The following is a 57671-nucleotide window of genomic DNA, read 5'->3' on the forward strand; positions in this document are numbered from 1 at the left end:
TGGTGGGCGCTGACGGGATCGAACCGCCGACATTCTGCTTGTAAGGCAGACGCTCTACCAACTGAGCTAAGCGCCCTCAAAAGGTCTATCGTATAAATGGCGCAGCGGACGGGACTCGAACCCGCGACCCTCGGCGTGACAGGCCGATATTCTAACCAACTGAACTACCGCTGCATTTACACAATGTCGCTATTGTGGCAAACGAAAATCAAGATCTTAAAGTGGCGCAGCGGACGGGGCTCGAACCCGCGACCCCCGGCGTGACAGGCCGGTATTCTAACCAACTGAACTACCGCTGCAACTATAAGGTCTCAACATGAAAGAGCTTGGTGGGCGCTGACGGGATCGAACCGCCGACATTCTGCTTGTAAGGCAGACGCTCTACCAACTGAGCTAAGCGCCCTTTCTAAACGTCTATCATCGTTTGATGGGTGCATTATAGAGAATCTGCACAGCCTGTCAAACGCTTTTCGGAATGTTTTCCACTTTTTAGGTGTGAGTGATTAAAAAATAGGTTGTTTGTTAAAAAAAACAACACTTTTTGTTTATTTTTTAAGTCTCTACCGAATTTTTTTAATTTTCAAAATGAAAATTGAAATGAAATTTTGTGTTTTACCCTGCGAAGTTTCAGTCTTAACCATACGATGTATTACAATTCCGATTAAGGATTATACAAAGCTTTAAAATACTCGACGTTGTGTTCATGTAATCTTTCAACTGTCATTTATTTTTAAGTGGGAAATAGCGATAAATTTAAGCTTTAGAGGATGATCCAACCCATTCTTTGCAATAAAAATACGATCTGGATCAGATTAATCAATCTTTTCTGCTGTCTCCACCAAGCAGATTCAGCCCATAAAAACAAAATCATTTTCACATGACTTTAAATCGATCCGTTATGTTATTCAGTGCGTTGAACATTCAGCATTTCCAGATCCAATTCCTGTTCAGAGATATAAACCAGTGCATCCTCACTGACCAGGTCAAATAATTCAGCGATCTCTGGATTACGCATGCGGATACAACCATGAGACAGTGGCTCTCCCATCTTTTCGGTTTCTGGGGTGCCATGAATATAGATATAACGCTGATAGGTATCGCAGCCCTCGCCTTGATTAAAACCCGCTTCAAGGCCACTCAGCCATAAAATGCGCGTCAGGATCCAGTCCCGCTGCGGGAATTCTGCCGCCAATTGGGGATTATAAATTTCACCCGTCGCCTGACGTGCGACAAATACACTATTTAAGGGAGCATTCTGACCAAACTTTTCAGCAATCTTGTGCCAGCCACGAGGAGTCTTGCCACTATTTTCAGTTTCACCAATGCCATTTTTGCCACTGGAAACCAGATATTGTTTGTTTAGACGGGGCAGATACAGTTTTTGTTGGGCAAGATCAATCAGGATATCGGCTTGATCCAGATGCAAGGTACTCATGACTTGTTATTCTCAGACTCTATTTTGTTTGGTTTTATAGGGTTTAACTGATTATCTTCAGATGGTGCTGTTGGTATATCTGTCTTTTCTGGGTCGACTGTATTTTTCTGAATAATGATCTGATTCGGCTCAGGGCGTCGCCATAACCAGATCGCGACGATCAGCATAGTAATATTGGTAAAGGCCTTTACGGCCAAGGGTGCCGTAGTAAACAGCATGATGATCCCGCTGATCAGCATCATGATACTGGCCAGCCATTTGGCCTTACGCGGTACAGTACCGTGCGCGCGCCAATCTCTTAAGGTCGGGCCATATTTGGGATGATTCAATAACCAGTCATCCATTTGCGGCCAGCCTTTAGATGCCGCCCAGGCCGCCAGAATCAAAAAGACCGTTGTTGGCATACCCGGCAGGATTGCACCGATAAAGCCCAGGATCACAAACAGCACCACCAGACTTCGCCAAAACAACACTTTCATACATCAACCCTAACCGCAGAATTCAGGTATTATAAAGCGTTTTCCGATACTGTCCGTTGTATTTCTGCACTTTTCACAGGTTGTACTATGCCCTTTTCCAGTTTAAACCAAAATCTTGTAGAGGCATGGCAACGTTATCAACATCCTCTGGTGCGTCAACTGGCATTCGCTGTCGGCAGTCCGAATATCCTGTCCGGCATTCCGGATGAACTTGAGCTTATACATCACTTTGAACTGCATGACAGCCAGACCTGGCAGCACTATCTGAGCCGTTACCATCCACGTTTAGAGTTTCTTGATCAGCACCCAGAAGAATTAATTGAATTTGTGCAGCAACTGAAAAGCACACGTTTGGGGCTGCGTTTTGAAATGCTGGTCTGGTTCTGGTTGCTCGATGATGCTTACCATCCCTATCGGCTGCTTGGTCATAGTCTGCAGAAAATTGAGGGTGCAAAGACCTTGGGCGAGCTGGATTTTCTGCTATTAAATACCGATACAGGACAGATTGAACATTGGGAAGTGGCATTGAAGTATTATCTGGCCGAAGCCGATTTTAGTCTGCCGCATTGGTATGGCCTGAACCGCACCGATACTTTAATCAGAAAAATGAAACATTTTACACAAAAACAATTCCAGTTTGATGAGGCTTTGCAGCATCCCATTCAAAGACGGTTTTGCGTCCTCAAGGGACAGCTGTATTTGCCTACACATCATGCTGATCAACCAATTCCCTCATGGATCAATACCGAGCGTCGTCTGGGCTTATGGGGACAGCATATTCCTGCTGCACAGCACGGTTTCTATCGTCTGCAACGACATGAATGGATTTATCCGCAAGCCCGGCCGAGCAGTTCAGCTGCGATCTGGTGGACGGATGGCCTCTATAAAAAGGTCGATAGCAATGACTTTTATATGTATCGCAATCCGGTGCTGATCCAGCATCCATCGCATAAGCCCCTATAAAGCATTACATTTATTAACCGAAGCACTATGAAAACCACATATTTTTTAGAGCGTATATTTTCTACTCTAAGTCCCACATCATAATAATTTTATTATTGATTATACGGAGATGATGATGAAAAAAATTCTTGCTGCTTCATTAATGATGGCTTTTGTATTGACTGGCTGTAACACCGTAAAAGGCATGGGCAAAGATGTGTCTAAAGCTGGCGATGCGGTAACCAATACTGCTGAAAAAACCTCTGACGAAATCCGTCAAAACTAGTTTTTTCCTAAACGCTCACAGAACCCTATCCCAGATAGGGTTTTTTTATATCAGTCGTTCACATTCAAGCCTATATTCGCCTATTATAGAGCCGAAAAAATTATCGACTGTTGAATACCGTATGAGCTCTTCCGCTACCCTCGATTTAAGCCTGCAACTATTACGTCAGCCTTCTGTCACACCGATTGATCATGACTGCCAGAACATCATGGCTGAACGTTTAAAGAAGATTGGTTTCAATATTGAATCCATGCGCTTTGAAGATGTAGATAATATCTGGGCACGCAAAGGCACAGAAGGTCCGGTCTTCTGTTTCGCTGGCCATACCGATGTCGTGCCAACAGGGAATCTGGATGCCTGGAACTCAGATCCTTTTTTACCAGAAATCCGTGAAGGCAAACTTTATGGTCGTGGCAGTGCCGATATGAAGACCGCGTTGGCAGCCATGATAGTCGCCACAGAACGTTTTATTGAAAAATATCCGAATCATAAAGGTTCGATTGCCTACCTGATTACTTCAGATGAAGAAGGCCCATCGATTAATGGCACGGTGAAAGTGATTGAAACACTGGAAGCACGTAATGAGAAAATTACTTGGTGTCTGGTTGGTGAACCTTCAAGCACTAACAAACTGGGCGATATTGTCAAAAATGGCCGTCGTGGTTCATTAAATGCCAATCTCACAGTCAAAGGCAAACAGGGTCATGTAGCTTATCCTCATCTGGCCGTGAATCCAATTCATACCGCTTCTAAAGCCATTGCTGAACTGTGCGACACAGTCTGGGATCATGGCAACGAATATTTCCCAGCGACGACCTTCCAGATTTCCAATATCAATTCGGGTACAGGCGCAACCAATGTTGTTCCCGGCACCATGAACCTATTGTGCAACTGGCGTTATTCAACTGAAGTGACCGCGGAAGAACTTAAAGCACGTACCCTGGAAATTCTGGATCGCCATGGTGTGGACTATGACATTTCCTGGACTTTATCGGGCTTGCCTTTCCTGACGCCAGTTGGTGAACTAGTAAATGCAGCTAAAACCGCCATTCTGAATGTGACGGGGACTGAAACTGAACTATCGACTTCGGGCGGTACCTCAGATGGCCGCTTTATTGCCCCTACCGGCGCACAGGTACTGGAACTTGGCGTATTGAATGCCACGATTCATCAGATCAATGAACATGTCGATATTGCAGACTTAGAGCCATTGGCTGAAATCTATGAGCAGATTCTCGTGAATTTACTCGCCAATTAAGTAAATTCATAACGCAATAAAAAAGGAACTCCATGGAGTTCCTTTTTTATATTTTATAGCCTGGATTACAGCCCGATTGTAGCCTGAATATTGGTCATATTCGGAATATGGAACAGCTGTTCGTTCATGCGCACATATTGAAAGATGGCAGGATCATTCACCGGCTGATCGACATCGACCACTTCGGAAATACGAATCCGGATGGTTTTCGGCATTTCATTACACATCAGGGCAAAGCGCTGAGTAATTTCATCCCCCTCAATCACCAGTGCCACCCCATTTTGACGTGACGGATCATTCACTGCATAGACCGGTAACTGTGCCTCATGCCATTCTACAGTTTTGACCTGAGTATTGCTATCCAGTGCTGACAGGACAATGTTTTGTGGCAATAACATCGGATCTTTGCCATGACAGTCAATAATATAGGCATCAATAAATCCGGTCGATACCGTAATCAGATGCTGAAGTTCCTGCTGGCTAATCTGATCAGCCATTTTATTGCTTGAATTGGTCTGACTCATATATTACCTCTGTTTTTCAGCAATCAGTTGCTGGATATTGGCCAACAGTTCCGCTTCCTGGAACGGTTTACCCATATAGTGCGTTACGCCCAAGCTGAATGCACGTTCACGATGCTTCTCACCGGTACGTGAGGTAATCATGATAATCGGCAAGTCACGGTGAATATCATGGTGACGAACCAGATTGGTCACTTCGAAACCGTCCATGCGCGGCATTTCGATATCCAGCAACATCAGATCCGGTCTGACGTTTTCAAGCTGCTCGATCGCATCTACGCCATCTTTGGCAGTGACAATATCATAGCCTTGACGTTCAAGCAGACGCGACGTCACTTTACGTACAGTCACCGAGTCATCGACAATCATCACCAGACGACGTGCATTTGAATTACGCGAACCATCACGCTGATCATTCAGCTGTTTGACACGCTGTGTCGCCTGAATCTGGCGGGCAACATTCTGTCCATCGAGAATCAGACAGACCTGACCATCACCCAGAATCGTGGCACCGGCCACTACCCCGACGTTGGCAAACTGCTGTCCAATCGGTTTTACTACAATCTGCGCTCGTGAACCGACCAACTGATCGACCAGCAAGGCAATGGTTTGACCACTATTACCTTTAATCAACAGCACCGGCAATGAATGACCAACATTATTCAGACGTGGAATCGGCTGGTTGCCAACAAACTCAGACAGATAACGCAGCTTATAGTTTGCGCCATCGATCTTGAAATAGTCATCTTTACTGTTGAAATAGCTTTCCAATGTGGTCGGTGCAATACGCACAATTCGGTCAATCTGCGCCAGAGAAATCGCATATTGCTGATCGCCCACTTTCACCATCAAGGCATCGCTGACCGCTACGGTCGTCGGTACGCGAATCGTAAAGACCGTACCCTTGCCCAGTTCCGAGCTCACTGACACATGGCCGCCCAGTGATTTGATCTCGCTTTGTACCACATCCAGACCGACACCACGACCAGAAATCTGGGTCACTGCTTTCGCGGTACTGAAACCAGGATGGAAGATAAATTGCAGGATTTCTTCCTGATCAATGACTTGATCCGCTTTGATTAGATCCAGACTCAGCGCTTTTTCACGAATCTTCTCTGCATCAATCCCCTTACCATCATCACTAAAGGATACAATTACATCGGTTCCCTGGCGGCTGATGTTCAAGACAATCGAACCCACTTCCGGCTTGTTCAGTGCGATACGATCTGCCGTATCTTCCAGGCCATGGTCAATCGCATTACGCAGCATATGCTCAAATGGTGTGACCAGACGCTCGAGAATATTACGATCCAGTTCACCTTCGGTATTCTGTACGATCAGTTCTGCAGGACGGTTCAAGGTGGTCGAGGTTTGACGCACAATACGCTGTAAACGCGGCAACATCCGGTCAAACGGAACCAGACGGGTACGCATCAGACTTTCCTGAATCTCGGCCTGAATACGGGATTGTTGCAATAACAGTCCTTCAGTTTCGCGAATCTTGTCGGCCAGCGTACTCTTGAAGTCGACCAAATCCGATGCTGATTCTGCAAGTGACTTGGACAGCTGGTTGAGCGACGAATATTGGTCCATTTCCAGCGGGTCAAAGTCGGCATAGCGCGAGTTCTCTGAACCATGTTTGGCAATAATCTGTGATTCCAGCTCGCCTTCCATTCGACGTAACTGATCAGCAAGACGTTTGATCGCCAATTCCATCTCGTTCAAGGTATTGCCCAGCTGCCCCAGGTCCATCTCGATACGCGAACGGTTAATCGAGTTCTCACCGGACAGGTCAATCATCTTCTCAACCAGATCAGCAGAGATACGGATCATCTCGTTATTGCTATCGCTGGTGCCGCTATTCGCCCACTCACCCATCATCTGTGGCGGCTCAGTACCATCACCTTCAACAAAGCCGAAGTCAGTACTGACCACCAGATTATCTGTTTTCGCCAGACGCTCAGGCAATTGCGCAGTAACGTCCACATAAGCAATCTTTTTCAGACTGCTATGCAGCTGCTCAAAACCACTATAGTCGCGCTGGAAAATCGCCTGTCTTAACCAGACCAGCGTTTTCTGCAATAAGCCATCATAGGCATTCGAGTTAAATTGATAGACTGCAAACTGTTCGAAAGTCGTTTCCAGCTCATAGGCAATACTGGCCACTTCTTCAACATCAATCATACGTGCACCGCCCTTGATACTGTGGGCAGCACGCTGTAATTGCAGTAATAAACTACGGTCACTACGCTGATCAAACCATTGATTGAGGAGCTTCTCGGCATTCGCCAGAATCTCTTCGGATTCTTCCAGGAAAGATTCTTCAACAATGGATTTTAGTTCGTCTTCTTCAGAACGTTCTACTGATGTGTCTTCAGTAGCCTCAGGAGATTCCAAGATTTCTAGTAATTCTTCAGCTTCAGCCACATCAGTTGCAGGCTGTTCAGTCGTTGCTGACTCTTCAAGTTGCGGTTCAGGAATTGATGTCGCTTCGACCTCTGCAACTTCAACTACAGCACCCGTACTTTCAACAGCAGCAACAGCTTGCCCAGAAACCAGCGCCTGAATATTTTGCAAAATCGCAATCGCTTCTGGTGCAGGATAATCAATACCGTCTTCCCGAATCGATTGAATACGATCGGAAATATTGTCCTGAACCAGACGGATAATCTGGATTAAAGCAGGTGTCACGGCAATTTGCTGACGGATCACACGCTCATAAATACTTTCCAGTTCATGCGCAATCAAACCGATATGCGATGCTGCGATCATGTTTGCACCACCTTTTAAGGTATGCAAATGACGCATCAGATTATTCAGTGAGGTTGTATCATCCTGTTTTTTGCTCCAGGTATTCAGATCTTCATCAATGCCTGCGAGCAATTCATCCGCTTCTTCCAGGAAGATACTTAATAATTCTTCATCAAAATCACGGTTGGTTTCAGTACTTTGCTGCTGCTGACGATCTGCAGCGATGCGTTGACTCAAACCAGCAAAATCGACACTGCCAGGCGCGACAGTTTCAGCCACTTGTGTGGCCTCTGAGCTTAGCTCAATATTCTGATTACTAGTATCTTCAGCAAATATCTCGAGATCCTGCTGCACAAATGCAGACAGTTCGCTGAGTATTTTTTGAATCTCATCATTCAGAATGACGCGCTGTCCTGCGGCCAAGGTATCAAATAAATGAATAAATTCCTGATGCGCCTGTGCGAACAGTTCATAAGCATAATCGCTGTTTAGCAGCACTGGCTTTTCAAGCAGCGCATCATAAGCCAATTTCAGGTCGGCAGTGAATTCATGAATGCCTTGCGCTGCCCGGCTTTCTGTATGTGCCAGCAATTCTGCAGCCTGCTGGCTGAGTGCCTGAATATATTCCGGATAATCGACTTGGGCGCGTTTATCAAATTCAAACTCGGCATCCAATAACAGATCAATATCCAGCTCAACCAGTTTAGACACCAAACCTTGCGTCTGAATGCTATTGGTTTCAGTAACTGCAAAGCCATAATCATTCCAGACACGCTCAAAGGTGGCATATACCGCATCCAGTTTTGCAGTATTGCCCTGACGTAGCAAATGCAGATAGTCACTGACAAACTCAGCATACTGAATCAGTAAAGCGGTTTCTTTTGAGGTTGAGACAATTTCATCTTGTAGCAAGGTTTTGAACAGATGCTCCACTTTAGAGCTGGCCTCAAAAATCTGGTCAATCTGCGCCATGGATGAACTGCCGCGCAAAGTATGAATCGCACGAATCAGCGCATTATAATCTTGTGATTTTTCATCTTCAGTGCGAAGGAAGGTAGCAATCGTATCCAGATGCTCTTCTGCTTCTTCAATAAAGATCGCCACAGTTTCTTCGATATCACTGCGAACCGGTACTTCTACTGGCGCTATTGTTAGCTCAACTTCACTTGGCTCATTGTCTGCAAGCTCAAGACCTGTCATCTGACCTTCAGCGGTCAAATGATCTGCCAATGCCAGTAATTCTTCCAATGCAGGTTCAGGCGAAATTTGTTGTTGTAATTGTTGTCCCAACAGCACCATTGGACGCAGATCGAGATCCAATTGCTGTACATGTTTGAATTTTGGATATAAAGCATATTGATAGACATTCAGTACCGCTTGGGCAAATTTCTGTACCGTCGGTGTTAGCTGAATCGAACCGGACAAAACCCGGTTTAAGGTATCTTCAACCGCCCAGGCCATTTCCCCTGCCGATTTTGCCCCGACCATGCGGCCTGAACCTTTCAGGGTGTGAAAATGGCGGCGAATGGTCTTCAGATTTTCTTGATGATCTGGATTGCTCAACCATTCTGGAAATAAAGCATTTAACTCAACGAAGATCTCTTCGATTTCCTCAACAAAAATTTCAAGAATTTCTGCATCTTGGTCAAGATAACTATCTTCAGGAAGCGTTGTCGTTTCAACTAAATTTTTTAATATTTCTTTCATAGCTCATGCTTCTTACGTTATGCCGCCAAGAAGGGCGCTCAAACTTAATTGTGACCGTCACGCGATACCTAACGTATGAAGTTAAGTACATCTTGTCGAGGCTTTATCTGTATTTTCTGAATGTGTCTCAACCGCGGTCAAGACACATTTCCCCATCATGTCTGACTTTATTCTGGTAGTTTAAAGTCAGATACAGATTCACGTAATGCATCGGCCATGTTTGCCAGTTCAGATACTGAACGTGCTGTATCGAAGGTTGCACTGGTGGTTTGCGAGGTAATTTCCTGTACGACATTCATCGTGGTCGCAATATGACCTGCAGATGCTGACTGCAGTTTCGCAGCATCAGAAATGTTCGCAATCAGTTTCGCAAGGTTGTTCGATACTGTTTGAATCTCATCTAGTGCTACACCGGCATCTTTAGACAAGTTCGCACCACGTACAACTTCCGATGTAGTTTGTTCCATCGAAATAACGGCTTCGTTGGTATCCGTTTGAATGGTTTTTACCAGGCCTTCAATCTGCTTGGTTGCAGAAGCTGAACGTTCCGCAAGACGCTGTACTTCATCGGCTACGACCGCGAAACCACGACCTGCTTCACCGGCCATCGATGCCTGAATTGCTGCGTTTAATGCCAGGATGTTCGTCTGGTCAGCAATATCGTTAATCAAGGCTACGATGTTACCAATTTCCTGAGAAGATTCACCCAAACGTTTAATACGTTTTGAAGTTTCCTGAATCTGTTCACGAATCGTGTCCATACCCTCAATCGATCGATGTACGACATCCGCACCGTTTGCAGCAATTTGTACTGAACGCTCTGCTACCACCGCTGATTCATCGGCGTTGGCAGATACCTGGTCAATCGACAGTGCCATTTCGTTAATCGCTGCAGAAGCACCAGCAATTTCTTGTGCCTGATGCTCAGATGCTTCAGCTAACTGGTTGGTAATGCTTTGTGTAGTTGCAGTATATTGCGCAACTTCTTGTGAAGTTTCAGTAATACGCGATACCAGGTCACGTAACTGGTCAATCGCAAAGTTAATCGAGTCGGCAATTGCACCAGTAAAGTCTTCAGATACTGTTGCATATGAACGCAAGTCACCGTCTGCAAGATCGGCGATCTCATCCAGTAAACGTAAAATCGCATTCTGGTTACGGTCATATTCTTCTTGTAAACGGCCTACACGCTGCTTATCCGACAAGCCACGCAGAGAAAGTAACTTGAATACACACAGCAAGAAACCGACTAATAATGCGATCAGAAGGACTGCCGGAACAACCGTTTTAAGACCTGAGTTACCCGATAATTTATTCAGGTTGTCCAAAAGCACATCAGATTGAGAAAAAATAGATGCGGCTGCCTGACGAACTTTTACGATCTGTGTAGAGTTTTTCAGAATAATCGCTGATGCAGATTCCAGTACGTCATCATATTCAGCCTTGATGCCTTCCAGAGATTCACGCAGGGTTGGATCAGCAATACGCTGTACACCCAGTTCAGCAGAACCATTTAACTGTGCATTCAGATAAGAACCAAAAGTTTCGGTATCGGCACTGAAGTCATCCGCAGATTCACGTGAACCATCATTACCTGTCAGTACCAAACTGATTGAACGTAAGATACGTTCTGCAATGAATACCTGGTTTTTGGCAATAACCACCTGGTTCGATGGCATATCTTGACGTGCCATCTGGTCGACCATCAAGTTATATTCCGCCTGAATCCCCGGAATCGCTTCACCAATCGCGATGTTGGTGTCGTATAACTGGTTAATAATCTTTTGTTGCGAGGTAATCAGATCAATACTGCTCGACACTTCTGTCCACTGTTTATCAACAGCTTGCAACGCATCATTGTTAGAGTGAATACTTTTAACTGTCTCAAGATTTTCAGCAAAAGCTTTTTGCGAGTCAGTGAGGTTCTTCATGGCCTCAGGCGTACCCGAAGCTGTCGCTTCAGTCGCTTGGCGCGAAATCGTTTGCGAGAGGAGACGCAAATCACCCAGACTTTGAGTGAGTTCGTTGGTACGTGGAACACTATAAAAAAGATACAATAAAGTGATCAGTGCGGCTAAAAGACAGCCTGCTGCTCCATAGATCAGCGGTTTTGATTTTTCACTATCACCAAATACACGTGATAACTGATCTACTTGCGTTTGAATCTTAGCTAAAAAAGCATTACCGCCTTTGCGGCCAGTGCTCTCACCTGTATTTTTCTTTTTAAGTTTAAAGCCCATGCAGCCTCTCCCCGGTTGACGCCTTGCTTAGTTTCGAGCGCGACATTTAATTTATAAATTTTATAGATGCGTTCATAAATTTTGGATTTTGCAACAGACGACTGAATAAAAACACATGCCACTGCTGGTTGTGCTGATGGAAAAACCCCTGACAATATTCTTGTAAGTTTTTATCCAATTCAGATTTCTTCGAAAAGAAACTTTTCTTATTGAAATGTTGTATACCCAAAACTTGATCTACGACCAAACCCACATACTGGTCATTATGGTTGATGCATAATACTTTTTGAGTCGGTGAAAATTGACTGCTCTGCCCTGATACATACTGCGTCAGATCAGAAACCGATAACAGTCTTCCCCGGATATTCGCCAGACCCAACACCCATGCTTGTGTCTTGGGTACCGGCGTATATTCTGGGGGATAAATCACTTCTGATACCTCCCCCAGCGGGGCAACAAAATATTGCCCCATCATCTCAAAAGCAATGCCCGACCATCGGTTAACTTCATTGCCATTGGAAACGTAGTTTTTATTCCCCCGTTTCGCAATGCGAAGCAATTCGATAAATCCATTTGCTGCCATAGAGCTTATCCTGCATTGAGGTGCTGCTTAATTACATCTATTAATTGTTTTTCATCGACTGGTTTTGTTAGATAATCCGCTGCGCCTTGACGCTTGCCCCATACACGGTCAGTGGCCTGATCCTTGGTACTGACAATCACGATTGGAATGTGTTTGGTCGTTGCACCACGTGCAATCTGGCGGGTCGCCTGAAAACCATTCACGCCCGGCATAACCACATCCATCAGGACCAGATCCGGCAATTCTGCCTGTGCCATGGTGACGCCATCTGCGCCATTGGCTGCTTCAATCACCTCAAAGCCATGTTTAGAAAGAATCTCTCTAAAGCGAAAAGTTTCTGTCGGTGAGTCATCCACAATTAGGATACGTGCCATGCCAATTCCCCAAAAAAATCAAATATTAAGCACTAATATGGTTACGGATTGCATTTAGCAATTCATCTTTACTAAAAGGTTTAGTCAGGTATTCATCTGAACCCACGACACGACCTTTGGCCTGATCAAATAAGCCATCTTTACTTGATAGCATAATCACAGGAATATTCTGGTAATTCTGAGAGTTTTTGATTAAGGCGCAGGTTTGGTAACCATCCAGGCGCGGCATCATAATATCTACAAAAACGATATCCGGATTTGCTTCGGCAATTTTTGACAACGCTTCAAAACCGTCTACTGCAGTAATGACTTCATAACCTTCGCGTTGAAGAAGAGTTTCCGCAGTACGACGAATGGTCTTTGAGTCATCAATAACCATAATTTTTAGATTTTGGAATTTATCGTCCATTTGTTTAACCCTTCCCATTTTAGAAACTATATGCCATAAGGCTCATAGGATTATTTTATTACGATCGATAAACATTTTTAACATAAAGTCACTTGTATTATCAATGAACATTTTCTACACAAGTAGACAAAATCATTTATTTTTAATAACAGCTTCACATTTTCTTATTGTTATTGGTTTTTTTTTGACTAACGGTAGTTTTTTATTGATAAATTTAAGTCTAATATAACAAGATTATTACTTTAAAATAAGTAATTTAGTCAACTTTAAATTCGGGGAGCCAATGATGAGTCAGTTTTTAAGAAAACTTGCTGTCATTGATAAAAATAAAATGACTGGTCAATTCATTGTTGTGGTGCTGCTACTGTTACAGGTGAGCTTAACGTGCGCGAGTAGTAACCAACTCCCGCAAAAAGCCACCTGGTATCGTTATTATGACAGCAAGGGTGTGGCCAATATCAGTACTAATGTCACGCCAAATCATATCCGTTATGGCTATGAAGCACTTGACCAGAATATGCAGGTCATTAAGCGAGCGCGCCCTTATAATGCCGAAGCGGATATCAGGCAAGCGCCACAACGTGCCCAACAGGCGCAGCGGATTGCCGAAGACCATAAACTCAAGCGCGCTTATAACAATAGCCAGACCGCTTTACAGAAAAAAAACGACAGCCTGGTCCAGTTAAAAAAACAGATTGATTTCCAGCAAGAACAAATGAAGCAACTGCAAAAAGATCGGGTCATGTTTGTACGTCAGGAACGTGAATATTTACGTAAAGGTAAAACCCCACCGGCACACCTGAAAACAACATTAGACAATAACCAGAAAAATCTTGTTTCCCAAAAAGAAAATATTCAATCTTTACAAAGTCGCTATCGAAATCTGGAAGCAGAATACGACAAAATTATCGCCCGCTTAAAAGCACTTGAATAAATGCAAATAGCTGGCCGTGGTTTTGATCCACAGCACGCTAAAAGGACTCATATGCAAACTGCACCGCATTCTCATGATTTTAATATGCCTTCCCCGCGCTCTATCCTGATCATGAGTGCACTTTGCTTAAATATGTTTTTAGTGGCTTGTGATAAAAATGAACCCGTACAGCAAGCCAAAATACCCAAATCCATTGAAGTCATTCCTCAAGATCTAGTTGCAGTTCAATCTGGCAATTCAGTTCAAAAAACTGCATTTACCGGCACTATTCGTGCAGTCAATCAAAGCAGCATACAGGCGCAGGTCTCTGCTACTGCCACCAGCGTAAACGCGCAGGTAGGTCAAACGGTTTCCAAAGGACAAGTGCTGGTACGCCTGAATAATCAGGACAATGCCGCCCGCTTGGCACAGGCGCGTGCGAATCTGGCCTCTACTCAAGCGCAAGCCAATCAGGCTCGCAACATGATGCAGCGCAAAAAGCGCCTGCTCGATCAGGGTTTTATTTCAAAAGTAGAATATGAACAAAGTCAGGTCGACTATCAGGCCCAGCTTGAAAATGTCCGCGCCCAGCAAGCCAATGTCGATATTGCTCAGAAAGCAGATCGCGATGGCACCATGACCAGCCCGATCAATGGCGTGATTACCCAGCGTCAAGTCGAACCCGGCCAAACCGTGGCGATTGGACAAACCCTGTTTGAAATCGTCGATCCAAAACGATTGGAAATTCAAGCACGTGTACCCAGTGATCTGCAATCAGGTTTAAGACTGGGCAGTAAAATCGAATACAGCATTCAAGGCAATCCAAATCGACTTACTGCCGTGATTAGCCGGATTTCCCCCATTGCAGATCAGGCCAGTCGCCAAATCGAATTCTTTGCCACGCCGAATGAATCTGTTCCATCTTTAAGTATCGGCTCCTTTGTCGAAGGCAACATTCTGAGTTCACAACAGATTTCTGGCCAGCTGATTCCATTAGATACCGTTCAGGATATCCAGAGCAAACCCTATGTCTGGGTGATTCGCCAGAATAAAATTATCAAGGTCAATGTTCAGGTCCTAGAACAGCGTTATAGCGACAACATTGCCGTGGTTCAAGGACTGGAAAATGGTGATCAGGTCAGCCGGGTTAAGTTTAGCGAAGCCGATCTGCAAAAAACTGTCACCCTTCGCGCCAACTAAAGCCATTCACACAGGATCATTGATATGTGGTTTACCCGAATTAGTGTGAAGTATCCGGTTTTCACCATCATGATGATGTTCTGTTTGATGGTACTAGGGCTGGCTTCCTGGCAGCGGATGGGCGTTGAAGAATTCCCTGATGTCGATTTCCCTTTTGTGGTGATCTATACCAACTATCCGGGCGCTTCTCCGGAAACGGTTGAATCGGAAATTACCAAGAAACTTGAAGATCAGATTAATACTATTTCTGGTTTAAAACAGGTCATTTCCCAGTCCAGTGAAGGCCTCTCCATCATCACCACTGAATTTAATCTGGATGTAACGTCGACCACAGCAGCCCAAGACGTGCGGGATAAAATCGCCTCTGTGACTGCTGAATTTCGTGATGAGATTCAGGAGCCGATCGTCGAGCGTTATGATCCGACGGCGAATGCGGTAATGTCGATCGTATTTGAATCCGAAAATATGGATGTAAAAGCGCTCAGTTCCTATCTGGATCAGCGGATTGTGCCACAACTGCGCACAGTTCCTGGGGTCGGAACGGTCAACCTGCTTGGTGATGCGCAGCGCCAGATCCGGATTCAGGTGGAACCGCAAAAACTGCAAGCTTTTGGCATCGGTGTGGACAGTGTCATTAACACCTTAAAGGCCGAAAATATTGAAGTTCCAGGCGGTACACTTAAATCGGGTAATTCGGAACTGGTCATTGAAATCAATTCCAAAGTTCTACATCCCCTTGCCTTCGGCGATCTGGTCATTGCCAATAAAAATGGCATACCGATTTTTCTCAGACAAGTGGCTAATATTCAAGACAGTCAGGCTGAGCTGGAATCCGCAGCTTTTCTGAATGGTAAAACCGCAGTGGCGATTGACATTTTGCGTAGTTCAGATGCAAACGTCATTGAAGTAGTAGACAAGAGCTACGCAGCTTTAGAAAGTATTGAGGCGCAGCTTCCTCAAGGCACTACTTTACAAGTAGTGGTAGATTCCTCTAAAAGTATCCGCGGCACCATTGGCGATGTAGCCCGAACCATTATTGAAGGTGCGGTACTGGCTGTGCTGATTGTCCTACTTTTTCTGGGTTCTTTCCGTTCAACCGTGATTACCGGCTTAACCCTGCCCATTGCACTTTTGGGTACGCTGACCTTTATCTGGGCCTTTGGTTTTAGCATCAATATGATGACTTTGTTGGCGCTGTCCCTAAGTATTGGTCTGCTGATCGATGATGCGATTGTGGTGCGTGAAAATATTGTCCGGCATACCGACATGGGCAAAGATCACGTGACTGCTGCACTCGATGGCACCAAAGAAATTGGCTTAGCCGTGCTGGCCACGACACTGACCATTGTCGCCGTATTTCTGCCTGTGGCCTTTATGGGCGGAATTATTGGTCGTTTCTTCTACCAGTTCGGGGTCACGGTGAGTATGGCCGTTCTGATCTCGATGTTTGTCAGCTTTACCCTGGACCCGATGCTTTCTGCGCACTGGGCAGAAAAGAAAAAAGATCCAAACAAAAAACCAGGTCGGGTGAAACGTTTCTTTAGCTGGATCTCTGGCAAGCTAGATAACTTAAGCCATGTCTATGAAAAATTATTAAAACTGGCATTGCGCTTCAGATTAATTACCTTAATGATTGCTGTGGCTTCATTATTTGGTGCTCTGGGTTTATCCAAACTGATCGGCACCGAATTTGTACCGGTTCCCGATAAAGGCGAAATCCGGATCAAGTTTGAAACACCGGTCGATTCATCGCTTGAATATTCTCAGGCCAAACTGCAACAGGTGGATCAGATTATTCGTCAACATCCGGAGGTCAAAGCCACCTATGGAGTGATTAATGGCGCAACTGACCGCGGTAAAAACCATGTCAGTTTACGGGTGACTGTAACGCCGCGTACCGAACGCGAAAAGACCCTGAATGACCTGAATAATGAATTCCGTCAGCGTCTACAATCGGTTGCAGGAATCAGCATTACCTCGGTGGCATCCGCCGATGAAACCGTTTCAGGTGGCCAGAAGCCGATCATGATCTCGATCAAAGGCCCAGATCTGGATCAACTACAAAAAATTTCTGATCGCTTTATGACGGAAATGGCGAAGATTAATGGCATTGTCGATCTGGAAACTTCATTAAAAGAACCCAAGCCGACCCTCGATGTACAGATCAATCGTGTCTTGGCCAGTGATTTAGGTTTATCGGTCAATCAGATTGCCAATGTGGTGCGTCCGCTGATTGCCGGTGATGATGTCACAACCTGGCAGGATGAAAAAGGTGAAACCTATGATGTGAATCTGCGCCTGACTGAAGACCAGCGCAGCTTGCCTAGCGACTTACAGAACATGTATATCACCTCGAATAAAACCGATGCCAACAATCAACCGATTCTGATTCCGCTTTCGAGCGTGGCCAAATTTGAAGAAAAACTCGGTGCCTCACAAATTAACCGGCGTGATCTGGCACGTGAAGTTCTGGTCGAGGCCAATACCTCAGGACGTCCTGCAGGTGATATCGGGACAGATATCAGCCGCTTGCAAGAAAATTTCGATATGCCACCGGGTTATAGTTTCGACACTCAAGGCTCCAATGCCGACATGGCAGAATCCGCAGGCTATGCCTTGACCGCGATTACCCTGTCGATTGTCTTTATCTATATCGTGCTCGGTTCGCAGTTCAACAGTTTTATTCATCCTGCGGCAATTATGGCTTCACTGCCATTGTCGCTCATTGGCGTGTTTCTGGCCTTGTTCCTGTTTAACTCGACCATGAACCTGTTCTCGATTATCGGCATTATCATGCTGATGGGACTGGTGACCAAGAATGCGATTCTGCTGATCGACTTCATCAAGAAGGCCATGGATCGCGGCGAAGATCGTTATGATGCGATTATTGCCGCTGGTAAAACCCGTTTGCGTCCTATTCTGATGACTACCAGCGCGATGGTCATGGGCATGGTGCCACTTTCCCTAGGACTAGGTGAAGGGGGGGAACAAAGTGCCCCGATGGCACATGCGGTGATTGGCGGAGTAATTACCTCTACCCTGTTGACATTGGTGGTAGTACCGGTGATCTTTACTTACCTGGATGACTTTAAGAATTTTATGCTGCGTCAGGCACGTAAAATCATGGCATAATTTAATGCAACACAATGAGGTGACATTCCCAAATGCTCACCTCATTTTTTATTGTATAATCCCTGCTTTAACGCTTAATTTTTTAGGACAGTTTCCATGCGCGCGAGTCGCTTTTTATTTGCAACGTTAAGAGAAACCCCGAACGATGCTGAGGTTATTTCCCATCAGCTCATGCTTCGTGCCGGTATGATTCGTAAGTTGGCTTCAGGTCTATACACCTGGTTGCCGATGGGCGTTCGCGTATTAAATAAAGTTGAAGCGATCGTTCGCGAAGAAATGGACAAGGTCGGTTCACTTCAAGTCTATATGCCGGTGACTCAACCTGCATCTTTATGGGAAGAATCAGGTCGTTATGTACAATACGGTCCTGAGCTTTTACGCTTCAACGACCGCCATGGCAACCCATTTGTTCTCGGTCCGACGCATGAAGAAGTGATCACTGACCTTGCACGTAACGAATTAAAAAGCTACAAGCAATTGCCTGCAAACTTTTACCAAGTACAAACCAAATTCCGTGACGAAATTCGTCCACGTTTTGGCGTAATGCGTTCACGTGAATTCATCATGAAAGATGCCTACTCTTTCCATGCCAATCAGGAATCACTGCAACAAACTTACGACGACATGTATGCAGCCTACTGCAAAATCTTCAACCGTCTTGGTTTAGATTTCCGTCCGGTTCAAGCAGATACCGGTTCAATCGGTGGTTCAGGTTCTCACGAATTCCACGTGCTGGCTTCAAGCGGTGAAGATGATATCGCCTTCTCGACTGAATCTGACTATGCAGCCAATATTGAAATGGCAGAAGCAGTACTTGTCGGTGAACGTGCGGCACCTACACAAGAACTCAAACTGGTAGATACACCAAATCAAAAAACCATTGCAGATGTATCAGCATTCTTGGGTACGAACCCTGCTCATTCAGTAAAAGCCTTATTGGTTCAAGGTGTTGCGACTGAAGAAGGTCAAGATGCACCTGTGGTTGCTTTATTCCTTCGTGGCGATCACGAACTGAATGAAATTAAAGCTGAAAAACATCCTTTAATTGCTGCACCTTTAACATTTGCTACTGAAGAACAACTGCAAGCCCTTGGCTTAAATGCTGGCTTTGTCGGTCCTCAAGGTCTGGTCGAAAAAGGTGTAAGCGTTATTGTTGATCTTGCAGCATCTGTATTGTCTGACTTTGTTGCAGGTGCAAATGCAGCAGATCAACACGCAACAGGTGTAAACTGGGAACGTGATGCGCAGTTCACTGAAGTTTATGACCTACGTAACGTGGTTGAAGGCGATCCATCTCCAGATGGTAAAGGTACGCTTCAAATCAAACGTGGTATCGAAGTCGGTCATATCTTCCAGTTAGGTCAAAAATACTCTGAAGCGTTGGGTTGTAAAGTTTTGGGGGAAGATGGCAAACCATTCACTGTAACCATGGGTTGTTATGGTATTGGCGTGACGCGTGTGGTGGCTTCTGCAATCGAGCAGAACTTTGATGAGAAGGGCATTATCTGGCCAACTGCCATTGCACCGTTTGAAGTTGCTATTGTGCCGATGAATGCACACAAATCTCCACGAACTATGGAAGCTGCGGAAGCACTCTATGCTGAATTACAAGCTGCAGGTTTTGACGTGTTACTCGATGACCGTAATGAACGTCCGGGCGTGAAATTTTCTGATCTTGAGCTTACAGGCATTCCACATCGTATTGTAATTGGCGAAAAAGGCTTGGATGCAGGTACGTTTGAATATAAAGGCCGCCGTGATGCTGAATCAGTAAATATCTCGAAAGAAGAATTATTGGCGAAGATTGCTAAATAATTTCGCTCTCTTATAAAAAATCCCGCGTAATGCGGGATTTTTTATGGCTATAAACTAGCAGAACTTATGCCCACCAAAGCAGTTTGAAGTCACATTCTGGTTTTGTAGCAACTTATCCATTAAGGTTAAGGTTGCGGGAGTTCCACCATTGTAGTTAGTAAATTGACCGACATCAATATTTAATTTACGTACGACTGGCACATTTGCAAGCGAACCTACAGCTTCACCTACATTTACATTAATCAAATTTTCAGGACGTAACAGGAATTCTGAAATAGCTGTGGCAACTTGAGGTAATACAAATGAAATATCCACTTCATCTGTGGTTTTTAATACCCCTAGTTGGATCGGATCTTTAAAAGACATCCACCAACCTGGTTTGGCAATATCAGCTGCATCTGCTCCTTGCCAATGTACATTTTGACTTTGTAAAGATAAATAGCCGCCTGTACCATTTAAAGGAATATTATGAATCATGTTCAAAGCCTGGACAAAGGTAATGTCCATATTCAGATTATCCAGACTTGAACCGGCCCCCATTTGAAAGAAAGAATGAGTTCCCAAATTAAGAAAGTCAATTAATGGGTCAAACTCCACGTATAGTTTATCATTTGAGAAATTTGGTGTACCAATTACATCGTTTGGCAAAGTTGCGCCAGATATAGGCGCTGCCAAAGGAATCGAGGTAATACTGGAACGAATATTCGTCACAGTTGCCGACTTTAGTCGTTGTCCGGTTACAATAGTCTCAGGCATGGTAAAGTCCACCCGCATGGAAGGCACAGTAATTCCAGTATGGCCCTCAGCACCAGGCTTACTAATAAATTCACGTGTTTGCCCCAAGGCCTTTAAATTCCCTTGAATTTTTTGATCACTTGCATTACCGAAAGTTCCGGCCTTTGTTACAGACTCGCCCGTAGTCTGCGCCATTTTCATATAGCCACTAAAACTTTTGAGACCATCATTCGGATTCTCAACGTTATCAGTTCCCATGGTCAAAAGCCCGACAATTTTATCTGCACCTAAGCGAAAACCCACTACTTCTCGGGTAGAGGCACTTCCGCCATTTTTAATCGCAAATTCAATAAAAGGATTATTTATACTGGCACTAGTATTAGCCCGATCACCGGAAAAGACAGGATTCCCTTCAGCATCAAAGCTGGGATTCAATCCACTTAATGCTAAGTTGGAAATATCAATATCACAGCCTGTTCCACCGTTACTTCCACCACAACCGAGCTGTAAAGTTTTAATATTAACGTTCAACTCCATCAAAGCCTCAACGCTCAGCTTATGAAAGTTAATCCCTTGAGATGAATCATAAGCATTTTCTAGATTTAATAATGCTTGCGCATCAACTGCAGATAAAGCGTCATCATCTAAAGCTGTCATTGCAAAACTTTGCTGTGTAATCACACACATTGCCAAAGCCAGACTATTCAAAAATATTTTTTTCATTTTAACGTCCTTATATTCTTATTAACGTGGTGTGATTCCCATCGTGCTACGTATGGTTCCACCCGTCAGTGCAATACTTGCCATGTTTTGCATATTGCCATTGGTCGCCATGGCAAAATTGGTCTTAAATGGTGTTGCAATATTATTTTCATAATTGAGTTTGACCTGATTATCCAAAGTCACTGTATCTGCACTGAAACGAACTTTTGCTTTGACACCTAAATGACCTTCCATCCGGTTAAAATTAATCGAAGAAGTTTTTAATACCCCGGTTGAATCAATATCTTCATTGGCAATACTGAAATAGCTACCTAAATTATCTTTATCTGTATTTTCTTCTGATGTGAGTGGCCTAAATTTAAAGTTTGCCTCAAGTGACAAGAAGTTGGTATCTGGAGAACTGGCGGTTGGATCTACCCCAGGAATAATCAGCAGTTCACCATTTCCATCAAGTTTAAAAGCGATATTAGTCAGAACATCGTCACGTTTGGAAAAATTATCGTGAGGCACATAGGCCCCGCATTTAGTGACCGATGCACTGGTACAGTTATATTTAGACCCTGGTAACTGACCAATCGCAAGCTCAGCTTTGGCTCCAATCAGTAGTTTATCAGCACGAATATAAATACCTTCATCTTCATAGCCAATAATACCTTCCGACTTGATCAGAGCATCGATATTCCTAAAGCCGGCATAATAATTAACTGCCTCACCATGATCGCCATTCTTGCCATCAATCAATATTATTGAGGTAGTGCTTGGCAAACCGGTTTTTTTGTCAATTCCGTAACCTTCAGTCGATGCCATGATGTTATAGGCAATGGCCTGTTTATTGTCTAGCCCATAGGTCGTCCCAGATAATGCAACATTGGCATTTAAATTATAGATAGGAATACCAATCCCCCATGAGCCCCCATCCCCACCCAGCTCGTTGAGCGAATTATCTGAAATAAACCGTGCCTTCGCAGCAATGGCCTGAAAGTCCATGCCTCGTATAGCAATAAGTGCAAAGTCATCCCCAGCCGCTGAAGTGCTGAGCGTCTGTTTAAGCACCTCACTCCCACCTAAAGTCTTTCGCATATTTTCATTAATGATAAAATCAAGACTTTTAGCAGTAATGGTATTGATATAAATATCACCGAAGTCAATATAGGCATTTTTACCATGCAAGATGTCATCGACATTACGTGTAGTCAATGGTCTAATATTGGAAAATTGGACGGCATGACTCCCTTTCCCAGTATGACCAATTTCAAGCGTAGTAGGTGCCATATTTGCTGGAAGCCCAGTACTATTAGCACCTGTGAAATCTGCAGACAAGCCCAGATTCAACCCGCCTTCTCCGGCCAGGCCACTGTAACCTGTTGCAGTTTTGTCCTGACGTTCTAGTACACCATTCACCTTCTTACTAACATCAAAAGTACCGATCTGAGTTTGATCTGCACTCATGGATAATCTTGCGTTAGTGACTGCACCCGAAGCTCCTAAACGCATAATATTTTTGCGTTCGTTATTTGGCGTGTTATAACGCAAGTCAATATTAACCCCAGGATTCGTCGGATTAACCCGGTCAGCCGCGATATCGGTAATATCTTCAGCACGCTTTAGATCCACATAATGATCTTGGTTGCCATTTCGTGTGGTCAGTACCACGCCTTCATCCGGGTCAATGTACATATACCCTTGACCCGCGAAGTTAAAGTTAAAGTCATTCAAAATCAGACTATTTTCGCCTAATTTATGACTAATCGTGGCATTTTTAAGCTGAAAATCGATACTGGCAATTGAATCTTTATTAAATAGACCTGCACTGGTTTGTAATAGCACACTAAGCGGTGTAGAGGTACTAATCCCTAATGCCCCCAAACTTTGATTAGATTGAGTACCCGCAGTCCGAATACTATTCGCAGATTGACTACATGGATTAGTCGTACAGGCGATCTTTACCAACTTTAAATCTGCAGTGGCTTGAAATGGTGAAACACTTGCAGCAAGCCGAAGTCCTGCCCCTTGTGAAGTCGCTCCTACATCTATTTCAAGTTGACTAATGATTGGTTTATTATCTTTGCCAATAATCTCAACATTATGTAGACCTAAACCCATTTTAGTATTGGTAGTTGGATTTGGATCATACCAATTGGCTTGAGCAATACTGGCTTTAGAAATTTCATGAGTAATCACCATACCATCTTGTGCAGTAACTTCACTCAATTCTTGCTCTTCAATAGTTTCAAGTGCATAACCTTGTTGTATAAGACACATGCATACTGTTAGCAATTTCAACTTTATTGTTGTTTTTTTCATTTTTATATCCTTATGCTGTACTTGACGTTGTTACTAACAACGACTTTGTGCTCCACCTGTACAGTTATAACCAAATATTTTCAAATTGCCTGACATATGCAGATTTCCATGAACGTTCAACCCCATAAATCCTTTTTCAGCACCTTGATCAAACGAAGGAACATCTTGGGGCGCGGTTGTATAAGTTCCATCGGCATTATAGGTACGCCCTGTATACGTACTATAAACGCCTGTATTGGCATAACCTTCTAAGGCGCCAGCACCTGTGCCCGTTTCAATCGAAACCGTATTAAAACCTAAGTTACGGATTTTCAAAGGTTGATCATCATAAAATCTAATGTTCATTGCCGTTTGTGGTTCATTACGGTGATTAATGATGGTTGTTCCATCAATTGAAAACTTATCAATCTGAATTGTGCCCTGAATGCCTTTAAACACTAACCACTTTTTATTTCCATTAGCATCAATATGATTATTCGGTGCAATTGCTAAACGGCAAAACTGTTTACTTGCCCCACAAGTGGTCGGATCGAGCACATAAAATACTTCTAAAGGATTGCCATCGCTTCCCAGTTTGGAAATGGTATCTTTCGTCAGATCGGTAGCATAAATATGGTTTAAGGATAAAGTCCAGTTCAGGTCCGCTCCACCCTGCCCCACTGTATCGGTTAATTCTTGCTGATTAAGGGTTTCCAAGCCGGCAAAACTGGTCATAGAAGTGCATAATAATGCACAGAGAGTGACTAATTTGGACATTTTAATACTTCCTTATAGACCAGTTGTTTTAATTTTCAGATGCTGAATCAGGACACCATCGATGACAGCAGATCCAAAATTCTTACTTGAGCCATCAACACTTTTAAATACAACTCCGGTTGAATTGACACCATCCTTGGCGCGCAGCAAATTTGTTCCTGAGATACGCTCTGTAGTCCCTATTGAGATGCTGCTGTGAGTCGCATTACGCCCTTGATAAAGTGCGGTAGTATCTGACGCATTATTTTTAATCGGTGTGCCACAACTATAGACATTACAGGTAGAACCCTTTAAATCGGTTGTTCCGAGTCCACCACCGTAATTTTGATAGATTTGATTATAAATAGAAGCAATATTGGGAATACGTGTCACTTCTAAAATAATGTTATTGCCTTCCGAACCCACCACGAAAGGCTGGTACATATTTCCGAGCACCAAGTTAATATTTGGACTATATAAATATAGACCCTCAAAATCATGAAAGACTGGAGCAATACTTCCATTCAAGGCTGGGGTTGGGCCATCACCATCAAGCCCCTCTGTTTTTGCTGCAGTACTTAAACGAATACCTTTCCTGTTTAGAGCATTATTACGAGTATTGATTGAATCTGTATTTCCAGCATATGTTCTGGCTAAAGTTACACTTTCAGCCGAGATCATCTCCCGATCAAAACCTTCTGCTTCTAATTGCTTATCTGTAAGGGTTCGTAATACCGCAATTTCTGCATCAGTTTTATTTTTTACTTTATCAAGCCTTGATAACAATCGAGTATCAAGATAACCAGTTGCCGAAGGATTATCATCAGTATTTAAGCGAATAATACTTGCCAAACCTAATGTTTGATTATAATCCTTATTGTCAGATTCTAAAGTTTGAAACAGCCGAATTTGTGAGCCATTAAGGCTAAGACCATTGGCAACAAATTGGGTTCTCAAACGGTGTTCTTTATCAAGCCCCGAAGTCGGCCCACCTGTTATAGGATCTACCACATTAGAAGAATTAAGCTCACGCGCAAAAATATCACTCCAGAAACCCAACTTGATATTATTATCACTTTCCACACCTGCAATCGGGCTTAATGGAGCCTCCAAAGCAATATAGCCTACATCTTTCGCAGCATCCTTGAACTGTTTAACATTTTCAGTTCCCGCACGAAACAACCAGGGATTCTCGGCTGATCCCCAGCTAAAACCCTGATTACTGTATCGCGTGCTTAGAGAGCCATCGCTTTTTGACAATGCCAGACCATAAATAAATACATCGGCTTTGGTTCTTAAAGAACCGACTGTGGTATTTTTTGCTTCTAACAAAGCGTCAGTTTTCGCATCACTAAGAATGCCTGCATACAGTTCTTCTGTCTGTTTTTTCGCTTCTGCTTCTGCAATTTGCCCTGCTTGAAATTTAGCTCGAATATCTGCTGCCGCATATGAGGCATCACTTAGTCGCTGCACTAAGCTATTAATTTCTGATCCAATAACATTGTTACGCGTGAAACCAGTCAAACTTTTGTAAAAAGTAGAATTGGCTAAATTCGCATTCGCTTCACTCGCACGACCACCATATAACAGCTGAATCATTTCATAGGTATTTGTAGTGGCATGTTCCAATGCTTTTTCAGCATAATTCAAAAGCCCTGTGGGATCTTCACTGACTGGTCTCGTCGTATAAACAGTCGTACCATCATTGACAGCCCTACCATCCGGGTCAAACAATCCTCTATTTGTTCCATTTCGATAGTAATTATGCCGTTCATTAAAATAGCGTTGAATAATTGCATCTGAATTAAAATAACGATCAGGAATTTCAGACTCTAATTTGGTCCTTTCAGCAGTCAGTTTATCCGGAATAGGCTGGGTATAGGTGCTGTATAAACTCGTATAACTCGTGTCATAAGTGGAATTGTAGGTAGAGGTATATAAAATGTTATAGCCGCTATCGATTTTTCCTTGAAGAACATTATTATCATAAGATGTTTTATAAATTTTATCATATACATTCTCCCCTAACTTCTCATAGTTTTCACCAGTCGGGATAATCCGAATAAAGCCTGTATCTGCCTGTCCCGGATTTTCAATTCCTCTCGCGTAACTGGAACCAGAAGAAAGATCTTTGGGTCCCTGAAACACCATTTTAAAATCATCAAGTACCAGTGCAACACCCTCACCTGTGGTGTCAGAAAGAGAAGAGTCTGATAATTCCTGCATCGCATGTGCAGAAGGCAACAGGCTGAAACCGATTGTCATCGCCAAATAACTTTTGCGAAATTTAAATATATCTTTTATCTGAGCCATCTCACTCTTTCCTTTTTATTCGATGCTCCGCACCTTTATGCTTCAGCTTCCCAGCCGCCAATCTTTGATTTTTTATGATGTATTGCATCTTTTTTATGGTTATGCGAAATCTATTATGCTGATTTTTAATACAGATGCCAAAGCCAATTAGGCGAAAAATAGTAGTTTCCGATGAATGAAAATCTCAAAAAAATAAACGGGACATAAAGTCCCGTCATTCAATATCTTAAAACAATTAGGTCTTCGGCAAAGTAACGCCTGTCTGACCTTGATATTTACCGCCACGATCTTTATATGAGGTTTCACAGACTTCATCAGATTCAAAAAATAGCATTTGCGCTACACCTTCACCTGCATAAATACGCGCAGGAAGATTGGTAGTATTTGAAAACTCTAAAGTGACATGTCCTTCCCACTCTGGCTCAAGTGGCGTCACGTTGACAATGATGCCACAACGCGCATAAGTCGACTTACCCAAGCACACGGTCAAGACATTACGTGGAATGCGGAAATATTCGATGGTACGCGCCAAAGCAAACGAGTTCGGCGGAATAATACAAACATCCGACTCAATATCAATAAAGCTGCGCTCATCAAAGTTCTTTGGATCAACAATTGCAGAATGCACATTGGTGAATACTTTAAATTCACGTGCACAACGCACGTCATAACCATAGCTGGATACGCCATACGAAATCAGCTTTTGACCATTTTCATCCAAACGTACCTGGTTTTCTGCATACGGTTCAATCATGCCGTGTTTTTCGCTCATTTCGCGAATCCAACGATCAGACTTAATTGCCATTGATATAATCCAAAAATCTTAAAAACAAGTTATTGCGACGTACTTTAACTGAAATTGACACTAATGAAAATAAGTGAAAGGCTTAGAGCTCAAGTTACCAAAAAACTGCTGATCGAGATCAGCTTATAAACTTAAAAGTGCAGAATAGCTTAAAGGAATGGAAAAGCTCATTAATACCAGCGAAGCCGTTTTCTGCAGGTTTTTCTGATTGAGCCAGCGACTGTTTTTTCTGGCCAGGATTGAACCCAGAAAAGTCCAGAAGAATGCAATCGGGATCAACAGAAGCAAGAAAACCAGCATATGAGTCACATAATGTTGGCCGCTTTTCCAGACAATGACAGGAAAGATCGCTGAGGCAAATAAAAGTGCTTTAGGATTAAGCAAGGTTGCCAAAAATAATTCTCGTGCGCGAATCGAGACATTTTCAAGATTTTCGCTTATTTCTGCAGTCCGCCATAATTTCACAGCGAGAAATAGAATATAGCCAGCACTAAAAAGTTTGAGAATGGTCGGTAAAAGCGGAAGATGAACGGAAATTTTTCCGATCAGAATACCCCATAAGCTAATGGCAATCAGATAACCAAAGGCTTCCGCAGGAATTAAACGAAATGTTTTTTTAAATCCGACCTGAATGCCTGAAGATGCCAATAAGGTATTGGTTGGGCCTGGTGTTAAAAGAATGGTTGCCACTAAACCAATAAAAAACCATGAAATCATAGTTTGACCTCGCTCTAATCCGAGTAGCATAGAAGAATTCGGTCAGTGCTGCAAAAAAATAATTGTAAGAGAACATATGATCTAAAATTTAAATTTATTTATTTTAATTAATTCAAATGTTTATATAAGCTTTCAGGATAAACACCCGATAGTCATTTCAGTCAATTTCGATCATTTAAATCGAGCTAATTTTAAAAATAAGAAATAAGAAGCCCTAGCTTTTAGCTAAGGCTTAAATATCTGAATTGTCTGTAGAATTAAAAAATTCGACTATGGTCTTTCTCTGCTTTAGGTAACTGCGCTGCAATTTTCTCTGCAATCAGCATATAGCTTTCTGCAGCAGCATCTCCCGCGATCACTGACGGCGTTCCAGCATCGGCATTTTCACGAATTTTAGCATCCAAAGGTAAATGACCCAATAATGGGACTTGATATTGCTCAGACAGTTTATCGCCACCGCCTGTACCAAAAATCTGTTCCTCAAAACCACAATTTGAGCAGATATGGGTCGACATGTTTTCAATCACGCCCATGATCGGAATCTGCACGCGGTTAAACAATTCAATGCCTTTGGTCGCATCCAGCAAGGCCACGTTTTGTGGTGTCGTCACAATCACTGCACCCGTCACCGGAATACGCTGCGCGAGAGTTAACTGGATATCACCTGTGCCAGGTGGCATATCAATCATCAGCACATCAAGGTCTGGCCATAGGGTCTGATTGAATAACTGCATTAATGCACCCGTGGCTTTTGGACCACGCCAGGCGACTGGAGTATTGTGATCTCCAGTTAAATGGCCAATTGATAATACCGCCATCCCATAGGCTTCGATAGGGACAAACTGCTCTGCTTCGATCATTGGCGTTTTGCCGGCATTGCCGAGCATAGTCGGAATACTTGGGCCGTAAATATCGGCATCTAGTACGCCTACGCGCAGGCCTAATTTCTGTAGAGCCAAAGCCAGATTTACAGTCGTGGTCGATTTACCTACGCCACCTTTACCAGATGACACCAGAATCACATTTTGAATCCTTGGGTGTTTTGGAACATCACGCTGTTGCGGCGCAGCTTTTTGAATAGGTGGATTATTTGGATCAGCTTCTTCTGTTTTTGCAGGCTGTGCCGACGCATCAACCACAGGGGGAAGATTGGGTTTTGCTTCCGCTTTAGGCTCGCTTGAACAGTTTTCACCTTCAGCATGGTTATGCCCGCAACCCCCTTCTTTCTTATGTCCAGTTTTCTGCTGAATCACATGCATATTCAGTTCTTGAATACCACATTTTTGCAAAGCTTCCGCCAGTTCATCATGAATCTGTTGCAGCTGCGCTTTTTCTTCTGGATAGGTATTCAAAGTGATTTGCAGAATCTCACCCTGTACATTGACCTGCGTAATACGATCTTTCAAGGCATTGCTGGAATTTGGCAAGATATAGTTTTGCAGTACGTTTTGCACAGCTTCTTCGTTCACCTCCTTGGAAGGCGAAAAAACCGATTTAAGCGAAGAAAGCCAAGACATAGGTTACTCCAAAAATGTAGATCGACATCTGAATCGCTTAGTTTAACGGGGTTTTAGGCGAAGGTTAAGCACTGTATTGGAGAAGATGAAACAGATATCTTCAATTTCCAACCATTTTACTCGGTTTTGTGAAATATTTTATGGAATCTTGGTGAATAGAAATAATGAAAGAAAAGAGAGATGGACTATTTTGATGTAATAAATTTTTTTTATTTATCTCGAGCGTGTTAAGCCACTTTAACCTTCTGTGATTAAAGTGGCTTAACGATCACAGACTATTTATGATTTTTATTGTTTTCAGATTTGTCCTGTTGATCCTTGGTATTTTTATCCTGATCTTGTTTCGATTCATCCTTTTTAGACTGAGAGTTGCTTTCTGAATCTGTATCTTTGGCATCTTGCTGCTGATCAGCATCACCTTCCTTTGATTGATTATCCTTCATTTTGTTCATCGTATCAGTTGCCATCTGTTTCAGTTCAGCGAACTTAACCGAGGCTTCACTGAATAAGTCTGTGATTTTCTGTCTGGTATCTTCAAACTTATGCATGGCTTCATCTTTTAAATTTGCCATACCTGCCTGCTGATCGGTCTGACCATCTTTAGCATTCTGTTTATCTGACTTGTTAGATGATTTATCTTGAGATGTATGATCCGCTTTGGTCTTTTTCGCATCATCCGAACCTTGCTCATCATTTTGCTGGTTGTCAGATTTTCCATGTTTCAGCTCATTCAGAAGCTTTTCACCTTTTTGCAATAGCTCTTCCCCAATCGCTATCGCTTTGGCTTTTAAGTCATCCATCTTAAAGCTTTCAGTTTTTTTATCGGACTGATTCTCTTGAGAACTGTCTTTTTGCGTTGATTGCTCAGCATTTTCATCTTTACCGTTATGCTGGGTATCAGACTTCTGATTAGCATGGGTCTGGGCACTTTGCCCGTTCTTATGTTCCTGATTATGCTGTTTATCTATCTCGTTTTGCTTTTGCTCTTTAGCAAGCTGATCATTCAATTCGCGTGCATGTTGTTCTTTATCTTGATTTTGCTTCGACATATTGTTTTGGTTCTGCTGAGTCATGAGGTACCCTCCTTAGGCATATCATATAAACAATCAGCCATTTTTTAGCACAAAGCATCACGCGAATCGGGCGAAGTAAGCAAACTGCAACAAAGCCTGTACATGTTGTTGCTATTGTTTGCAGGATGTAGCATGAGATGAGTCAAATCCGTATTGAAAAGCTCTATGCTAAAGATAATGCGGGCTTTTGTATTCGGGCTGTCCAAGTCCATCTATTCGCAGGGTTTCAGCAAAGTATTTCTTTGCAATTCTGTCAGCACACTTCTACCCTGCTAATTCAAATTCCGTCATGGCGTAATTTTCAAAGCTAAAGGGCGCATGTTGCCAATCCACATCAGCTGTTTATAGAATGCAAATTTATCATGAGACATTGCTTCACGTTAGGCACGCAAAGTACTCATAAAGCTGACCGCAGAGAACAACCATATAAACAGAATGAAGCTGCGTGCTTGATTGAAATTGTCTACATCTGTGCCATGTAGCATGTTGTGACGGGTCATGGTCACATTCGAGCTTGAATCCATTTTATAGGCAGCAAGTTCAGCAAAATACGGATTCAGTTCAATCGCGATTTTGGACTTATGCCACAGGCTTTTAATTTCATTGCCTTTTAAACCCGGTACGATTTTATAAACATCGACAAACTTGGTGCTATTTTGCTTTAAAAAACCTGTTTTGATCAGAATATCCGTCAAAATGCCTTCAAGCTGTGCATAGACATTGGGAATACAACCGCTGTAAAAACCAAGCTTGTACATTTTCAAGCTTTCAAGCAGCACCAAACGGCGCTTGGCTTTAATATTTTCTTCAATCTCTAGCGCATCAAAGGCTTTGAGCATTTCAGTTTGGAAATATTCGCTATTGATCATATCGAGTAAATTAAATTGCTCAACATCTTCAAACTGGTGAATGGTTGGCCAAAAATGCATGAGGTTTAAAGCATCATTGGCAAACTTTGCCCCAATCGGTTGATCCAGCTGATCTACAAGCACTTGGAAGTAAGCATCTTGCTCTGCCAAGCCCGATAAGGTTTTAATTAAAAGTGTATGTTCATCTGCCGAGATGCCTTCAAGATAAGCTTTTGCATCTTTTAAAATCTGACTGCCCAATTGTTTTTGACTCGCAGCATTTTGCTTAATGCGTGTCACTGGTTGGTCATCTTCATAGTCGTCGTATTCGATCATGGACGGCTTACTCTTTTAATAAATGCAATAGCGCACTATTATCCACGATTCTTGCTTGGCTCGTAGTGCTAAGTCGGATGTTTTAACGATTTAACTAAACTCAATCATTCCTGATTTTAATAAAAACCATTTACGCTCAACAATAACTTTTGTTTTTCAGCGATTGCCCAATAATTATTATAGTAAGGTTTGGCTTTCTCAATCTTTTTAAACATGGGTTCCTGACATGCCTGTTCAACGGTTTTAATCTGTTTTTCTAAACCAAAAACAATGAATGAATCTCGAACTCTTTCTTGTCTAGGCAACTTAAACCACGGATCCGAAACAACATAATGAATATTAGAATGCCATGTTTTCCAACGTTTCTTTACCGTCGATTGAATACATTCAATATGCTCAACGGTCTTGGCTTCACCATACTTCCATTGCTTTAGAAATGCTTGTTTGGTTTTATCATTGAGTAGATAAACCCTTACCCACACACCCCAATCACCACCATGATGGCGACTAAAATAAAAAATGGGATCAGGTAAATTCGGAAATTGTTCACGATCCGCTAAAACAGAATCATCTAACCTTTTTTGATGTTGCTGATCATCTACGATTTTTAAATTGATAATGAAACAAATCGCAAATAAAGTGCATGGCAAAAGTACAAGATACAGAAAAATTTTTAACGCATTTTTAAAAAAATTAATCATTCTTTAATCTGTTATTATTTTTCATTGAAATATAAAAAGATTATCTGATTAAACCGAGTTAATGACAACGCTATCAGCAATTTTGAATAATTCACTAAAAGCCTTATGCAACTTTTGCTTATCTCAGGTAAAATCATCCACCTTGCATAATATACGAATGAGAGAGTCATATCCGTGCGTAATATCTTAGTCACTAACGCCCTTCCATACGCCAACGGCCCGATTCATATGGGTCACCTACTCGGTTATATCCAAGCTGATATTTGGGTACGTGCGATGCGTGCGATGGGTCATGATGTGACTTATGTCTGTGCGGATGATGCTCACGGAACTGCGATCATGCTGCGTGCCGAAGCGAATGGCATTTCACCTGAAGCGCAAATTGCCAATGTGCAAAAAGAACACATTCGTGACTTTGACGGTTTCGGTGTGCATTTCGATCATTATGATTCTACGCATAGCGATACCAACCGTGCCCGTGCGTCTGAAATCTATGTGAAAAACCGCGATGCTGGCAATATTGCTGTTCGCCCGGTGACCCAGCTTTTTGATCCTGAAAAAGGCATGTTCCTGTCAGACCGTTTCATTAAAGGCACCTGCCCGAAATGTAAGGCGGAAGATCAGTACGGCGACTCATGTGAAGTCTGCGGTGCAACTTATAATGCGACAGAATTGTTGAATCCGCATTCAACTCTAAGTGGTGCAACTCCAGTCGAAAAATCATCTGATCATTATTTCTTTAAATTACCAAATTTTGGTGAATACCTGCAAAAATGGACCCGTGATGAAGGTCGCCTGCCGGTATCCATTGCCAACAAACTGGACGAATGGTTTGAAAATGGCTTGAACGATTGGGACATCTCACGTGATGCGCCATACTTCGGTTTTGAAATTCCGGATGCCCCAAACAAATATTTCTATGTTTGGGTTGATGCACCGATTGGTTATATGTCGAGTTTTGAAAACTACATCAAAACCAAACGTCCTGAATTGAATTTTGACGATTTCTGGAAAAAAGACTCTGAAAATGAGGTCTATCACTTCATTGGTAAAGACATTGTCTATTTCCATGCCTTGTTCTGGCCGGCAATGCTTGAAGGTGCAAATTACCGTACGCCATCAGGTTTATTCGTAAATGGGTTCTTGACTGTAAATGGTCAGAAAATGTCGAAATCTCGTGGTACCTTCATTAAAGCTGAAACCTATTTAGAGCATTTAAACCCAGAATATTTACGTTATTACTTTGCTTCTAAACTTTCTGACAAAGTTGAAGATTCTGACTTGAACCTGGATGACTTTGTACAAAAAGTGAATTCAGACCTAGTCGGTAAAGTCGTGAATATTGCCAGCCGTTGTGCAAAATTCATCAACACCAAATTTGATAACAAGTTAAGCACTACATGTGCTGAACCTGAATTGGTACAAAGCTTTATTGATGCCGGGAGCTCAATTGCTCAGGCTTATGAAGCACGTGAATTCTCTGCGGCAATTCGTGAAATCATGGCGCTGGCAGACAAAGCCAACCAGTACATCGATGAGAAAAAGCCTTGGGCACTTGCGAAACAGGAAGGTCAGGAACAACAGGTTCATGATGTATGTTCTGTGGGAATCAACCTGTTCCGTCAATTGGCAGTGTATTTAGCGCCTGTATTGCCAACTTTGGCTCAACAGGTTCAAGATTTCTTGCAACTTGAAAGCTTCGATTTTGCTTCTCGCGAAACCATTCTAGTGGGTCATGAAATTGCATTGTTCCAACCATTGATGCAACGTGTAGATCCAAAAGCGGTTGCTGCCATGGTCGATGCATCTAAAGATTCTTTAGCTGCCTCTGCTGCTGAACCTGCTAAAGCTGAAAAGAAAAAAGAGAAGAAGGTAGAAAAGAAAGCTGAACCTAAAGTCGGCGAAGCCGAAATCATTAATATTGATGATTTTATGAAAGTTGACCTGCGTGTCGCTGAAGTTTTGGAAGCAGCTACAGTTGAAGGTTCTGACAAACTGCTTCAACTCACTTTAAACGTTGGTGAGGCTGAGCCACGTAATGTGTTCAGCGGTATTCGTGAGTTCTACCAACCTGAAGACTTAAAAGGCAAATTGGTAGTGATGGTGGCGAACCTCGCACCACGTAAGATGCGTTTTGGTATTTCAAACGGTATGGTGCTAGCTGCGGGTAATGGCGACGGTGTTTGGGTGATTTCACCTGAATCTGGTGCTAAACCGGGTGATAAAGTGTCTTAAGTTTAGGTTTTGAGAAAAGAAAAGCCTCTACGTATGTAGGGGCTTTTTTATATCATCAGTTAAATTTACTTTCTTGATTTTTAATATTTTCAATATAAAATCAATGCGCTTTTTTATTCTTTTATAATTATTCGGGGTAAGCATGAAAAAATTATTAGTTTCAGTTCTAGCGATGTCTACAATTGCATTTACAGGTTGTTCGGTACGTATGGCTGACATGACAGTTGCATCTACTAAAAACTACAACCTAAACTCAAACCAGTTTGTGAAAGGTGAACGTGTTAAAGGTGAAGATAAAGTTCCTGTGATTTTATTCCCACTTGGTATTCCTAACTTCAAAACAGCAGTAGATCGCGCAATTGAAAAAGACCGTTGTGCTGTTGCACTTTCTGATGTGGTAATTACTCAACTTAATCAAGCATTTATTATTGGTCAGATTGGCTATCGTGTAGAAGGCACTCAAGTGATTGACCGTTCTCAGCCTGAATGTGCTAAATAAGTTATAAATATAAAAAAACCTCTATCTCTAGAGGCTTTTTTATTGCTGGGTCACTTAGCCTTGCAACACAAATTCCCAAATCACATAGCCCAGTCCAAAACCAAGTAGTGAATATAAGGTAATAATGAAAAATACAAAGCTGGCATTGTTTTTTCTTTTCCAAAAACTCATCGCGACACCCAAAGCTTGTTCGTAATACCCCATGTTAACGAGCTTTTCATAAAAAGTGAAATATATCTAAGCATTTTATTTATAATAATATTTTAATGAAAAACAGGTTCTTAACTTTCAAAAAATCAATATACAGATTCAGACTGAATTTTTAGTACAGATGCCAAATCAGCACTTCTATTTTTAAAAATGGTAAATATATTCATATTCTTTTTTTGCTAACATCCGTGCTAATACATGGAATTGACTTTAATTACATAAGAATAGCCATGAAATACTTCACCTCTTCTCTCATCATTTCACTGCTTGCTATAGGTTCAATGGCGGGTATCTTTCAAACACATGCACAAACCGTTTCTAGCACCCAACAACAAAAACAGGTTCCCGGTTATTATCAACATAACTTCGGGGATTACCAGATTACTGCCCTACTGGATGGTAGCAATTATCTGTCCAAAGCCTTATTTAAAGATATTCCAGCAGCCCAAGCCGATCAGATCTTGAAAAAATACTACGTTGATCAGGCCAAAGGCATCCAGACATCTGTGAATGCCTTTCTGGTCAATACAGCCAAAGAACTGGTTCTGGTCGATAGCGGAACTTCAAGCTGTAATGGTCCACACCTAGGTTCAGTGTATTCCAATTTACAGGCTTCAGGGCATAAACCTGAACAGGTGAATGCCATCCTGCTCACGCATTTACATCCTGACCATGTATGCGGTATCAGTAATAACGGTATTGCCAATTTCCCTAATGCCAACATTTATGTATCTCAAGCTGAACTGGATTTCTGGATGAATCCCAAAACGGTAGAAAAATTATCAAAAGCCAAGCAGGCAGGTTTTTTGGGCACAGTCGATAAAATCAAGAAAGCCATTGCACCCTATCAGGCCAAGAATCAGCTCAAAACCTTTAAAACTGGCAATAAAATCCATGCTTTCGATGTCATCAGTTCGGCTGGACATACACCGGGGCATTTTGGTTTTAGCTTAAAATCACAAGGTCAGCAGATGGTATTTATTGGGGATATTGTGCATTCACATACGCTTCAGTTTGATCGCTAACAGACCGGCGTTGACTTCGATGTCGATCCACAAAAGGCGATCGAAACCCGCTTAAAATATTTTGCTGAATATGCGAAAAACGGTCAGACGATAGCGGCACCACATTTGCCATTTCCGGGAATTGGACATATTTATTCTAAAGACAATAAAAGCTATCAATGGATTCCGGTACATTTTAAAGATTAATTGAATACTTCAATAATTTTATCTAAGCATGAAACCCTAATTTTTTAGGGTTTTATTTATTTTAAATATCCTTCAGCCAGATTCCCTATGACTTGGTAAATTTAAAACTTGAATGACGCGTTGAGATTTAAAAGCTATGATTTCGTTTATCTTTAAATTTTTTCTTAAAAATCTTTCATTTTTCACGTGCACCTTTAGCATGCTTTTTTAGCACCGTTTTTCTTACGATAAATATAAACGCCTAAAAATATAATATAAATTTGAATTTTATGAACTCTTGCTATGTCTTAGTTTGGTGCAAAAAAATAGCAACGTGCATTATATCGAGTCTTATCAATTTCAAGAAATTCTTCATCAAAATTTCCCTTGCTTAGCCCTCTTCTACAATCAATTTGCCTCTATATACTGATTTTCTTTTGTGATCCCGCGCACTAAATTGGAACGCACCATGCAAAATATAGACTTATTATTTCTTCTTCTCGGTGCAGTTCTAGTGCTTGCCATGCATGCTGGATTTGCTTTTTTAGAGCTTGGAACAGTTCGACATAAAAACCAGGTCAATGCCCTAAGTAAAATTCTAACCGACTTTGCCATCTCCGCCATCGCCTATTTTTTAGTGGGCTACTATATTGCCTACGGTCAGCACTTTTTCCATGATGCTGCAACCTTGTCTGCCGATCATGGCTACAATCTGATGCGCTGTTTTTTCCTGTTGACTTTTGCTGCAGCAATTCCAGCGATTATCTCTGGAGGGATTGCAGAGCGTGCCAAAATGCGTTCACAGGCTTTAGCGACATTATTTCTGGTTGCGCTGATCTATCCGTTTTTTGAGGGTATGATCTGGAATGGCAACCTTGGTTTTCAGGATTGGCTGACCCATGCATTTGGTGCAAGTTTTCATGATTTTGCCGGCTCAGTTGTCGTTCATGCAATGGGCGGCTGGATCGCACTGGCCGCAATAATCCTACTTGGTGCGCGTCATGGCCGTTACAAAAAAGATGGCCGGATCACCGCGCATCCTCCTTCATCAATTCCTTTTTTGGCTTTAGGCTCCTGGATTCTGATTGTTGGATGGTTCGGTTTCAATGTCATGAGCGCGCAGCGGCTGGATGCCATTTCTGGGCTGATCGCTATTAACTCTTTGATGGCCATGGTCGGTGGAACAATAGCAGCCAAAGTTGCGGGGAAAGATGACCCGGGCTTCCTGCATAATGGTCCTTTAGCAGGTCTGGTGGCGATTTGTGCCGGATCAGATGTCGTTCATCCCTTGGGTGCTTTTTTTATCGGGATCAGCGCCGGTATTATTTTTGTGAAATTCTTTACCTATACCCAAAATAAACTCAAAGTGGATGACGTATTGGGAGTCTGGCCTTTACATGGCGTTTGTGGTGCTTTTGGTGGATTAGCTGTGGGTATTTTCGGTCAGCAATGGCTCGGAGGAATGGGAGGAGTGTCTTTAATTTCACAACTCACAGGTACGGTGCTGGCGATTGTCATTGCTTTGGCGGGTGGTTTTTTGGTGTATGGCCTGCTTAAGGTTTTGATGGGTATTCGCCTGACTGAGGAAGAAGAGTTCAACGGTGCAGACCTGTCGATTCATCGTATTTCTGCTAATTCGGAAGAAAATACTTTTTAATGGATATAAAAAAAGCCTCTAGGGCTAGCGGCTTTTTTTATTTATAAGCAGCACGTCTATACGAGATAATTACTTCATACCAAAGATCAGTTTTAAACCAAGTACCGTCATAACTGCGCCTGCGGCGCGGTCAAACAAAGCTTTAAACTTCAAATAAACACGACGTGGCTTTTCCGCAGATAATGCAACTGCGACCAGTGAACACCAGCCCGCATCAATAAAGAAACATAAGACAGGTAAAACAAAATAAAAATACGTTGGAATTTCTTTGGGCAATAACGCGGTAAAAATACTGGCAAGCACAATCGCAATTTTAGGATTGGACAACTGTGTAATTAAACCTGTGGTAAAGGCACGGCGTAAAGACATCTGTTTGGCAATGGCGACATCCGCTTCGATCGGATCTTTGGCATGTTTAATAATTTTAAACGCCAGCCAAAGCAAATATAAACCACCACAAATTTTTAAGGCCAGATAAGCCGAAGGTACAGCCAGCAAAAATGCCTGCAAACCCAGTACTGCCAGCAGACCAAAAATCGCTGCACCGAGACCAGTACCCAATGCAGTAAATAAACCATGTTTACGTGAAATGGCAATTGAATTTTTTGCTACATAAATAGAAGTTGGCCCGGGACTCATTGCGCCTAACATCAGGGCAAAAGCAATCGAACCTAAAATCCAGAATGATTCCACGAGATAACCTGACTTAAAAATTGAAGGGCTATTTTAAGCAAAAACCTGACGATTTGCTGTAAAAATTTCTGGATTTATCATGAATTTTAACTATGGCAATTACTTAAGGTTTTAACTGATCCTGAGCACTCAAATGCTTGTCTAGCAGTTGATAATCCTGCTCATGTACAGGTACGCCACCAATAATCATGGTGCGGGTTTCTGTTTTAGGTTTATTCATCGCATCATCACAGCCCGACAGACTGAGCAGCATGCCGACCCACACAGCATAGGATAATATTTTCATTATTCTACCCTCCTCAGGGTTTCCTCTGTTTAGATTAGCATTGTTATTTAAATTATCAGCAGAATATTTGTGACAATCTACAACCAATTCGACAGCGATCAGCTCGCTATTGCCTATTCAAAAGCTCTGATTTTTAGCACTTCCGCTATAATGCCTCCTTCATAAACTTTGCGAACTTTTATGTTTGAAACCATTGCCCAAAATATTCCAGATCAACAGATTAGTTTTCACGATATTACTTTAATAATACGTCGTCTGGATCTGGTGCATCCGCAAATCTCGGGCAACAAGTTTTTTAAACTGAAATACAATTTTCTTGAAGCCAAAAGACAGGGTTATCAGCATATTCTGAGTTTTGGAGGCGCCTACTCCAATCATATTGCCGCCACTGCATTTGCCGCACAGCAGTTTGGTTTTCAGAGTGTTGGAGTGATTCGGGGTGAAGAACTGGCTGATCGACCATTGAATCCAACATTAGCCACCGCCCAACAATTCGGGATGCAATTGCATTTCGTCAATCGTGATGAATATCGGCGTAAACAACAGCCTGAGTATCTGACTGAACTCGCTCGACAATTTCCTGAGCATTATGTGATTCCTGAAGGTGGAACCAATGCTTTAGCGATTCGAGGTTGTCAGGAAATTTTAAAAGAAAATGATGCGCAATTTGATGTCATTTGTTGTGCAGTAGGCACTGGCGGCACCATCAGCGGATTGATCGAAGCCAGTCACGCGCATCAACAGCTTTTAGGATTTTCTGCACTGAAAGGTTCATTTTTAAAAGATGAAATCGCCCAACTAACGAATAAAACTAACTGGAATATTCTCGATGATTATTGTTGTGGTGGCTATGCCAAAACCAGTGCAGCCTTGATGCAGTTTATCCGGGATTTTGAAGCTGAATTTTCAATTCCACTGGAGCAAGTCTATACCGCCAAAATGCTGATGGGGATTTTTGATCTAATCGAGAAAAATTATTTTCCGGCTGGATCAAAACTATTGGTGATTCATAGTGGTGGTCTGCAAGGCCGTCATATTCCCTTTGATTTTATAGCAAATTAAGCTTCAATCGGTTGATTGTTATTTAAGGCAATTGACCCTTTGACCAAGCGGTAGATATGCCAGATAAAGACCAGAAATACGATCAGGAAGCCAATCAAGATCACGGTTAATAAGCCACCGACGATATAGCCCAGCAAACTGATCCAGAAGGTTTTAATTTGCCAGTCGACATGACTTTCCAGCCAGGTACCGCGCATTTCATCACGCTTGATATAATTCATCACAATCGCAATAAATGGGGTCAGACCAAGAAAAAATCCTAAAATATAAAGAATATAAGTAATCAGATTATATTGTTTTAAATCTTCCGCGCTTGCCATTCGCTTTTCCTTGTTATTATGTTTTTAGTTTGTACAAAAACTATGCATGAGTTTTAGACAGCTTTCAAATATTTTATGTTTAAAATCCACTGCGAATCTGCAATCACGGAACTGATTTTTCTGGAATAGAGAAAGCTGAAATAAAATTGTCTATAATGCTTCCCTTTTCTTCTCCCTTGAGTGTGTGATGTCTTCCAAGCAATACGATGTTCTAGTCATAGGTGCCGGTGCCTCAGGTTTAATGACGGCGTATATGGCTGCGCAACGTGGGCGTAAAGTCGTGGTGGTGGAAAAAGCCAATAAGGTTGGCAAAAAAATCCTGATGTCTGGCGGTGGTAAATGTAATTTCACCAATCTGGAAGTCGAACCGAGCAATTACATTTCACACAATCCACATTTTGTGATTTCAGCTTTAACGCGTTATACCAACTGGGACTTTATCGGCTTGGTATGTGAATACGGCATTGCCTATGAAGAGCGCAAACATGGGCAGCTGTTTACCTTAAATGGTGCAAAAGATATCTTGTCGATGCTGCTGGCGGAATGTGACAAAACCGGTCTGGTCGATATCAAAACCAGCTGCGAAGTGAAAGCAGTCAATCCAGTCGATGATCAAGGCTTTCAAGTGGCGACCTCACTAGGATACTTTGAAGTTGAATCTGTCGTCGTGGCATCCGGTGGTTTATCGATTCCTACACTTGGCGGTTCAGGCATTGGCTATGAGATTGCAAAACAGTTTGGACATCACGTCTATCCAACCCGTGCCGGACTGGTTCCATTTACCTTCTCTGACGGATTTAAAGAAGTCACCACGCGCTTAAGCGGTAATGCCGTAGAAGCAACTCTCTCGAATGAGCTTAATAGCTTTACCGAAGCGCTATTGTTTACCCATCGCGGTTTGAGTGGGCCAAGTTCCCTGCAACTTTCCAACTACTGGAATGTCGGTCAGAGCTTTAAGGTCGATTTCTTACCGAGTGTAGATTTACTGGATTTCTTTAAAACGAAAAAACAAAGTCAGCCCAAAGTCTTGCTGCGTACACTACTGAATGAATATTTACCGAAAAGTGTGGTGGCTGAATTACAAAGTCTGATCTGGACTGAAAGCGCTGAAACTGCCATTGGTAATATCAGCGATGACAAACTGGAACAGATTGCGGCACGTCTGCATGGCTTTGAAGTGAAACCTTCAGGAACTGAAGGCTACCGTACAGCGGAGGTGACTTTGGGTGGTGTAGATACCACTGAAGTATCCTCAAAAACCATGGAAAGTAAAAAGCAGAAAGGCTTGTATTTTATTGGTGAAGTACTGGATGTTACCGGACATTTGGGCGGTTATAATTTCCAATGGGCATGGTCATCGGCACATGCCGCATCGGAATATGTTTAATCAATAGATGATCTGGATTGATACTTTATTCATTCCAGATAATCTGTTTTAAACAGGTTGAGATTGGCCGTATTTGTTAAACGGTCAATCGTCAGCTGCATTTTCTGCGCTTCTCGCAGACATAGCGTCAAGTTATCTGCTGAAGATGCCATGAATTTATGTTGTAGTGCTTTCCACATCGTGTTGATCTCCTTTTCTTTATATTTTTAATGCAAGAAAAATACCAAAATCATTTTGGTATTCATTTGAATATTCTATATTTTTTAAAAAGAAAATTCTATTCCTAGTGACTGAGCAGAATTTTATTCTCAGTTAAATTCGTCTGTCTCTGGTATTTTCTTCTCCAGCTCTCGCTCAGACTGCTCTTCCTGTTTACTCTTCACAAAAATAAATCGATAGGCAGCGGTAAAAAAGCCAAGCGTAATTCCTGCAATGACTAAAGGAGCCAGAACTTTATTAGGTTTCTTGGTATTCATTCATTTTTCCTTATGACTGAACAAAATCGACCACATGAGCGTGGTCGATTTTGCTTAAAGATAACAGGTTATTTCAGGTCATCTTTTTTCTGAGTAGAACGATCAATATCGACATTCGGCTCTTTTTCTCCAGTTGAACCAAATGGATTATTGACTGGCGGATGAGTCGGATCGACTTTTAGTGAATCTGGTACGGCTTGATCCGCATCCGGATTGACCGGATCAATACCCAATGATTCATCATCCTGCGGTGCAGTGGTAAGGATTGCCGGGGTAGTATGAGATAAATCCGTACCCATAGGCATATTCTTGTCTAAATCCTGATTTGGCATGATGCCTGCTCCTGGAGTTGTGATTGAAGAATCGCTAGTGCCTGTAGCAGTTTGCGAACCACCAGAGGACTGGCTCATTGAGCTATCTGTAGAACTCATACCCATTGCTGCACCTGTAGTACCTGACATATCGGTTGCACTTGTACCTGTGGTCTTGCCACCTAATCCAGAAAATATGCTGTTCTCAGCTTTTTCTTTGACTGGATTGGGTTCTTTGGCCTCTCGTTTGGCTTTATCAATCAAATCTGTGAGTACACGCTCCGCAGGTTGACGACCACCCAAACCAAATGCCAAGGCGAATGCCACTGCTACAGCACCCAAAGTTAGACCAAACGCCAAGTTAACGATCGAATCGGCAATACCCATGGCACGCAGACCCATTGCGACAACCAGACCCATAATCAAGACACGAACCAGATTGGCTAACCAGCGTGAGCTGTTATATTCACCACGTTGTACGATATTCGCCACAATATTTGCCAGCCAGAAACCGATTACCAGAATCACCGCACCGAGCAGGATATTGGCACCGAAGTAGATGAACATTGCAATAAGACCACTGATCTGTTCAAAGCCCAGACGGTTCGCTGCTTCAGATACCGCAAATAGCATGGTGAATAAAACGATCAGGAAACCGACTACACTGGAAAGTTTAGTCGTGCCTAAAAAACGCTGGATATCCAGTTTGGCAGGAATTTCATCAACACCTGTACCGGCAACTACTTCAACTACCAGACGTGCTACCAGTTTAGAGACCACATACGCCAGAATCAGAATCAACGCAGCAGCGATAATATTCGGAATGGCATTCATGATTTCATATAGCATGGCTGTAGCAGGCTGAGAAATGGCCTCGATACCCAATGCTTCAAATGCAATGATCAGTGCCGTAATGATCACCACGGCGAAGATAAATGAACCAATCACCTGAGAAACATTCGAGTTTTTGAAGATGCCTACTTTTTCAGCATGTTGCTGTACGTTCAGACTGTTTAATAGTCCTTCAACAATACCGCGCACAATTTTCGCCAGGATATAACCGACAAAAATGATGACTGCAGCAATGAAGATGTTTGGTAAGTAACTAACAACATCGGTCAGCATATTCTGAACTGGTAACAGCAGACCGTTGAGACCCAGAATAGACAGCACGATTGGCAAGAACAGTAATAAAATTAACCAGTAAGCAATTTCACTGATGTTTTTACTAATCGGACTGACACCGACTTCAGCACTGAGTTTTTCATCGAGTTGCGTTCGGTCTAGCAGTTTTTGTAGCCCTATCTTCACCAGATTGGCCACAATCCAACCTATGAATCCGACTGCAATTGCACCTAGTAACTGCGGGATAAATAACAGGAACTGCTGGATCATATTACTGAATGGACCGCTGACACTGGTAAGATTGAGCACGTTCAGCGCACCAATCACGGCAATAATCAGAATAATCCAGAACACGACGCGGGCGATAATGCTCTCCACATTGGAGTGATGACCTGTCGCCGTATTTAAATGTGTATTGGTGCCCAGTTTTTGCAAGAGCTTTTTAACGCCTGCCGAGACCAGTAACGCAATGATCCAGCCAATTACTAATATGGCAATTGCACTAAGAATGGGATGGAACTGATCCCAATAGTACATGGCATCGAAGCCACCACGCGGGCTTCTCATATAATCATTCATGTTGTTCTACCCTCTTTGTTATTAAGCTATTTATCTGAAATCGGGGGCATCTCCCTGAAACAATCAGCCCCTTCTTTTTCCGGATTCATATTAGATTTGATGTTTTCAGACTCAAGCCAGGTAGATGGCACTACCTTAAAACATCACCATCCATTGCAAAAAACCCCCAGTGGTTCACTAGAGCTTTTCAGGTATTTTCAGTTATTGAGTCGCCTGTCCATCAGTCGCAGTTGCTGTTGCTTCTGTGCCATCACCCACGGTTGCTGTAGCTTCCGTTCCATCATTCATGGTGGCGGTGCCTTGTGTAGGCTCACCGACTGGAGTTGAATTATTTGGGGTAGCAGGCTGTACATTCGGATTTGGATGTCCTGCAGGAGCATCATTCGCATCTGGATTCATGTCAGCAAACATATAGAACAGTAGTGCGAGTAAAAAAATACCGACCAAAATCAAGATATAAACAGGGATACGCTTTTTCTGCGTCACGTCTGCCTGATGATTTAAAGGTGGTTTTTTATTGAAATCATCGACCATAACCATCCTCACTCTTTGTTATTCATAAGTAGATTTTTAGAATAACAAGCTGTGAATAGGGCTTCTGTGACAAAACATGGTGAGATGGTGACGGGATGTAAGTCACTAATCCATCAGAATTCTCTGCTAGATGCTACTTTAAAATAGCCGTTTGGCTGGGCTATGTTGCATATCGACTGGGGTTTCGTGTTCATCTTTCAACTGCACCCCTGAAAGCTGTAACTCACAGGATTTACGCATCAATGCGACCAGTCGCTGGATAGCTAGTGGATAGGCCAAGCCCGCAGAACGGACATTGGAAATACAGTTGCGCAAGGCATCATGACACCCTTTAAAAGCATTATAAGTGTAATAAATTCCCATACTATCGGGTGAGCTCAAACCCGGCCGTTCGCCAATTAGCATGACCAGCATTTTCGCCTGTAAAATTTCTGCCAATTCATCACCCAGTGCCACACGACTGCCACGGGCAATCACTAAGGGGGCAATCTGCCAGCCTTGTTCTTTGCATGCCTCTAGCAAGGCCGGAATAAAATGCAGGCTATTTTCCTCAATGGCACGTGCTGATAGTCCATCTCCCAGCACAATGGCTACATCCCAATGTTGCTGATGTTCGGCCCGGTATTGCTGCAATATCGTTTTGGACTGTTCTGAAAGCACACGCCCAAGATCGGGACGTTTAAGATAAAGATCTTTCTCTACCGCCTGGCTTTCAATTTCCAGAATAGGCAGTCCCGTTTTAGCTAAGCCAGATTTTAAGAATTCAACATCAAGTGGCTTCAGTACCGCATCTTTAGCTTGCGCATGTGCCAACTGAAATTCCAGACTTGGTCGAGTCGGCAAGCTGCCCCCAGTTCGACCTAAGGCAATCCGTGCATCAGTAAAGGCTTTTAATTTCTGCCAGGGATTATCCTGTAATTGGGACTCAAATTTCACATCGGCAATCAGTTTCATAGTACTTCCTCAAGACAGGATTAGACGTGAAAATTGCTTCGGCAACTCTGTTGGCCAGTGCAGCTGATTAGACTGTTGCGCCAAAATTCCCTGATGCTCCAGCCAGTAGTCAAATTCGGGTGCCGGTTTTAATCCCAGTAATTGCCGGATGTAGAGCGCATCATGAAAGGAGGTCGTCTGATAGTTCAACATCACGTCATCTGAACCGGGAATACCCATAATAAAATTCAGTCCGGCATTGGCAAGCAAGGTCAGGAGTACATCCATATCATCCTGATCGGCATCGGCATGATTGGTATAGCAAATATCGCAACCCATCGGTACACCGAGCAGCTTGCCACAGAAATGATCCTCTAGTCCGGCCCGGATAATCTGCTTGCCGTTATACAGATATTCCGGTCCGATAAAGCCGACTACGGTATTGACCAGCAAGGGATTAAACTTACGCGCCACGGCGTAGGCACGCGCTTCCAGAGTCTGTTGATCCACGCCATGATGACCATTGCTAGACAAGGCACTACCCTGTCCGGTTTCAAAATACATGACATTTTGGCCCACGGTGCCGCGTTGCAGGCTCAAGGTCGCCTCATAACCTTCCTGTAAGAGCGCCAGATTGATGCCGAAACCGGTATTGGCTTTTTCGGTTCCCGCAATAGACTGGAACATTAAATCAATCGGAACATTTTTATTGGCGAGTTGAATGCCGGAAGTGATATGAGTCAAAACACAAGATTGAGTTGGAATCTCATATTCCTGAATAACATGATCGAGCAGTTTGAGCAGCTCAGTTAAATTCTGCAGATTATCTGTGGCCGGATTAATTCCGATGACGGCATCTCCATTGCCATACATCAGTCCATCCAGAATAGATGCAGAAATTCCCATCAAGTCATCGGTCGGATGATTCGGCTGTAAGCGTGTCGACAGATGACCTTCCAGACCAATGGTATTTCTAAACCGCGTGACTACACGACATTTTTTCGCCACCAGAATCAGATCCTGATTGCGCATAATCTTGCTCACTGCCGCGACCATTTCCGGAATAAGACCCATTTTTAAGGCCGTAATCTTTTCTGTGGTGGCATCTGCACTGAGTAGCCAGTTACGAAAATCCCCCACAGTAAAATGCGAGATCGGATAAAAAGCATCGGCATCATGTTCATCCAGAATCAGGCGGGTGATTTCATCCACCTCATAAGGAATCACAGCTTCATGCAAAAACTGCTGTAACGGTACTTCTGCCAGACACATTTGTGCAGCGACACGCTCGGTTGCATCCACGGCCGCAATCCCTGCCAGCTGATCACCAGAACGTTCAGGCGTAGCCTTGGCCAATAAGGTTTTTAAATCCTCAAAGATATAATGCTGACTGGCCACATTGATCTGATACAGCATAAGTGTGTTCTCCCTGCTAGATGATTTATTTCAATTCCTTTTCTGCTGCCTCGATACTGGCAAACTCTTCTTCCGGCGTACCGGCCACCAGATGATGACGGCTATACAGCAAGAAATAGAGAATCAGTACCACGTAAATGGCGGCTGCCATTAACCAGACTTTTGGATCCACCAGAAAGCCTGCCACCACTGCAATCGCAGCAAGTACCAGTGCAATGGATGCCGTGACAATGCCGCCCGGTGCTTTATACGGACGCGCCAGATTTGGTCGAGACAGTTTAAGCTTGATATAGGACATCATCATTAGTACATAGGAAATGGTGGCACCAAAGACTGCCATCAGAATCAGCAGATCCCCTTCACCTGAAAGGGACAGCAGGAATCCGATAATGCCCGGAATAATAATGGCCAAATAAGGCGCATGATTGCTGTTGGTCAAGGACAGTTTTTTCGGCAAATAACCGGCACGTGAGAGTGCAAAAATTTGACGGGAATAGGCATAAATAATCGAGAAGAAACTGGCAATCAGACCCGCCAGACCGACAAAATTGACAAAGCTCGCCATCCAGGTATTAGCCCCATAAACAGCTACTAAAGCATCCACCAGTGGTGCACCAGAATCTTTAAGCGTATCTGCACCTGCTGCGCCAGGACCGAGCAACAAGATACTCAGGGCAAAGAATGCCAGAATCAGCATGGAACCAATCAGGCCACGCGGCAAGGATTTGGCTGGCTCTTTGGCCTCCTCGGCTGCCAGCGGGACACCTTCAACTGCCAGAAAAAACCAGATCGCATAAGGTACTGCTGCCCAGATGCCCAAATAGCCCAATGGCAGGAAACTGCTTGCACCCGCAGCTTCAGTACTGACCGCAATATCAAACAGGTTTGCACTATTAAAATGGGGCAACATGCCAAAGATGAACACCATCAAGGCAACCGCAGCAATTGCGGTAATCACGAACATGATTTTGAGTGCTTCACCAGCACCTTTCAGATGCAAACCCATAAACACCAGATAGCTCACCAGATAAATGATCCAGCCGCCAATACCAAACAAGGCTTCGCAATAAGCACCAATAAAACAGGCAATTGCTGCCGGAGCGATGGCATACTCAATCAGGATGGCACTTCCGGTCAGATAGCCGCCAAAGGGACCAAAAGCAGTCCGGGCAAAACTGTATCCCCCACCCGCAGTCGGCAGCATGGTCGACATTTCCGACATGGCCAGACACATACACAGATACATGAATGCCACCACAATGGTCGCAATAAACATACCTCCCCAACCCGCCTGTGCCAGACCAAAATTCCAGCCAGCAAAATCACCTGAAATCACATACGCGACCCCCAGACCGACGAGAAGCAGCCAACCTACGGCGCCTTTCTTGAGCTGACGTAAGGCAAAATAATCTTCTTGTACTGCTGTTTCAGTCACACTGGTATCAATCATACTTTTTGATTCTGACATAGCAACCTCGTTGTTTTTATCGTTGTTCCCTGGAGATATGCATAAGCCATACCAGTTCCGCAGGCTTTAGTGAAGACAGTTGAGACGCTGCCTTTCAGCGATGAAATGCGTTATAATTATCCACCTTCTCATTTATACACCCGAGTTATATGGCGTATCGTCAACAAAGTGTATCGCTTGATCTTGATACTGACGTCACACATCAATGTACGCTGCACTACAGCCGTGATCAGCATCTGATTGGAATTATTGAATTTAGTAAGCCAAGCTTCCTGCTTCGCTGGCAAGATCTGGAATATTTCCGTCGTCGTACCGAAGAATTTTCCGTGATGCCTTTTCCGGACTGTGTCAATGCGATGATTATCGATATTCGAGATGTAACGGCATGGCTGGATAATGAAGTGCCGATTATTCCATGGCGACTGTTGGAAGAAGACTGTCCTGTACGTCTGGTGGTGCCTGCAGACCGTATTGAACACTATGCCGGATTCTTTGAACCGACCTGGCTCAGCCCCGATGTCGAAACCGCCATTCAGGAAATCCGTGAATCCATGGATATGTTTGTGCATTAAGCTTGAATCGAAAAAACCTCCGCGATAGGCAATGCTTTTCACTTAATTATTTGAATCATCGTGGAATTTATTAGAGAATCCGATGTCAGGTTTGGCATCGGATTTTTTATGGTATTTCAGCAGGATATTCTAGATCTTAATAATCTGTTTAACCTCTCGAATCTGAGTACTTTTATTCACAATATCCCCGTTGAGTGGATCGAGTCCACACTTAGGTTCCGTGACTATTCGCAGGCGGCGTTCGCCTGCAGATCAGGTACTTTGGCTGGTTCTTGGAATGGCAATTTTTCGTGCTGTCCTCATCTATGAAGCAGCAAGAAGACTCAATATTTGCGATCAGTGGTTAGCGTCTTATGGCTTGCTGACGCGCATTGGTCTAACCGAAGCACTTAAACATCTTGGTGTAGATCCTGTGGAGTGGCTATTTCACCAGACCGGTCAGCACTGTGGACACCAGCGTTATCCGGTTGGGCTATCGGAACTTAGACAGGGATAGGTAGTTTGGTTTTTTGGAGAAGCGTTCGAAGCCTACAAGGCCTCGAACAGTTAAGATGTCAAAAAACCGTTATCCCCTAGATATCACAATCTCGCTCCTGTTAAGGGAACCGCATTGCCTTCAAGCAGGAGCTTTTGCCGATGGACAATTCAGCCTTACCAGTAATTCTCGACCGCGATATTACCTTCACCACGACGGTTCATGGTCAAACCGCGAGCTTTTAAAGCTTCTTTGGTGTCATCGACCATATCCGGATTACCACAGAGCATGACATGCGTCGTTTCCGGATTAAGCGCGATACCTGCTGCCTTTTCCAGCTCACCATTGGCAATTAGAATCGGCAAACGGTCGTGTAAAGGTGCATCGGGTTCACGGGTAATAATCGGGATAAATTTAAAACCGGTATGCCCTTCGCCAAAGGTCTCAGCGATTTCCTGAATCCGGTCCACATAAGCAAGTTCCGCCTGGGTGCGCACACTATAAACCAGATTAATTTTTTCGTATTTGCTCCAGGTTTCAAAGTCTTGCAACATGCAAATAAACGGTGCCAGACCCGTGCCGGTACCCAGTAACCATAGGTCTTTAGGCAAAGGCAATTGATAACGTGCCAGAGTCAGATAACCATAAGGAATTTTTTCCAGATGCAGCTCATCCCCGACTTTGAGGTGCTGTAAATTGGAGGTAAATTTACCTTCTGGAACGACAATCGAGAAAAACTCCAGGGTTTCATCAAAAGGAGATGACACCACCGAATAGGCACGGACTACCAGTTCATCCCCCACTTGTAAACCAATACGCGCAAACTGCCCTGCAGTAAATTTGAAATGCGCCGGGCGTGTCATCGTAAAACTAAATAATGTATTGGTCCAACGGTGTACAGATAAAACTTTTTCTCGGGTAAATTTTTCAATTGACATGATTTCAACGTGGCATGAAAGACTGTGCTCATGGTAGCATGGCAATATAATTTATTAATATTTTTTAAATGTTAAGGCTCTACTCATGCGCATGACTTTACGCCAATTGGCTGTTTTTGTAGCAGTGGCACAAGAGGGTACCGTAACGAAGGCTAGCGATGCCGTCAAGCTTACACAAAGTGCGGCTAGTATGGCTTTAGCAGATCTGGAAGATGGTCTGGGTGCTCCACTATTTGACCGTCTAGGCAAACGTTTACAGCTAAATGACCTGGGGCGCTTTCTTCTCCCTCAAGCCCTGGAAATTTTAGGCCGCTGTGAATCCTTTGAACAAGTTGCTAAAGGTGAGCTTCAAAGTATCGATTTACGTTTAGGTGCAACCCTGACGATTTCGGATTACCTGATTCCTGACCTGATGGCCGATTTCTTGAAAATCAAGCCGCAAGCACATTTACAGCTTCAAGTTGGTAATACCCGCCAAATGATTGAAGCGGTGAATCAGTTCCAGCTGGATCTTGCCTTAATTGAAGGTTCCTGTCATCTGCCACAGCTCCAATGTATCCATTGGCGTGATGATGAGCTGGCCGTATGCTGTGCACCGGATCATCCTCTTGCGCAATTGAACCGTGAACTAACCGCTGAAGATTTTAAATCTGTAGAATGGATTTTGCGTGAAGAAGGTTCAGGTACCCGTGAAGTGTTTGACAATGCCATCTTAAAAGATGTGCCAGATGCCAATATCCGTCTGACACTCGGTCATAATGAAGCAATTTTGAAAATTGTAGCGGGCGGAATCGGCATGTCCTGTATTTCCAAACTTGCGATTGAGCCTTTACGTGAAAAAGGTCAACTGGTGATTCTGGATACACCATTCTGGTCACTGACTCGTCCGCTGTTCATGCTGGTACATCGCCAGAAATATCAGGGTCCAGGTCTGAGAGCCTTTATGAATTTTTGTGAAAGCTAAAATATTAGAAGCACCTTCAGGTGCTTTTTTTAGGATTCATCAAAACTGACTTTCACATGGTATCCCATCGCCGTCACCATCCATTTTGGTATTGGGACAGTTACGAATAAAAAATAATGCTTCCTCATAAGAACGCATCTGACTACAGTGCTCTCGACCATCACATTTAAATTGAGATACAGATGGCGAAGCCGTTTCTGAAGTTTTCGGATTAACTGGGTTACTTTGGCTTCTTAATTCAGTGCCGCGATTTTCCAGGTTCTTTCTGCCCTGTTCAGATAATCCTTGCATAGGTAAATCACCTTGCGCTGCTCGCTGCTCAGCGACAATTCGTTGCTGCTCTACCATCAGTCCTTCAAGCTTTTGCTGTTTTTGAACTTGGTAGCTTTGGTATTTGTTATAAACAAGAACAGCAAGAATCACAATAATCACCAGTCCTGATATTGTGATTATTTTTGATGTAGTTGATGATTTTTTCTTTTCATAACGTGGAGAGGCTTTGGTTTCAATATCTTCATGTAGATCATTATTTTGTGCAACAGACATCGTTGCTTTAACATCCAAGCGAACAATATGGTCCGCCTTAAACTTTCCATTATCTTCCACAATTAAAAACTTTAATTTTTCCCCAATTCTTGGCGGAACATTTTTATTGGGAAAGTCTTTGACATGGAAAAATAAATCTTTAGATTGCCCTTCGATCTGAATAAAACCAAAACCACGATCTTCGTTATAGGTTTTGATTTTCCCCTCTTGAAACATAATTCGCTCTTATCTTTAATATTTTTTATGATTGTGATCAAAAAGAGACTGAAAATCTTTTGTAAAATTCTCTAAAGTAGAAACATAAAAACTAGAAGTGCATCTTATGGCGGAAGAATAGATCCCTAGTTAAAAGTAAAAAAATAAAATTTCTGTTTTATTTATACTTCACCAAAAATCATAAAACCAACAGCTGATGCCAATGCCAGCCATAGGGTCGGACTAAAGAAAAGTGAATTACGTACAGGAACACCGACTGTGGGTGCCAAGGATTGCAAGGCGACGACTTCTGGCACAAATTCATCCTGCGCTTTAATATCTAGACGTACCATGTTGTCTAAGGTCATGCTTTCTTGTTGGGGAATGATTCTAAATTTAAGCCGCTCTCCAATTTGTGGCTCAATTTCAGGCGAAGGTAGATCCTGTAACTTGAAACTTAACTCTTGAGCTTCCCCTACCAACTCCAAAGTACCCATACCACGTTCGGAATCGTAAGTTTTAATTTTTCCATCCGTAAACATGACACTTTTCTCTATAGAATTCATTTAATTTGTATTCTAAGCCAAAGGAAATGCTCAGCATTGTTGCTATTTGGTGGATTTTTTATGTGTTATCTGTCTCTTTGAATATGTAAGCGGTGGCACTATAAAAAAGAGGCTCGAAAGCCTCTTTTTAAATGTGACTAAACACGATTTAAGTATGAAGATTATCTATTAACCGCGGAAGTTGTTTAACAATACCGATGTAATTGATTTATTGTGTGTCGCCACTTTGGTTTTTTTAGCTTTCTTTGAGTTGTCTTCGACACGTTCAATCTTAATCGCTTTGTACTTATCGCCATTTTCAACAACATTAAATTTTACGCGTTCATTACGTTTTGGCTCGCCTTCTGCCGCAGGGAAGTCTGAAATATGGAAGAATACATCTCCCTCAGCGCAGCCAATAAAACCGAAACCTTTGGCAGGGTCATACTGTTTGATTTTGCCCTGATACAATTCATCTTTCATGCTATTGTCCTATCCTGAAAATGCCCTGTCTACATTATATAAAAAAGAGGCTGTAGTAGCCCCTTTTTTCATCATATTCAAAAATTAGTCTTTTTGAACTGAACCAAAGATTTTATCGCCAGCATCGCCAAGACCTGGAACGATATAACCATTTTCATTTAAACCATTATCGATAGAAGCCGTAAAAATCACGACATCCGGATGCGTAGCTTCTACGCGCTTAATGCCTTCTGGTGCAGCAACCAGAACCATCACACGAATGTCTTTACAGCCGCTGGCTTTCAGTACATCAATTGCAGCCACTAAAGAAGAACCTGTCGCCAACATTGGATCAATGATCATCGCGATACGGTTTTGTACATCTGGAACCAGTTTTTTATAATAGGTACGTGCTTCCAGAGTTTCTTCATCACGCTCTAAACCAAGTACCGATACTTTTGCACTTGGAATCAGGTTCAAGAAACCGTCGAGCATACCAATACCGGCACGTAAAATTGGCACAACCGTGATTTTTTTACCCGCGATACGGTCAACTGTAACAGCCCCATTCCAGCCATCAATGTCATGTTCAACCATTGGCAGGTCTTTAGTTGCTTCATAAGTTAGAAGCATGGTCACTTCTTGAGCTAACTCACGGAAATTCTTGGTACTGATATCTGCACGACGGAGTAAACCAAGCTTATGTCGAATGAGTGGATGACGGATTTCATGGATTGCCACGGGAGAACACCTAAAAGGTTAAAGATAAATTTCCGCTATTATAAAGGCTTTTATTGATTTGTATAAATAAAAAAGCCCCCAATCATGGAGGCTTTTTTGTAATAACGTCAATCTTTACAGATATTAGTTAAAACCACTTTGAACCAAAGTGAAAATGAACTGTTGCAATTCAGGTGACATGGCAAAGAATGCATATTTAGATACTGCAATCATCGGATCTGGGTAGACACCAATCACAAGTACCGCAAGCGCAGCAAGAAGTACCATGATACCACCGACTTTTTGACCCCAATGATTCACCGCATCTAGACGTGGTGTTTCAGGTGGTGTCATGTAAAGCACAACCATCACACGTAGGTAGTAGTACAGACCGATACCAGAACCCAGGATGACCATGGCAGTCAGGAACCAGGCTTCGCCTGCAACTGCAGTTTTAATCACCAGGAACTTACCGATAAAGCCGGCAGTTAAAGGAATACCTGCAAGAGACAGCATCATCACTGTCAATACAGCAGTCAATACTGGACGGCGCCAGAACAGACCACGGTATTCAGCCAGACTACCCGCTTCATCCGTATTGTTATACGGACTAGACATTAGCGTAACAACACCGAACGCACCGATCGTGGTTAATACATAGGTAATCACGTAGACGTTTACACTTTCAAAAGTCGCGAAACCTTGAACTTGCAAGAAGTCGGTATTACGTGAGCTTACGATGGCAACCAGCAAATAACCAAAGTGTGCAATTGAAGAATATGCCAAGATACGTTTCAAGTTCACCTGGCGAACCGCCAGCAAGTTACCTGCAAGGATAGACAGAACCGCAATAATCGAAATGATGGTGACGAAGCTGTCTGCCAGGATTAAACCTGAAGACAATACATAACGAACAAACAGACCAATCATCGCCACTTTCGCAACAGTCGCAAGGAAAGTCGCGATTGGCGCTGGTGCACCAGCGTATACGTCTGGTGTCCATTTGTGGAATGGTGCCAGCGATAATTTAAATGCCACAGCAAATACAATTAAAGCCAGACCAATTACCACAGCCGGTTGACTGAATACAGTAAACAGTTTGCCCGGTTCAGCAACGAAACTTAAAGTACCTGTATATGCATAAATATATGCCATACCCATAAGCAGCATTGCAGATGCAGTTGCTGAAAGCACCAGATATTTCACACCCGCTTCAAGCGATTGAGAACGTTGATGTGTATATGCCAACAAGCCATATACAGGAATCGACATCAACTCAAGGCTGATAAAGAATGATGCATAGTGTGAGCTTGCCACCATCAGCATGGCACCCGCAACGGATGTCAGCATCAGGATATACAGCTCTTCACGGTTATCTTTATAGGTTTCGATATACGCGTGAGACAAGGTCGCACATGCAAGTGCAGCAATCAAAATCACAAACTGGTACAGCATCGTAAATGGATCTACGATGAACAGATTCATCACGTTGGCAGGTGCAAACACGCCCGCCAACAAAACGAAAATGATATAGAACGCAGCAAGGTTTAAACCAATCACCGTGGTGGTAGCCACCAGGTTATGGTTACGCTTGATTGCGGTCAGCAACATCACGACGATCGCAGTTAACGACACGATCATCACAGGTGCTAGAGGCATAAGCTCAGAAAAAGACATTGTGAAGTTCATGGCTTATTGGATCTCCACATTTTCAAGTTGAGTCGTTACTTGATCAGCAACTTCAACCACTTCTTGAACTGGAATGTAGCTATTCGCTAACCACGCCATGCTTGAGTTAGAAACGTCAAGGAAGCTTTGTGGATATAGACCAAGCCAAAGTAGACCAAACGCACAGATCAACAATAATGCGATTTCACGTGCATTTAGATCTTTTAACGGATTTGTATAGTGCTGCTGTTGCGCTTCATTTGGTACACCAAACAAGGCTTTGTGAATCAGGATCAAACCATACAGACCCGCAAATACCAAACTGATTGCCGCAAGAATGGTAAACGCCGGGAATTTCGCATAAGCACCCATCAGGATCAGGAACTCACCAATGAAGTTACCTAGACCTGGAATACCCACCAACGCCGCGACGAAGAACATCAGGAAGAATGCAAGATACGGGAACTGACCACGCATACCACCCATCAAACGCATATCACGCGTATGCACACGCTCATATACCTGACCACACATAATGAACAGCGCAGCAGATGAAATACCATGTGCCAACATCATGATCATCAGACCCTGGAAGGTCAGGATGTTACCTGCGTAGATCGCAAGTAAAACGAAGCCCATGTGTGAAATAGAGGTATAAGCCAACAAGCGTTTCATATCGGTTTGCTGGAAAGCACACCAAGCACCGTAGAAAATACCGATTAAACCCAGGATGATTGCGAAGTCTGCAAACTGTGCAGACGCTGCCGGGAAGAACGGAATCACGAAACGTAATAAACCGTACGCCGCAGTCTTAATCAAGATACCTGCAAGATCGACAGAACCCGCAGTTGGTGCTTGTGCATGTGCATCTGGTAACCAGCCGTGTAATGGGAAAACTGGAAGTTTTACCGCAAAACCGATGAATAAACAGATCATGAATGCATAAGCAACCGCTGGCGCCTGAGCATCAAGCGTATTCGCCACACCTAATAAATAGTTGTAGTCGAAACGGATTTCACCCGTCATGGTATAGCCCACAGTCACCAGACCCAGGATACCAATCAGCATCACCAAACCGGCAACCTGCGTGTAAATGAAGAACTTGTTAGCTGCATAAACACGTGACTTGCCTTCTGCCCCTTTATGACCCCAAAGGGCAATCAGGAAGTAGATCGGTACTAGCATCATCTCCCAGAAGAAGAAGAACAGGAACAGGTCAATCGCAAGGAACACACCGATGACGCCACCCAACGACCATAAAAGGTTCAAGTGGAAGAAACCAACGTTCTTTTGAATCTCACCCCATGAACAGCCTACTGCCAGCACACCCAGGAGTGCAGTCAAGCCAACCAT

At 43.1% G+C, this 57671-nt stretch carries 49 protein-coding genes, 4 tRNA genes and 3 pseudogenes (1 of these 56 running past the window's edge); 16 read left to right on the top strand and 40 right to left on the bottom strand.

Annotated elements, in window-relative coordinates:
- The 6 genes and pseudogenes from PV763_RS03135 to PV763_RS03160 form a co-directional block, all read right to left on the bottom strand.
- A tRNA-Val gene (locus PV763_RS03135) sits at window positions 1–76 on the bottom strand.
- 21 nt (window positions 77–97) lie between these two features.
- Window positions 98–174: transfer RNA gene (locus PV763_RS03140), tRNA-Asp, on the bottom strand.
- 48 nt (window positions 175–222) lie between these two features.
- A tRNA-Asp gene (locus tag PV763_RS03145) sits at window positions 223–299 on the bottom strand.
- 28 nt (window positions 300–327) lie between these two features.
- Window positions 328–403 (bottom strand) — tRNA-Val (locus PV763_RS03150).
- A 498-nt stretch (window positions 404–901) separates the two neighbouring features.
- On the bottom strand, window positions 902–1435 hold the full coding sequence (elsL, locus tag PV763_RS03155; protein WP_420937328.1) for a cell wall-recycling L,D-carboxypeptidase ElsL: 534 nt from the start codon (window positions 1433–1435) through the stop codon (window positions 902–904).
- 125 nt (window positions 1436–1560) lie between these two features.
- Window positions 1561–1914 (bottom strand): annotated as a pseudogene (locus PV763_RS03160) (YbaN family protein); the annotation flags it as partial.
- Window positions 1915–2001: 87 nt separating this feature from the next.
- Here PV763_RS03160 and PV763_RS03165 point away from each other — a divergent pair.
- The 3 genes from PV763_RS03165 to dapE all read left to right on the top strand — a co-directional run bounded on the left by PV763_RS03165 (window position 2002) and on the right by dapE (window position 4400).
- Window positions 2002–2877, top strand: a complete 876-nt coding sequence (locus PV763_RS03165) for a DUF1853 family protein (protein ID WP_121979779.1) — start codon at window positions 2002–2004, stop codon at window positions 2875–2877.
- Window positions 2878–2989: 112 nt separating this feature from the next.
- On the top strand, window positions 2990–3142 hold the full coding sequence (locus tag PV763_RS03170) for an entericidin A/B family lipoprotein (RefSeq protein WP_004280704.1): 153 nt from the start codon (window positions 2990–2992) through the stop codon (window positions 3140–3142).
- 121 nt (window positions 3143–3263) lie between these two features.
- On the top strand, window positions 3264–4400 hold the full coding sequence (dapE, locus tag PV763_RS03175; RefSeq protein ID WP_420937329.1) for a succinyl-diaminopimelate desuccinylase: 1137 nt from the start codon (window positions 3264–3266) through the stop codon (window positions 4398–4400).
- Between the two features lie 65 nt (window positions 4401–4465).
- Here the strand turns inward: dapE and PV763_RS03180 are convergent, their stop codons facing one another.
- The 6 genes from PV763_RS03180 to pilG form a co-directional block, all read right to left on the bottom strand.
- On the bottom strand, window positions 4466–4924 hold the full coding sequence (locus PV763_RS03180; RefSeq protein WP_044111490.1) for a hypothetical protein: 459 nt from the start codon (window positions 4922–4924) through the stop codon (window positions 4466–4468).
- A gap of 3 nt (window positions 4925–4927) precedes the next feature.
- Window positions 4928–9379 carry an Hpt domain-containing protein gene (locus tag PV763_RS03185; RefSeq protein ID WP_420937330.1) on the bottom strand — a complete coding sequence of 1484 codons (4452 nt, stop codon included), beginning with the start codon at window positions 9377–9379 and terminating at the stop codon, window positions 4928–4930.
- 167 nt (window positions 9380–9546) lie between these two features.
- Complete coding sequence (locus PV763_RS03190) at window positions 9547–11619, bottom strand: methyl-accepting chemotaxis protein (protein ID WP_005106253.1); 2073 nt, start codon at window positions 11617–11619, stop codon at window positions 9547–9549.
- 46 nt (window positions 11620–11665) lie between these two features.
- On the bottom strand, window positions 11666–12202 hold the full coding sequence (locus tag PV763_RS03195) for a chemotaxis protein CheW (RefSeq protein WP_004280709.1): 537 nt from the start codon (window positions 12200–12202) through the stop codon (window positions 11666–11668).
- Window positions 12203–12207: 5 nt separating this feature from the next.
- A complete protein-coding gene (locus PV763_RS03200) occupies window positions 12208–12576 on the bottom strand; it encodes a response regulator (protein ID WP_004280710.1) in 369 nt (122 codons plus the stop codon).
- A 25-nt stretch (window positions 12577–12601) separates the two neighbouring features.
- On the bottom strand, window positions 12602–12985 hold the full coding sequence (pilG, locus tag PV763_RS03205; RefSeq protein WP_004280711.1) for a twitching motility response regulator PilG: 384 nt from the start codon (window positions 12983–12985) through the stop codon (window positions 12602–12604).
- Between the two features lie 286 nt (window positions 12986–13271).
- On the opposite strand from pilG, the gene PV763_RS03210 reads away from it, so the two are divergent.
- The 4 genes from PV763_RS03210 (at window position 13272) to PV763_RS03225 (ending at window position 20045) form a co-directional block, all read left to right on the top strand.
- Window positions 13272–13919 carry a hypothetical protein gene (locus PV763_RS03210; protein ID WP_005106249.1) on the top strand — a complete coding sequence of 216 codons (648 nt, stop codon included), beginning with the start codon at window positions 13272–13274 and terminating at the stop codon, window positions 13917–13919.
- A 51-nt stretch (window positions 13920–13970) separates the two neighbouring features.
- Window positions 13971–15098: an efflux RND transporter periplasmic adaptor subunit gene (locus PV763_RS03215; RefSeq protein WP_420937349.1), complete on the top strand. Its 1128-nt coding sequence runs from the start codon at window positions 13971–13973 to the stop codon at window positions 15096–15098.
- 24 nt (window positions 15099–15122) lie between these two features.
- Window positions 15123–18230: an efflux RND transporter permease subunit gene (locus tag PV763_RS03220; RefSeq protein WP_420937331.1), complete on the top strand. Its 3108-nt coding sequence runs from the start codon at window positions 15123–15125 to the stop codon at window positions 18228–18230.
- 96 nt (window positions 18231–18326) lie between these two features.
- Entirely contained in the window at window positions 18327–20045 is a 1719-nt protein-coding gene (locus PV763_RS03225) for a proline--tRNA ligase (RefSeq protein ID WP_253148393.1), read from the top strand.
- A gap of 54 nt (window positions 20046–20099) precedes the next feature.
- Here the strand turns inward: PV763_RS03225 and PV763_RS03230 are convergent, their stop codons facing one another.
- The 10 genes from PV763_RS03230 to PV763_RS03275 form a co-directional block, all read right to left on the bottom strand.
- The gene (locus PV763_RS03230) at window positions 20100–21503 is read right to left on the bottom strand and encodes a hypothetical protein (protein ID WP_004645847.1); all 1404 of its coding nucleotides are present in this window, start codon (window positions 21501–21503) and stop codon (window positions 20100–20102) included.
- A gap of 21 nt (window positions 21504–21524) precedes the next feature.
- Window positions 21525–23807: a hypothetical protein gene (locus tag PV763_RS03235; protein ID WP_420937332.1), complete on the bottom strand. Its 2283-nt coding sequence runs from the start codon at window positions 23805–23807 to the stop codon at window positions 21525–21527.
- Window positions 23808–23840: 33 nt separating this feature from the next.
- A complete protein-coding gene (locus PV763_RS03240; RefSeq protein ID WP_253174372.1) occupies window positions 23841–24563 on the bottom strand; it encodes a hypothetical protein in 723 nt (240 codons plus the stop codon).
- 12 nt (window positions 24564–24575) lie between these two features.
- Window positions 24576–26855, bottom strand: coding sequence for a hypothetical protein (locus tag PV763_RS03245; RefSeq protein WP_420937333.1), 2280 nt, complete (start codon window positions 26853–26855; stop codon window positions 24576–24578).
- A 235-nt stretch (window positions 26856–27090) separates the two neighbouring features.
- Entirely contained in the window at window positions 27091–27660 is a 570-nt protein-coding gene (dcd, locus tag PV763_RS03250; protein ID WP_004280726.1) for a dCTP deaminase, read from the bottom strand.
- Window positions 27661–27783: 123 nt separating this feature from the next.
- A complete protein-coding gene (locus tag PV763_RS03255; RefSeq protein ID WP_004732019.1) occupies window positions 27784–28377 on the bottom strand; it encodes a LysE family translocator in 594 nt (197 codons plus the stop codon).
- A gap of 257 nt (window positions 28378–28634) precedes the next feature.
- Window positions 28635–29894: an iron-sulfur cluster carrier protein ApbC gene (gene apbC, locus PV763_RS03260; RefSeq protein ID WP_420937334.1), complete on the bottom strand. Its 1260-nt coding sequence runs from the start codon at window positions 29892–29894 to the stop codon at window positions 28635–28637.
- A gap of 275 nt (window positions 29895–30169) precedes the next feature.
- Entirely contained in the window at window positions 30170–30967 is a 798-nt protein-coding gene (locus tag PV763_RS03265; protein ID WP_420937335.1) for a hypothetical protein, read from the bottom strand.
- 380 nt (window positions 30968–31347) lie between these two features.
- On the bottom strand, window positions 31348–32151 hold the full coding sequence (locus PV763_RS03270) for a hypothetical protein (protein WP_253174368.1): 804 nt from the start codon (window positions 32149–32151) through the stop codon (window positions 31348–31350).
- Window positions 32152–32267: 116 nt separating this feature from the next.
- Window positions 32268–32852: a hypothetical protein gene (locus tag PV763_RS03275; protein ID WP_253174367.1), complete on the bottom strand. Its 585-nt coding sequence runs from the start codon at window positions 32850–32852 to the stop codon at window positions 32268–32270.
- A gap of 174 nt (window positions 32853–33026) precedes the next feature.
- Between PV763_RS03275 and metG the strand changes: the two genes are divergently transcribed.
- Complete coding sequence (gene metG, locus PV763_RS03280) at window positions 33027–35087, top strand: methionine--tRNA ligase (RefSeq protein ID WP_253174366.1); 2061 nt, start codon at window positions 33027–33029, stop codon at window positions 35085–35087.
- A gap of 142 nt (window positions 35088–35229) precedes the next feature.
- Window positions 35230–35586: a hypothetical protein gene (locus PV763_RS03285; protein ID WP_004280734.1), complete on the top strand. Its 357-nt coding sequence runs from the start codon at window positions 35230–35232 to the stop codon at window positions 35584–35586.
- Window positions 35587–35640: 54 nt separating this feature from the next.
- On the opposite strand, the gene PV763_RS03290 is transcribed toward PV763_RS03285, so the two are convergent.
- Window positions 35641–35757: a hypothetical protein gene (locus PV763_RS03290; RefSeq protein WP_086044934.1), complete on the bottom strand. Its 117-nt coding sequence runs from the start codon at window positions 35755–35757 to the stop codon at window positions 35641–35643.
- Between the two features lie 269 nt (window positions 35758–36026).
- Here PV763_RS03290 and PV763_RS03295 point away from each other — a divergent pair.
- Window positions 36027–37007: pseudogene (locus PV763_RS03295) on the top strand (MBL fold metallo-hydrolase).
- 448 nt (window positions 37008–37455) lie between these two features.
- Entirely contained in the window at window positions 37456–38643 is a 1188-nt protein-coding gene (locus tag PV763_RS03300) for an ammonium transporter (protein WP_253174365.1), read from the top strand.
- A gap of 69 nt (window positions 38644–38712) precedes the next feature.
- Here PV763_RS03300 and PV763_RS03305 read toward each other — a convergent pair whose 3' ends face one another.
- Both PV763_RS03305 and PV763_RS03310 read right to left on the bottom strand, forming a co-directional pair.
- Window positions 38713–39336 (bottom strand): LysE family translocator, encoded by a 624-nt coding sequence (locus tag PV763_RS03305; RefSeq protein ID WP_004645862.1) that lies wholly within the window; start codon window positions 39334–39336, stop codon window positions 38713–38715.
- A 103-nt stretch (window positions 39337–39439) separates the two neighbouring features.
- Window positions 39440–39622 (bottom strand): NF038215 family lipoprotein, encoded by a 183-nt coding sequence (locus PV763_RS03310; protein WP_085064447.1) that lies wholly within the window; start codon window positions 39620–39622, stop codon window positions 39440–39442.
- Between the two features lie 180 nt (window positions 39623–39802).
- On the opposite strand from PV763_RS03310, the gene PV763_RS03315 reads away from it, so the two are divergent.
- A complete protein-coding gene (locus PV763_RS03315; protein ID WP_420937336.1) occupies window positions 39803–40684 on the top strand; it encodes a 1-aminocyclopropane-1-carboxylate deaminase/D-cysteine desulfhydrase in 882 nt (293 codons plus the stop codon).
- Here the strand turns inward: PV763_RS03315 and PV763_RS03320 are convergent.
- On the bottom strand, window positions 40681–41004 hold the full coding sequence (locus PV763_RS03320) for a DUF4870 family protein (RefSeq protein ID WP_005263577.1): 324 nt from the start codon (window positions 41002–41004) through the stop codon (window positions 40681–40683). The genes PV763_RS03315 and PV763_RS03320 overlap by 4 nt on opposite strands.
- 187 nt (window positions 41005–41191) lie before the next feature.
- On the opposite strand from PV763_RS03320, the gene PV763_RS03325 reads away from it, so the two are divergent.
- Window positions 41192–42391: an NAD(P)/FAD-dependent oxidoreductase gene (locus tag PV763_RS03325; protein WP_420937337.1), complete on the top strand. Its 1200-nt coding sequence runs from the start codon at window positions 41192–41194 to the stop codon at window positions 42389–42391.
- Between the two features lie 29 nt (window positions 42392–42420).
- On the opposite strand, the gene PV763_RS03330 is transcribed toward PV763_RS03325, so the two are convergent.
- The 7 genes from PV763_RS03330 to eat all read right to left on the bottom strand — a co-directional run bounded on the left by PV763_RS03330 (window position 42421) and on the right by eat (window position 49215).
- Window positions 42421–42570 carry a hypothetical protein gene (locus PV763_RS03330; protein WP_420937338.1) on the bottom strand — a complete coding sequence of 50 codons (150 nt, stop codon included), beginning with the start codon at window positions 42568–42570 and terminating at the stop codon, window positions 42421–42423.
- A 129-nt stretch (window positions 42571–42699) separates the two neighbouring features.
- Window positions 42700–42867 carry a hypothetical protein gene (locus tag PV763_RS03335; RefSeq protein ID WP_278357187.1) on the bottom strand — a complete coding sequence of 56 codons (168 nt, stop codon included), beginning with the start codon at window positions 42865–42867 and terminating at the stop codon, window positions 42700–42702.
- A gap of 68 nt (window positions 42868–42935) precedes the next feature.
- Window positions 42936–44882: a mechanosensitive ion channel gene (locus tag PV763_RS03340; protein ID WP_420937339.1), complete on the bottom strand. Its 1947-nt coding sequence runs from the start codon at window positions 44880–44882 to the stop codon at window positions 42936–42938.
- Between the two features lie 201 nt (window positions 44883–45083).
- Window positions 45084–45416, bottom strand: coding sequence for a hypothetical protein (locus PV763_RS03345; protein WP_005106219.1), 333 nt, complete (start codon window positions 45414–45416; stop codon window positions 45084–45086).
- A gap of 138 nt (window positions 45417–45554) precedes the next feature.
- Window positions 45555–46370, bottom strand: a complete 816-nt coding sequence (gene eutC / locus PV763_RS03350; protein WP_005247876.1) for an ethanolamine ammonia-lyase subunit EutC — start codon at window positions 46368–46370, stop codon at window positions 45555–45557.
- A gap of 9 nt (window positions 46371–46379) precedes the next feature.
- Entirely contained in the window at window positions 46380–47765 is a 1386-nt protein-coding gene (locus PV763_RS03355; protein ID WP_420937340.1) for an ethanolamine ammonia-lyase subunit EutB, read from the bottom strand.
- A 25-nt stretch (window positions 47766–47790) separates the two neighbouring features.
- Window positions 47791–49215 carry an ethanolamine permease gene (eat, locus tag PV763_RS03360; protein ID WP_420937350.1) on the bottom strand — a complete coding sequence of 475 codons (1425 nt, stop codon included), beginning with the start codon at window positions 49213–49215 and terminating at the stop codon, window positions 47791–47793.
- A 167-nt stretch (window positions 49216–49382) separates the two neighbouring features.
- Between eat and PV763_RS03365 the strand changes: the two genes are divergently transcribed.
- The gene (locus tag PV763_RS03365) at window positions 49383–49805 is read left to right on the top strand and encodes a hypothetical protein (protein ID WP_004280758.1); all 423 of its coding nucleotides are present in this window, start codon (window positions 49383–49385) and stop codon (window positions 49803–49805) included.
- Window positions 49806–49913: 108 nt separating this feature from the next.
- Window positions 49914–50268 (top strand): annotated as a pseudogene (locus tag PV763_RS03370) (transposase domain-containing protein); the annotation flags it as partial.
- 188 nt (window positions 50269–50456) lie between these two features.
- Here PV763_RS03370 and PV763_RS03375 read toward each other — a convergent pair.
- Window positions 50457–51218: a ferredoxin--NADP reductase gene (locus tag PV763_RS03375; RefSeq protein WP_420937341.1), complete on the bottom strand. Its 762-nt coding sequence runs from the start codon at window positions 51216–51218 to the stop codon at window positions 50457–50459.
- 85 nt (window positions 51219–51303) lie between these two features.
- Between PV763_RS03375 and gigC the strand changes: the two genes are divergently transcribed.
- Window positions 51304–52182 (top strand): LysR family transcriptional regulator GigC, encoded by an 879-nt coding sequence (gene gigC / locus PV763_RS03380; protein WP_004280761.1) that lies wholly within the window; start codon window positions 51304–51306, stop codon window positions 52180–52182.
- Window positions 52183–52221: 39 nt separating this feature from the next.
- Here the strand turns inward: gigC and PV763_RS03385 are convergent, their stop codons facing one another.
- The 6 genes from PV763_RS03385 to nuoM all read right to left on the bottom strand — a co-directional run.
- Window positions 52222–52944 carry a cold shock domain-containing protein gene (locus PV763_RS03385; protein WP_253099928.1) on the bottom strand — a complete coding sequence of 241 codons (723 nt, stop codon included), beginning with the start codon at window positions 52942–52944 and terminating at the stop codon, window positions 52222–52224.
- 161 nt (window positions 52945–53105) lie between these two features.
- The gene (locus PV763_RS03390; protein WP_420937342.1) at window positions 53106–53465 is read right to left on the bottom strand and encodes a hypothetical protein; all 360 of its coding nucleotides are present in this window, start codon (window positions 53463–53465) and stop codon (window positions 53106–53108) included.
- Window positions 53466–53657: 192 nt separating this feature from the next.
- Window positions 53658–53951 (bottom strand): cold shock domain-containing protein, encoded by a 294-nt coding sequence (locus PV763_RS03395; protein WP_005106209.1) that lies wholly within the window; start codon window positions 53949–53951, stop codon window positions 53658–53660.
- An 84-nt stretch (window positions 53952–54035) separates the two neighbouring features.
- Window positions 54036–54671 carry a uracil phosphoribosyltransferase gene (gene upp, locus PV763_RS03400; protein WP_004280765.1) on the bottom strand — a complete coding sequence of 212 codons (636 nt, stop codon included), beginning with the start codon at window positions 54669–54671 and terminating at the stop codon, window positions 54036–54038.
- A 123-nt stretch (window positions 54672–54794) separates the two neighbouring features.
- Window positions 54795–56339 (bottom strand): NADH-quinone oxidoreductase subunit NuoN, encoded by a 1545-nt coding sequence (gene nuoN, locus PV763_RS03405; RefSeq protein WP_420937343.1) that lies wholly within the window; start codon window positions 56337–56339, stop codon window positions 54795–54797.
- Between the two features lie 3 nt (window positions 56340–56342).
- Window positions 56343–57671, bottom strand: the 3' portion of a protein-coding gene (gene nuoM / locus PV763_RS03410) for an NADH-quinone oxidoreductase subunit M (protein WP_004280767.1). Its footprint extends 285 nt past the window's final position; the window shows 1329 of its 1614 coding nt (coding positions 286–1614); its start codon lies off the right edge, out of view — the gene reads right to left on this strand; the stop codon is at window positions 56343–56345.

Source organism: Acinetobacter sp. AS5, from assembly GCF_048957595.1.
Classification (GTDB): domain Bacteria; phylum Pseudomonadota; class Gammaproteobacteria; order Pseudomonadales; family Moraxellaceae; genus Acinetobacter.

Excerpts from the sequence above, each read along its gene's own strand:
- gigC (WP_004280761.1), top strand. The coding sequence starts at position 51,304 with ATGCGCATGACTTTACGCCAATTGGCTGTTTTTGTAGCAGTGGCACAA.
- PV763_RS03330 (WP_420937338.1), bottom strand. The coding sequence starts at position 42,570 with ATGTGGAAAGCACTACAACATAAATTCATGGCATCTTCAGCAGATAAC.
- PV763_RS03230 (WP_004645847.1), bottom strand. The coding sequence starts at position 21,503 with ATGAAAAAAATATTTTTGAATAGTCTGGCTTTGGCAATGTGTGTGATT.
- PV763_RS03170 (WP_004280704.1), top strand. The coding sequence starts at position 2,990 with ATGATGAAAAAAATTCTTGCTGCTTCATTAATGATGGCTTTTGTATTG.
- PV763_RS03345 (WP_005106219.1), bottom strand. The coding sequence starts at position 45,416 with ATGGTCGATGATTTCAATAAAAAACCACCTTTAAATCATCAGGCAGAC.
- PV763_RS03240 (WP_253174372.1), bottom strand. The coding sequence starts at position 24,563 with ATGTCCAAATTAGTCACTCTCTGTGCATTATTATGCACTTCTATGACC.
- PV763_RS03290 (WP_086044934.1), bottom strand. The coding sequence starts at position 35,757 with ATGAGTTTTTGGAAAAGAAAAAACAATGCCAGCTTTGTATTTTTCATT.
- PV763_RS03335 (WP_278357187.1), bottom strand. The coding sequence starts at position 42,867 with ATGAATACCAAGAAACCTAATAAAGTTCTGGCTCCTTTAGTCATTGCA.
- nuoN (WP_420937343.1), bottom strand. The coding sequence starts at position 56,339 with ATGAACTTCACAATGTCTTTTTCTGAGCTTATGCCTCTAGCACCTGTG.
- PV763_RS03320 (WP_005263577.1), bottom strand. The coding sequence starts at position 41,004 with ATGGCAAGCGCGGAAGATTTAAAACAATATAATCTGATTACTTATATT.
- PV763_RS03195 (WP_004280709.1), bottom strand. The coding sequence starts at position 12,202 with ATGGCAGCAAATGGATTTATCGAATTGCTTCGCATTGCGAAACGGGGG.
- PV763_RS03265 (WP_420937335.1), bottom strand. The coding sequence starts at position 30,967 with ATGACTCAGCAGAACCAAAACAATATGTCGAAGCAAAATCAAGATAAA.
- apbC (WP_420937334.1), bottom strand. The coding sequence starts at position 29,894 with ATGTCTTGGCTTTCTTCGCTTAAATCGGTTTTTTCGCCTTCCAAGGAG.
- PV763_RS03180 (WP_044111490.1), bottom strand. The coding sequence starts at position 4,924 with ATGAGTCAGACCAATTCAAGCAATAAAATGGCTGATCAGATTAGCCAG.
- PV763_RS03220 (WP_420937331.1), top strand. The coding sequence starts at position 15,123 with ATGTGGTTTACCCGAATTAGTGTGAAGTATCCGGTTTTCACCATCATG.
- PV763_RS03375 (WP_420937341.1), bottom strand. The coding sequence starts at position 51,218 with ATGTCAATTGAAAAATTTACCCGAGAAAAAGTTTTATCTGTACACCGT.
- PV763_RS03275 (WP_253174367.1), bottom strand. The coding sequence starts at position 32,852 with ATGATTAATTTTTTTAAAAATGCGTTAAAAATTTTTCTGTATCTTGTA.
- dapE (WP_420937329.1), top strand. The coding sequence starts at position 3,264 with ATGAGCTCTTCCGCTACCCTCGATTTAAGCCTGCAACTATTACGTCAG.
- PV763_RS03300 (WP_253174365.1), top strand. The coding sequence starts at position 37,456 with ATGCAAAATATAGACTTATTATTTCTTCTTCTCGGTGCAGTTCTAGTG.
- PV763_RS03215 (WP_420937349.1), top strand. The coding sequence starts at position 13,971 with ATGCAAACTGCACCGCATTCTCATGATTTTAATATGCCTTCCCCGCGC.
- PV763_RS03245 (WP_420937333.1), bottom strand. The coding sequence starts at position 26,855 with ATGGCTCAGATAAAAGATATATTTAAATTTCGCAAAAGTTATTTGGCG.
- PV763_RS03285 (WP_004280734.1), top strand. The coding sequence starts at position 35,230 with ATGAAAAAATTATTAGTTTCAGTTCTAGCGATGTCTACAATTGCATTT.
- PV763_RS03235 (WP_420937332.1), bottom strand. The coding sequence starts at position 23,807 with ATGAAAAAAACAACAATAAAGTTGAAATTGCTAACAGTATGCATGTGT.
- PV763_RS03390 (WP_420937342.1), bottom strand. The coding sequence starts at position 53,465 with ATGTTTACGGATGGAAAAATTAAAACTTACGATTCCGAACGTGGTATG.
- PV763_RS03190 (WP_005106253.1), bottom strand. The coding sequence starts at position 11,619 with ATGGGCTTTAAACTTAAAAAGAAAAATACAGGTGAGAGCACTGGCCGC.
- PV763_RS03325 (WP_420937337.1), top strand. The coding sequence starts at position 41,192 with ATGTCTTCCAAGCAATACGATGTTCTAGTCATAGGTGCCGGTGCCTCA.
- PV763_RS03395 (WP_005106209.1), bottom strand. The coding sequence starts at position 53,951 with ATGAAAGATGAATTGTATCAGGGCAAAATCAAACAGTATGACCCTGCC.
- PV763_RS03225 (WP_253148393.1), top strand. The coding sequence starts at position 18,327 with ATGCGCGCGAGTCGCTTTTTATTTGCAACGTTAAGAGAAACCCCGAAC.
- PV763_RS03315 (WP_420937336.1), top strand. The coding sequence starts at position 39,803 with ATGTTTGAAACCATTGCCCAAAATATTCCAGATCAACAGATTAGTTTT.
- PV763_RS03310 (WP_085064447.1), bottom strand. The coding sequence starts at position 39,622 with ATGAAAATATTATCCTATGCTGTGTGGGTCGGCATGCTGCTCAGTCTG.
- PV763_RS03365 (WP_004280758.1), top strand. The coding sequence starts at position 49,383 with ATGGCGTATCGTCAACAAAGTGTATCGCTTGATCTTGATACTGACGTC.
- PV763_RS03165 (WP_121979779.1), top strand. The coding sequence starts at position 2,002 with ATGCCCTTTTCCAGTTTAAACCAAAATCTTGTAGAGGCATGGCAACGT.
- dcd (WP_004280726.1), bottom strand. The coding sequence starts at position 27,660 with ATGGCAATTAAGTCTGATCGTTGGATTCGCGAAATGAGCGAAAAACAC.
- PV763_RS03270 (WP_253174368.1), bottom strand. The coding sequence starts at position 32,151 with ATGATCGAATACGACGACTATGAAGATGACCAACCAGTGACACGCATT.
- PV763_RS03210 (WP_005106249.1), top strand. The coding sequence starts at position 13,272 with ATGAGTCAGTTTTTAAGAAAACTTGCTGTCATTGATAAAAATAAAATG.
- PV763_RS03355 (WP_420937340.1), bottom strand. The coding sequence starts at position 47,765 with ATGCTGTATCAGATCAATGTGGCCAGTCAGCATTATATCTTTGAGGAT.
- PV763_RS03340 (WP_420937339.1), bottom strand. The coding sequence starts at position 44,882 with ATGAATGATTATATGAGAAGCCCGCGTGGTGGCTTCGATGCCATGTAC.
- elsL (WP_420937328.1), bottom strand. The coding sequence starts at position 1,435 with ATGAGTACCTTGCATCTGGATCAAGCCGATATCCTGATTGATCTTGCC.
- PV763_RS03200 (WP_004280710.1), bottom strand. The coding sequence starts at position 12,576 with ATGGCACGTATCCTAATTGTGGATGACTCACCGACAGAAACTTTTCGC.
- PV763_RS03185 (WP_420937330.1), bottom strand. The coding sequence starts at position 9,379 with ATGAAAGAAATATTAAAAAATTTAGTTGAAACGACAACGCTTCCTGAA.
- PV763_RS03255 (WP_004732019.1), bottom strand. The coding sequence starts at position 28,377 with ATGATTTCATGGTTTTTTATTGGTTTAGTGGCAACCATTCTTTTAACA.
- eutC (WP_005247876.1), bottom strand. The coding sequence starts at position 46,370 with ATGAAACTGATTGCCGATGTGAAATTTGAGTCCCAATTACAGGATAAT.
- pilG (WP_004280711.1), bottom strand. The coding sequence starts at position 12,985 with ATGGACGATAAATTCCAAAATCTAAAAATTATGGTTATTGATGACTCA.
- eat (WP_420937350.1), bottom strand. The coding sequence starts at position 49,215 with ATGATTGATACCAGTGTGACTGAAACAGCAGTACAAGAAGATTATTTT.
- PV763_RS03385 (WP_253099928.1), bottom strand. The coding sequence starts at position 52,944 with ATGTTTCAAGAGGGGAAAATCAAAACCTATAACGAAGATCGTGGTTTT.